Origin of the sequence: Nostoc sp. PCC 9305, assembly GCF_963920915.1 — a bacterium.
Lineage (GTDB): Bacteria > Cyanobacteriota > Cyanobacteriia > Cyanobacteriales > Nostocaceae > Nostoc.
In genome coordinates this window covers 1-57,671 of the sequence record NZ_CAWUDN010000039.1, presented here as the reverse complement: position 1 = coordinate 57,671, position 57,671 = coordinate 1, and the positions used below count along the sequence as shown (strand labels likewise).

General features: G+C 42.0%; 43 protein-coding genes and 2 pseudogenes (1 of these 45 running past the window's edge). 33 read left to right on the top strand and 12 right to left on the bottom strand.

What is annotated here, in order from left to right:
* On the bottom strand, positions 1-1,046 hold the 5' portion of the coding sequence (gene psbA / locus ACM0OX_RS16600) for a photosystem II q(b) protein (RefSeq protein WP_414516218.1). It extends 37 nt beyond the left edge of the window; 1,046 of the gene's 1,083 nt are visible here — the first part of the coding sequence; its start codon is at positions 1,044-1,046; the stop codon falls past the left edge of the window.
* Between the two features lie 789 nt (positions 1,047-1,835).
* Between psbA and ACM0OX_RS16595 the strand changes: the two genes are divergently transcribed.
* The 19 genes and pseudogenes from ACM0OX_RS16595 to ACM0OX_RS16505 form a co-directional block, all read left to right on the top strand.
* Positions 1,836-3,200: a cytochrome P450 gene (locus ACM0OX_RS16595; protein WP_414516217.1), complete on the top strand. Its 1,365-nt coding sequence runs from the start codon at positions 1,836-1,838 to the stop codon at positions 3,198-3,200.
* Between the two features lie 152 nt (positions 3,201-3,352).
* Positions 3,353-4,243, top strand: coding sequence for a 4-hydroxybenzoate solanesyltransferase (locus ACM0OX_RS16590; protein WP_414516216.1), 891 nt, complete (start codon positions 3,353-3,355; stop codon positions 4,241-4,243).
* A gap of 18 nt (positions 4,244-4,261) precedes the next feature.
* On the top strand, positions 4,262-4,873 hold the full coding sequence (locus ACM0OX_RS16585; protein ID WP_414516215.1) for a chorismate lyase: 612 nt from the start codon (positions 4,262-4,264) through the stop codon (positions 4,871-4,873).
* A 274-nt stretch (positions 4,874-5,147) separates the two neighbouring features.
* On the top strand, positions 5,148-6,254 hold the full coding sequence (locus ACM0OX_RS16580; RefSeq protein WP_414516214.1) for a hypothetical protein: 1,107 nt from the start codon (positions 5,148-5,150) through the stop codon (positions 6,252-6,254).
* 336 nt (positions 6,255-6,590) lie between these two features.
* Complete coding sequence (locus ACM0OX_RS16575) at positions 6,591-7,667, top strand: Rieske 2Fe-2S domain-containing protein (RefSeq protein WP_414516213.1); 1,077 nt, start codon at positions 6,591-6,593, stop codon at positions 7,665-7,667.
* 426 nt (positions 7,668-8,093) lie between these two features.
* On the top strand, positions 8,094-8,963 hold the full coding sequence (locus ACM0OX_RS16570; RefSeq protein WP_414516212.1) for a class I SAM-dependent methyltransferase: 870 nt from the start codon (positions 8,094-8,096) through the stop codon (positions 8,961-8,963).
* Positions 8,964-9,095: 132 nt separating this feature from the next.
* Entirely contained in the window at positions 9,096-9,953 is an 858-nt protein-coding gene (locus ACM0OX_RS16565; protein ID WP_414516211.1) for a hypothetical protein, read from the top strand.
* Positions 9,954-10,412: 459 nt separating this feature from the next.
* Positions 10,413-11,498: a Rieske 2Fe-2S domain-containing protein gene (locus tag ACM0OX_RS16560; RefSeq protein ID WP_414516210.1), complete on the top strand. Its 1,086-nt coding sequence runs from the start codon at positions 10,413-10,415 to the stop codon at positions 11,496-11,498.
* 417 nt (positions 11,499-11,915) lie between these two features.
* Positions 11,916-13,859 (top strand): 1-deoxy-D-xylulose-5-phosphate synthase, encoded by a 1,944-nt coding sequence (dxs, locus tag ACM0OX_RS16555; protein WP_414516209.1) that lies wholly within the window; start codon positions 11,916-11,918, stop codon positions 13,857-13,859.
* Positions 13,860-14,492: 633 nt separating this feature from the next.
* Positions 14,493-15,719 (top strand): (E)-4-hydroxy-3-methylbut-2-enyl-diphosphate synthase, encoded by a 1,227-nt coding sequence (gene ispG / locus ACM0OX_RS16550; protein ID WP_414516207.1) that lies wholly within the window; start codon positions 14,493-14,495, stop codon positions 15,717-15,719.
* Positions 15,720-15,942: 223 nt separating this feature from the next.
* Positions 15,943-16,911, top strand: coding sequence for a geranylgeranyl diphosphate synthase CrtE (gene crtE / locus ACM0OX_RS16545; RefSeq protein WP_414516205.1), 969 nt, complete (start codon positions 15,943-15,945; stop codon positions 16,909-16,911).
* A gap of 73 nt (positions 16,912-16,984) precedes the next feature.
* Entirely contained in the window at positions 16,985-18,187 is a 1,203-nt protein-coding gene (locus ACM0OX_RS16540; RefSeq protein WP_414516203.1) for a 4-hydroxy-3-methylbut-2-enyl diphosphate reductase, read from the top strand.
* 41 nt (positions 18,188-18,228) lie between these two features.
* Positions 18,229-19,179, top strand: coding sequence for a 4-(cytidine 5'-diphospho)-2-C-methyl-D-erythritol kinase (gene ispE, locus ACM0OX_RS16535; RefSeq protein WP_414516201.1), 951 nt, complete (start codon positions 18,229-18,231; stop codon positions 19,177-19,179).
* A 32-nt stretch (positions 19,180-19,211) separates the two neighbouring features.
* Positions 19,212-19,790, top strand: a complete 579-nt coding sequence (locus ACM0OX_RS16530; RefSeq protein WP_414516199.1) for an AAA family ATPase — start codon at positions 19,212-19,214, stop codon at positions 19,788-19,790.
* A 236-nt stretch (positions 19,791-20,026) separates the two neighbouring features.
* Positions 20,027-21,214, top strand: a complete 1,188-nt coding sequence (locus ACM0OX_RS16525; RefSeq protein ID WP_414516197.1) for a 1-deoxy-D-xylulose-5-phosphate reductoisomerase — start codon at positions 20,027-20,029, stop codon at positions 21,212-21,214.
* Between the two features lie 241 nt (positions 21,215-21,455).
* Entirely contained in the window at positions 21,456-21,677 is a 222-nt protein-coding gene (locus tag ACM0OX_RS16520) for a hypothetical protein (protein ID WP_414516195.1), read from the top strand.
* 73 nt (positions 21,678-21,750) lie between these two features.
* The gene (ispF, locus tag ACM0OX_RS16515) at positions 21,751-22,236 is read left to right on the top strand and encodes a 2-C-methyl-D-erythritol 2,4-cyclodiphosphate synthase (RefSeq protein ID WP_414516193.1); all 486 of its coding nucleotides are present in this window, start codon (positions 21,751-21,753) and stop codon (positions 22,234-22,236) included.
* Between the two features lie 63 nt (positions 22,237-22,299).
* On the top strand, positions 22,300-23,031 hold the full coding sequence (gene ispD / locus ACM0OX_RS16510) for a 2-C-methyl-D-erythritol 4-phosphate cytidylyltransferase (RefSeq protein ID WP_414516191.1): 732 nt from the start codon (positions 22,300-22,302) through the stop codon (positions 23,029-23,031).
* 287 nt (positions 23,032-23,318) lie between these two features.
* Positions 23,319-23,588: pseudogene (locus tag ACM0OX_RS16505) on the top strand (ISNCY family transposase); the annotation flags it as partial.
* A gap of 355 nt (positions 23,589-23,943) precedes the next feature.
* Here the strand turns inward: ACM0OX_RS16505 and ACM0OX_RS16500 are convergent.
* Positions 23,944-24,438, bottom strand: coding sequence for a hypothetical protein (locus tag ACM0OX_RS16500; protein ID WP_414516189.1), 495 nt, complete (start codon positions 24,436-24,438; stop codon positions 23,944-23,946).
* A gap of 105 nt (positions 24,439-24,543) precedes the next feature.
* Positions 24,544-24,981: a four helix bundle protein gene (locus tag ACM0OX_RS16495; protein ID WP_414516187.1), complete on the bottom strand. Its 438-nt coding sequence runs from the start codon at positions 24,979-24,981 to the stop codon at positions 24,544-24,546.
* A gap of 224 nt (positions 24,982-25,205) precedes the next feature.
* On the opposite strand from ACM0OX_RS16495, the gene ACM0OX_RS16490 reads away from it, so the two are divergent.
* From ACM0OX_RS16490 to qatC, 5 genes are all read left to right on the top strand, one after another.
* A complete protein-coding gene (locus tag ACM0OX_RS16490) occupies positions 25,206-26,288 on the top strand; it encodes a tyrosine-type recombinase/integrase (RefSeq protein ID WP_414516185.1) in 1,083 nt (360 codons plus the stop codon).
* 142 nt (positions 26,289-26,430) lie between these two features.
* Positions 26,431-27,123, top strand: a complete 693-nt coding sequence (locus ACM0OX_RS16485; protein WP_414516183.1) for a hypothetical protein — start codon at positions 26,431-26,433, stop codon at positions 27,121-27,123.
* Positions 27,124-27,802: 679 nt separating this feature from the next.
* Complete coding sequence (locus ACM0OX_RS16480; RefSeq protein ID WP_292841619.1) at positions 27,803-29,842, top strand: P-loop NTPase fold protein; 2,040 nt, start codon at positions 27,803-27,805, stop codon at positions 29,840-29,842.
* A 167-nt stretch (positions 29,843-30,009) separates the two neighbouring features.
* Entirely contained in the window at positions 30,010-30,690 is a 681-nt protein-coding gene (qatB, locus tag ACM0OX_RS16475) for a Qat anti-phage system associated protein QatB (RefSeq protein ID WP_292841616.1), read from the top strand.
* A complete protein-coding gene (gene qatC, locus ACM0OX_RS16470; protein ID WP_292841613.1) occupies positions 30,687-31,997 on the top strand; it encodes a Qat anti-phage system QueC-like protein QatC in 1,311 nt (436 codons plus the stop codon). Before qatB ends, qatC begins: the two co-directional genes overlap by 4 nt.
* Before the next feature lie 27 nt (positions 31,998-32,024).
* On the opposite strand, the gene qatD is transcribed toward qatC, so the two are convergent.
* On the bottom strand, positions 32,025-32,786 hold the full coding sequence (gene qatD, locus ACM0OX_RS16465) for a Qat anti-phage system TatD family nuclease QatD (RefSeq protein WP_292841610.1): 762 nt from the start codon (positions 32,784-32,786) through the stop codon (positions 32,025-32,027).
* A gap of 108 nt (positions 32,787-32,894) precedes the next feature.
* Here qatD and ACM0OX_RS16460 point away from each other — a divergent pair.
* A pseudogene (locus ACM0OX_RS16460) lies at positions 32,895-33,146 on the top strand (transposase); the annotation flags it as partial.
* A 610-nt stretch (positions 33,147-33,756) separates the two neighbouring features.
* Here ACM0OX_RS16460 and ACM0OX_RS16455 read toward each other — a convergent pair.
* The 4 genes from ACM0OX_RS16455 to ACM0OX_RS16440 form a co-directional block, all read right to left on the bottom strand.
* Entirely contained in the window at positions 33,757-35,295 is a 1,539-nt protein-coding gene (locus ACM0OX_RS16455; RefSeq protein ID WP_414516180.1) for a hypothetical protein, read from the bottom strand.
* A complete protein-coding gene (locus ACM0OX_RS16450; RefSeq protein ID WP_414516178.1) occupies positions 35,292-38,723 on the bottom strand; it encodes an AAA domain-containing protein in 3,432 nt (1,143 codons plus the stop codon). Before ACM0OX_RS16450 ends, ACM0OX_RS16455 begins: the two co-directional genes overlap by 4 nt.
* 51 nt (positions 38,724-38,774) lie before the next feature.
* Positions 38,775-38,960 carry a hypothetical protein gene (locus tag ACM0OX_RS16445; protein ID WP_414516176.1) on the bottom strand — a complete coding sequence of 62 codons (186 nt, stop codon included), beginning with the start codon at positions 38,958-38,960 and terminating at the stop codon, positions 38,775-38,777.
* Positions 38,961-39,092: 132 nt separating this feature from the next.
* Positions 39,093-39,269 carry a DUF262 domain-containing protein gene (locus ACM0OX_RS16440; RefSeq protein WP_414516174.1) on the bottom strand — a complete coding sequence of 59 codons (177 nt, stop codon included), beginning with the start codon at positions 39,267-39,269 and terminating at the stop codon, positions 39,093-39,095.
* Positions 39,270-39,560: 291 nt separating this feature from the next.
* Between ACM0OX_RS16440 and ACM0OX_RS16435 the strand changes: the two genes are divergently transcribed.
* The 8 genes from ACM0OX_RS16435 (at position 39,561) to ACM0OX_RS16400 (ending at position 53,473) form a co-directional block, all read left to right on the top strand.
* Complete coding sequence (locus ACM0OX_RS16435) at positions 39,561-39,809, top strand: hypothetical protein (protein ID WP_414516172.1); 249 nt, start codon at positions 39,561-39,563, stop codon at positions 39,807-39,809.
* A gap of 316 nt (positions 39,810-40,125) precedes the next feature.
* Positions 40,126-42,759 (top strand): AAA domain-containing protein, encoded by a 2,634-nt coding sequence (locus ACM0OX_RS16430; protein WP_414516170.1) that lies wholly within the window; start codon positions 40,126-40,128, stop codon positions 42,757-42,759.
* A 140-nt stretch (positions 42,760-42,899) separates the two neighbouring features.
* Positions 42,900-46,187, top strand: a complete 3,288-nt coding sequence (locus ACM0OX_RS16425; protein ID WP_414516169.1) for an ATP-binding protein — start codon at positions 42,900-42,902, stop codon at positions 46,185-46,187.
* Between the two features lies 1 nt (position 46,188).
* Positions 46,189-46,617 carry a hypothetical protein gene (locus tag ACM0OX_RS16420; protein ID WP_015328424.1) on the top strand — a complete coding sequence of 143 codons (429 nt, stop codon included), beginning with the start codon at positions 46,189-46,191 and terminating at the stop codon, positions 46,615-46,617.
* Positions 46,618-46,733: 116 nt separating this feature from the next.
* Positions 46,734-49,598, top strand: coding sequence for a DUF1156 domain-containing protein (locus ACM0OX_RS16415; RefSeq protein ID WP_414516167.1), 2,865 nt, complete (start codon positions 46,734-46,736; stop codon positions 49,596-49,598).
* A 43-nt stretch (positions 49,599-49,641) separates the two neighbouring features.
* The gene (locus ACM0OX_RS16410; RefSeq protein ID WP_414516165.1) at positions 49,642-49,929 is read left to right on the top strand and encodes a hypothetical protein; all 288 of its coding nucleotides are present in this window, start codon (positions 49,642-49,644) and stop codon (positions 49,927-49,929) included.
* The gene (locus tag ACM0OX_RS16405) at positions 49,929-50,324 is read left to right on the top strand and encodes a type II toxin-antitoxin system VapC family toxin (RefSeq protein WP_322670659.1); all 396 of its coding nucleotides are present in this window, start codon (positions 49,929-49,931) and stop codon (positions 50,322-50,324) included. The genes ACM0OX_RS16410 and ACM0OX_RS16405 overlap by 1 nt, the downstream gene beginning before the upstream one ends.
* On the top strand, positions 50,321-53,473 hold the full coding sequence (locus tag ACM0OX_RS16400; protein ID WP_414516163.1) for a DEAD/DEAH box helicase: 3,153 nt from the start codon (positions 50,321-50,323) through the stop codon (positions 53,471-53,473). Before ACM0OX_RS16405 ends, ACM0OX_RS16400 begins: the two co-directional genes overlap by 4 nt.
* A 115-nt stretch (positions 53,474-53,588) precedes the next feature.
* On the opposite strand, the gene ACM0OX_RS16395 is transcribed toward ACM0OX_RS16400, so the two are convergent.
* The 4 genes from ACM0OX_RS16395 to ACM0OX_RS16380 all read right to left on the bottom strand — a co-directional run bounded on the left by ACM0OX_RS16395 (position 53,589) and on the right by ACM0OX_RS16380 (position 57,408).
* The gene (locus ACM0OX_RS16395) at positions 53,589-53,804 is read right to left on the bottom strand and encodes a hypothetical protein (RefSeq protein ID WP_073639310.1); all 216 of its coding nucleotides are present in this window, start codon (positions 53,802-53,804) and stop codon (positions 53,589-53,591) included.
* Positions 53,805-54,082: 278 nt separating this feature from the next.
* On the bottom strand, positions 54,083-54,385 hold the full coding sequence (locus ACM0OX_RS16390; RefSeq protein ID WP_414516162.1) for a hypothetical protein: 303 nt from the start codon (positions 54,383-54,385) through the stop codon (positions 54,083-54,085).
* A gap of 472 nt (positions 54,386-54,857) precedes the next feature.
* On the bottom strand, positions 54,858-56,636 hold the full coding sequence (locus ACM0OX_RS16385) for a bifunctional 3'-5' exonuclease/DNA polymerase (RefSeq protein ID WP_414516160.1): 1,779 nt from the start codon (positions 56,634-56,636) through the stop codon (positions 54,858-54,860).
* A gap of 229 nt (positions 56,637-56,865) precedes the next feature.
* A complete protein-coding gene (locus ACM0OX_RS16380; RefSeq protein ID WP_414516159.1) occupies positions 56,866-57,408 on the bottom strand; it encodes a hypothetical protein in 543 nt (180 codons plus the stop codon).
* Positions 57,409-57,671 lie beyond the last annotated feature (263 nt).

The following is a 57,671-nucleotide window of genomic DNA, read 5'->3' as shown; positions in this document are numbered from 1 at the left end:
TCAGTTTCTCCAGCAGCTAAGTCGAGGGGAAAGTTATGAGCATTGCGCTCATGCATTACTTCAAGGCCCAAGTTCGCACGGTTCAATATATCAGCCCAAGTATTAATCGCACGACCTTGTGAGTCTAGAACGGACTGGTTAAAGTTGAATCCGTTCAAGTTAAATGCCATTGTGCTAATACCTAGTGCGGTGAACCAGATACCAATTACGGGTAAAGAAGCTAGAACGAAGTGCAATGAACGGCTATTACTCCAACCAAAGTTCTGCCAAATTAAGCGTCCAAAGTAACCGTGGGCAGCCATGATAATGTATGTCTCTTCTTCCTGACCAAACTTGTAGCCGTAGTTCTGAGATTCGTTCTCAGTGGTCTCACGTACCAAGCTGGAGGTTACCAGAGAACCATGCATAGCAGAAGCCAAAGCACCTCCAAATACACCTACAACACCCAGCTGATGGAACGGGTGCATCAGAATATTGTGCTCTGCTTGAAAGACCAACATAAAGTTGAAGGTACCGCTGATACCCAGAGGCATACCATCCGAGAAGGAACCTTGACCGATGGGGTAAATTAAGAACACTGCGGTAGCAGATGCCAAAGGTGCAGAGTAAGCTACGCATATCCAAGGGCGCATACCCAAGCGGTAGGACAACTCCCACTGACGACCCAGGTAGCAGAAACAACCGATGAGAAAGTGGAAAATGACCAGCTGGTATGGACCACCGTTGTACAGCCACTCATCCAAAGAAGCGGCTTCCCAGATAGGGTAGAAGTGTAAGCCGATTGCATTGGAGGAAGGAATAACAGCACCGGAGATGATGTTGTTGCCGTAGATCAGGGAGCCTGCAACAGGTTCACGAATACCATCGATGTCCACAGGAGGAGCAGCGATGAAGGCAATGATAAAGCATATAGTCGCAGTTAGCAGAGTAGGTATCATCAGGACACCGAACCAACCGATATATAAACGGTTATCAGTTGAAGTAATCCACTCACAGAACTTCTCCCATACACTCGTGCTTGAGCGTCTTTGTAAGGTAGCAGTCATAATTTGGATGATTACATTACAAGTTGATTGTTATGTTGTTGTCCTTAAGGAGGCAACATGACTTAACTATAAAATGTGTATTAACATTTGTCAGTTATATAACTTAGTTATAAAAAGTTATATAAGTTTCTTTTAGTTACCATTTTGTGCGACCCGGTGCTTAAGAATTCCAGAAGGGGAAACTAAGTCATCTGCCTTGCGGTAGATGACAATTCATAGGATTACATTCCACTATCAGACCATTACAAGTATTTGCAATAAAGTTCTTTTGTCAATACCTTCGCCAATTTACGAGTATTGGCATAGAGCAAAAACAAGCGTGTAAAATCTTAGGTTTGCTCTATCAGGAATTTATACTGTCCTATCCGTCGGGACTTAGATTTTACGTTTTGCCTTACGAGTATTGCACACTCTTGTGTTGGACTATTTCGGCAAAAGCTAAACTACTTCTATTTTTGGCGAAGGTATTGTTTGTGCAATCAATATTGTCATATAAAGTACTTGACTAATCGAGTTAGGGGAGGTAAATTATAGATTATGTACCCTAACTAAAATGTTGTTAAGTTAAACCAGACTTTACAAGATTAAGAACTCAGTTCCGCTGCAAATTTACCCATAAATTCTCTTTAAGAGAGTTCCAATTTCTAGCATTCCTACAGCTAGTATGAAAAAAATTTTGCAAGGCAATTGATTAAACATTTACAGTTAAAACATTTGGTCTAGTGGGCAACAAGCTATAGGATTATCGCTTCAAGAGTGACTTCTTATTCCTTAAAAAAGAGAAACTTTATGAAACTTCCTGATGGTCCCCAGATTCCACGCTGGCTAGAAACAATCCAACTGATTATACGTCCCCTAGAATTTTTTGATGAACTGGGAGAGCGCTATGGTGATGCTTTCACGCTAGGAGATAGAAACAATTCTCCAGTCGTGTATTTCAATCACCCTCAAGCAATTAAAGAAATCTTCACTGCGGAGCCAAATGTATTTGAAAGTGCCAGCCCGATTCACGTCGAAACGCTTGTAGGAAAGCAGTCCTTGGCAATTACAGACGGTGAACTCCATCAACGTCAGCGTCGTCTCCTCATGCCCCCCTTTCATGGAGAACGTATGCGGGCTTATGGTCAACTCATTCGTGACATCACTCAGCAAGTGATGATGAAATGGACGATTGGTCAAGTATTCTCAGTTCGTTTAGTCATGCAAGAAATTACCCTACGGGTAATACTGCAAGCCGTTTTTGGTCTGCATCAAGGACAGCGTTACGAGCAATTAAGACAACTGCTAGGTTCATTCTTAGACACAGTCAGTTCTACCCTAAAAGCAAGTTTGCTCTTTATTCCTGCCCTTCGATGGGATCTCGGTGCTTGGAGTCCATGGGGACAATTTGTGCATCTGCGCCAGGAAATTGATCAACTTCTTTACAGCGAAATCGACGAGCGACGGCAGTCATTAGAATCCTCCCGTACCGATATTCTCACCCTCTTGCTAATGGCTCGTGATGATGCCGGCCAACCTATGACTGATGTCGAATTACGAGATCAACTACTTACCTTGTTGTTTGCCGGTCATGAAACGACTGCAAGTGCATTAGCATTAGCCCTGTACTGGATTCACTATCTACCAGAGGTTAAGAGCAAGCTCGAGAGTGAGACTGACATTATCCGCACTAATGAAGACCCAAGCTTGATTGCCCGGCTTCCATACCTAAGTGCAGTTTGTCAAGAAACACTGCGATTGCACCCAATTGCTTTTCAAACCAATCCTCGTAAATTGAAAGCACCATTGGAAATCATGGGTTACCAGTTTGATCCAGGTACAGTACTAGTGGGCTTGACTTATTTAACTCACAATCGTGAAGATTTATACCCACAGCCGAAGCAGTTTCAGCCAGAACGCTTTCTTACACGACAATTTGCTCCCTACGAATATCTCCCTTTTGGTGGCGGTAACCGTAGCTGTATTGGCATGGCATTTGCTCAGTTTGAAATGAAATTAGTCCTGGCTGAGATTTTAGCGTCCTGGCAACTAACTTTAGTAGATCAGCGCCCCCTCAAGCTTGTACGCCATACCGTCACCCTAGCTCCTCCAACTAGTCTGCGTATGCTTGTGAGCGGGCAACGTCAATCTCAAAAGGTTCTGTCTGTACTATAACCAGGCAACGGGTCGCTACTGAATCCGTAAAATGCTGGTGATTTTTTTCCAGCATTATATTTAAGAAAGTAATTATGCTTTCTTAGGATTAGCTGACTTTAAATATCACGCTTTTAACGAATCTCAAGGAACATAATTTTGTCTGATAAACTATGCTTACTCAGCAAAAATCTAAAGAAATAGAATTTAGCTGGCTTCCAATTATTCAACTTCTAAGGTGGGATAAACCAGCTGGACGGTTAATCTTAATGATTCCTGCCCTTTGGGCTTTGTTTTTGGCGGGACGGGCAACGCCACCAGTACCACTTGTTTGCGTCATCATTTTAGTGAGTTTGGCTAGCAGTGCTGCTGGATGTGTGATTAATGATTTGTGGGATAGAGATATAGATCCACAAGTGGAAAGAACGCGTCAGCGCCCCTTGGCTTCCCGTACCCTCTCTATCCAAGTCGGGATTTTTATTGCCTTCATATCTGTGGGGTGTACCGGGATTCTTTCCCTCTATCTCAAGCCGCTCTCATTCTGGTTGTTAGTGGCAGCAGTGCCAGTAATTGTGTTGTATCCATTAGCAAAGAGGGTATTTCCAGTACCTCAGTTAGTGCTGGCGATCGCTTGGGGTTTTGGAGTTCTGATTAGCTGGAGTGCAGTAAGCGAGAAGTTAGAATTTCCCACTTGGCTGCTGTGGAGCGCAACTATACTATGGACTTTAGGATTTGACACCATATATGCCATGTCTGACCGTGAGGATGATCGGAAAATTGGTGTAAACTCCAGCGCCCTGTTCTTTGGTGAATACGCTGCGGTTACTGTTGCAATTTTCTTTGCAGGTACAGTCTTACTGCTGGGTTGGCTGGCTGTATCGATGCAGTTGCAACTCAGTTTCTGGATCACTCTATCTCTTGCAACCGTAGCCTGGATTTGGCAGTGTATTCGGCTGTATGACCCGCATTTGCCCAATCCTGTCTATAGTCAAATGTTTAACGAAAACATTTGGATTGGCTTTCTGTTACTTTTTGGAATGATTACAGGATCTCTAAAGTTTTGAATTAAAACATATTTACATATGTCTTCAAAAAGTGTTTGGGATACAACGTGGCACTGCTTAATGCCGGTTTGGGAAGGGGGGAAAGAAATAGTTCAACAAGGCTTGCCCCACATTCAATTAGCACCGACGTGGCAGGTACTCCTTTTAGGAGATGGTTCTCTAACACGACACCTGCAACTGCTAACAGGTGAACGCACGGAAGTTGACTTAATCGATATGTCTGAGATTGGTATAGACTCAGATGGTGCTCCTAAACCGATCCAATTATTACCAGTACCACGAGTACGGCGGCAAGTGTGGCTACGTACAGCTTCCGGCCAACGATTAGCGTATGCTACTTCATGGTGGACAGCTAATCATGTAAATGAGTATTTGCAGAACCAGAACTTACCAATTTGGGCAAGTTTAACGAGCCAACGCATAGAGTTGTATCGAGATGTGCAGGGAATTCACTACGGTAAATCAGTTGCTTTAGAGTTAGCTTTTGGTCAAACAGGCGCTTTTTGGGGTCGTCACTACCTATTTTGGCATCAAGGACAACCTCTAACACTGATTTATGAGGTTTTTTCACCTTACTTGAGAAAATACATTGGTCCAGAAGTAACTTTCATGAAAGATTCAGTTTCCTGACTTACGCTTGATGTGAATTAAAAAATCGGCGTTGCTGAATCATGGGATGATTTCGCCCAATTTAGAACGAATTATCAATGGTTTCACCCGCCAATTCATCCCGCATTTATGCAACGCCAAAAAATCCTGTTGTCCCATAAAGCTTTCCGGGTTAGCCCAAAAATAGGATTTGGAAATCATCGATGAAAGTACAAAGGTTTCAACACCTAATTCACATTAGACGTGACTTTCAAAATAACGATGAACTCAATTTTGTATAGAGGTGAATGAGAACATGAAATCACAATGGTTAGAAGATTCTACCAGACAAAAAAAGATGCTATCCCCTGATCTCAACCAGTTGAGTGACTCTCTCAATGCAGCAGTAACATTTTTGTTGGAGTCCAAAAGCCCGGAGGGCTGGTGGCAGGACTACAATTTTCCTCAGGCTGCTAGCATCGGTGATGAGTGGGTGACATCTTATGTCGGCACCATACTAGCTACAGTGCCTGATACTCGCATATCTGAGGCTCTTATAAAAGCTTGGGAACTGCTCAAAACCCGCAACCACCGTCCTACAGGTGAGTGGGGTTATAACTACATCCTCTGTGGAGATGCAGACTCTACAGGCTGGGCATTACAATTAGCTGCGGCCATTGGTGCTACTGATTCAGAACGGGCACAGCGGGCAAAGGCGGCTCTGTCTATGCATCTGCAATCCGATGGTGGGATATCGACCTTCATTGAGGAATCGATTCGAGCCTATATTAAAGTTCCCGATCTAGTTAATATCTCATTCGCGGGTTGGTGTAGCTCTCATGCCTGTGTCAGTGCTGCGGTCGCCGCTTTACCGGAGTTCCGCCCACGTTTGCTTGACTACTTGAGAACTACTCAGACATCCCATGGGAACTGGGATGGTTATTGGTGGAGTGACCATGAATACACTACGGCATTAGCAGCAGAGGCATTAGCAGCAGAGGGTCAAGCCACTGACCAGCCTCGTATCGATCAAGCAGTGGTATGGGGATTGAAGCGCTTGAGTCGCCAAGGATTTGTGGTAACTTCTAAGCACCCAGATGGCTCAACCTTTGCTACTGCATGGTGCTTGCGCTTATTGCTGTTAAACACAACCGATGCAGAGGTGAAAGCTGCTATAGCAGCTGCAACGCACTGGCTACTGGAACAACAGAAGCCGAATGGATCTTGGATGCCATCGGCTTACCTGCGGATACCCTATCCTTTTGATCGAAACCCCAATCAATTTCCACACTGGAGATATTACGAGGAGATTGAAGAAGGAGACAATAAGAGGTTTGAAGGAAGTATTATTTTCGATCACAACAGCATTTTTACCACTGCTACTGTTGTTAACCCACTCCTAAAAGTAAAACAGGGAGTGTAGAAAAAATAACAGCCTCTCAGCTATTTGTAGCCCGCACTTAACCTTTGTAAGGGTGTTTGTCAGTGCTTGCTCAAGTTGATTACGACTTACGATTGATAATACCTTCGTTGAGTCTTGATATAGCGGTTACCGATCTAGTGAGGTACGTTTTCAACGCTACTAAACTTGGTAAGAAAGATTTGGGTGTACCTCAGTTGTCGCTATATCCAACTTATAAGAATATCTAACTCAATGATCACGAGCTAGCAGCATTGCCTGCCATAGGTGCGAGGTTACAAATATTCTTTCACAATGAATGAAAGTTGCATATAAAGTTAAGTTATTAAGGAGGAACAAATGAACACTAAAGTTGAACAAATCAAAGACGCAAATATAACCCAGATGAAAACTAAAACTGAAAAAGGGGTAATGAATCTTCCAGCTAGTTGGTATGTAGCGATGGAATCCAAGGATTTAGGTAAAAAGCCAAAAGAAATAGAGTTATTTAGTAAACCCTTGGCAGCCTGGCGAGATCAAAAAGGACACCCAGTCATTATGCAGCGTTATTGCTCACACATGGGAGCTAGTTTGGGGATTGGTAAGGTAGTAAATAGCTGTATTCAATGTCCTTTTCACCACTGGCGCTATGATATCTCCGGATACTGTATTTCTATACCTGGCATAGAAAACATTCCCCCAACAGCTCGTCAGGTTACTTATGTAACCGCTGAAAGATATGGTTATATCTGGGTGTGGTATGGTTCTGAGTCGCCTCTGTTCCCCTTACCTGAGTTCCCAGCCCCTGAAAGCGAGAAGCATAACTACATACCTGTTTCTCGCTTTGCTTTGAATACCACAACAACAGTACCAAGGTTGCTTGAAAATGCGTATGACTATGCTCATTTTGTCCCTATTCACGATCTGAAGGTTATTAAAGAACTTGTTAAATCCGCCCTTCTTAGTAAGCTGCACCCAGAACAACAGAACGAACTACTTATTCCGAATGAAGCCTGGTTTGGAGCATTAATTGAAGTCCAACTCAAGGGTTTTACCGGGATAGTAAGTGCAATATTGCATGCTTTAGGGTTAAATTTTGAAAAAATGACATTGCTAGTAAACAGTTGGCCTAGTGGACACGTGATTAAAACTTTATTCCAGAATGAAGAGAAATTGAAGCTAATGGTTGCTACCACTCCAGTTGATGAAATTAACACAATAGTGCGTGTATCGTTAATGCTTAAGAAGCCAAGTAATTTCTGGTTGATTATTCCTTACTATATACTTTTTAGGTTACAGCCTAAAGCTAGTGCTTTGGAAGATTTACCAGTCTGGAACACTATGAACCCAAATGGAGGTGGGTCTTATGTTAAGCATGACCACCTAATTTTGAAATTCCGAGAATTATATCAAAATTGGGTTGAGAAAGCAGAGTAATGAACAGGTATTGAAAGAGATGATCTCAGAGATGCTTTATAAAGCAAATCTAGGTAGATTTGAACAAAATCGTGGTTGTTTAGGAAAGTGTATTTAGTTGAAAAAAAATTATAATCTATTGTCAAAATGTAGTAAAATAATGATGTATGCTACAATAAAATAACGCATATTTAATTGTCTTTAGTGTTAATATTTGCGTTATTAATTACCCAGACAAAAGCATCTAAATTACTCTGGATAACAACCAAGGTTAAGAAGCAACGAAAAAATCAACACTTATCGTTTTGTTTAGTTTTTGCCGATGTAATCCAGAAGATTTTTGATATTAAAGCAACTATGCAGTAGCACAGTTTTGTTAAGCTGAAATTCGTGATCAACACCAAAAATCGCCATTGAACTGGGATAATTTACTAAAGGATACATAGAATGACTTTTTTGGCACCTTCCAGCTTTGATTTAATCAGCCCGACAGCTCTTACCGCTGCTCACAATAGACAGTTCAGTAACATTCCGTATGCCTTTGAACTGGCGCAATTGGTGGATGCAAAAACAGTATTGAAGCAGCCGTCTGAAAACTACCTTCTAAAAATTGTTGTGCCACTGCTTGAAGTCCGTTACAAAGCAGTCAACCATCTTATTGCCAGATTTAGTCACACACAAATTATCGAACTGGCATCAGGCTTACTACCGCGAGGTTTAGAGATGTCTGAACGTCCGAACATCACCTTTGTCGAAAGTGACTTACCTGCTATGATTGACTTCAAAAAGCAGTTAGTTAGTCAATTGGTTGAAGAACTTTCTAATCTTCACTTTGAAGCTATAGATGCAACCATTAGACCAAGCCAATTTCCGATTCACGCTGGCTACCTACGTGACTCGGAAAAGGTTACTATCTTGTGCGAAGGGCTTTTGATGTACTTGACTTTTCCAGAAAAGGAGCGGGTTTGTGCCAATATTCGGGAGGTACTCTTGCACTATGGAGGTGTTTGGATCACGCCTGACCTGATGACTAAGGAGCAGTGGCATAAAATGCAAGAAATTAATTCAGAAGTCGAAGGGATGTTTCAAACCGTTTCTGACTTTACAGGTAGATCTCTGATAGAGAACAGCTTCAACAACATGGAACACGCCAGACAGTTTTTTAGAGAACAAGGGTTTGGCGTTGAAGAACACAAAATGATTGAAATCATGGGAGAGGGAGAAGTCTCTTGTAAACAACAGCTAGGACTTGATCCTAACTTCGTTAAGTATCTTCTCTCCACAAATTCTATCTTCGCCCTTACCCTTGACTCCTAATCAGTTGTTTAAGAATTTTTCCCCTAGCTTGAGAAAAGCGATTTTTATCGAGACACAGTTAGAGCCGACTGTGTTGAACTCAAGTACAATACCCTGACAAAACCTTCAACTAACAACAATTAACGAAAAACTATGTCCAACAGTACTATCTCTGAAAAGCCCGCTTTGCGTATTTTAGACATCCATGTATCAGAAGTAGAGAAATATCCCAATACCCTCAAGGATATTATGTTCAACCGTAGTTTCGAAGGCATGATCATTCGTGGCGTGCTTTCCCCGGAAACTGTTGAGCAGGTTGTCTCTCGCTTGGAGAACGGTGCCATGAAATCGCTCTACTCTACTCGACCAACTCAAAACGTAGATAGGAAGTACAAACCTATAGAGGTATATGGTCAGACTCTCCTCGGCACTTCTTCGTCTGATATGAAGAAATACTTCGATTGTGCAACAGCATTCCGACAAGAAAGTTCTATCCTATTCCAAGGACACCTTGGCTTAGAGGAACGAATAGGGGCAGTACTCCACGGTCTTTCTGGACTACCTGTGCGAGTTCCCAACGGATCAGAAGAGGGACAAACTTATACTCCAGCAACTATCCGGGTGTTGTTCGAGGGCAATGAGATACCAATTCATGCTGGCAATCAGTTAATTCGTGTGCCTCAACATGAGCATTTGAACACCTTAATCGATACAACTGACCAGTTCAGCTACTTTATTCCTATTACTGTTCCTGAAGTTGGCGGGGAGTTGATCATTTACAGCCTAGAGTGGAACCCCAAAGAGAAAAGTGAAGAAAAAGCAGTAGATCCTATGGTTGAACAAAAGTACGAGAGTGTAGCTGTTGCCCCAGGTCCTGGAGATATGCTGGTGTTCGATGCTGGTCGATACTATCATCGTGTCACTCGAGTATCAGGTAGTCGTCCGCGGCGAACTATAGGCGGATTTATGGCCTTCTCCAAACAGCACGATACGTTTTACTACTGGAGCTAGACTTGACCTGGCGTTGCTGATCTAAGGGATGATAAAACTCATCAGCAATTTGCTGAATACCTTGCTTCGTCAATTTCTGAAATTTTTCAAGTTATTAATATCATCTCTTGTCTCAGCACCGCCCTTGACTTTATTCAATTAACCCTCTTTTGTCACTCTCAGAAAACAATAATCTCAGCCAAATTCTGAGACTTTGATTTAATGCAGGTTTGAGGCTTTATTTTCTAACAGAAACTAAAATTTATAGACAAAAAGTAGAAATTAAAGCCCCGTAAGCGTTTGAGCAATTAGATTCTCCCAAAGTGACAAAAGAGGGTTAAGCGGCATAGTACATCAATAATGTCGCAATCTAACCTTAATTCATGAAGGGTTGGAAGTAGCATTGGAATGTGCGACATTAGGTCACGCATTCCAATGCTACTTCCAAGCAATAAATAATAGTAAAAGGATATGGTGGATATGGTCAGTAACCAAGAGAAACTAGCAGAGGTAAAGCAAACTCAACGAAGAACAAAAGTCAACAAAGAGATGATGAGACTAGCGGCTAGCTGGTACATTGCTATGCCCTCCCTAGATTTAGGTAACAAACCAATAGCAATCGAGTTATTCGGTCAACCTTTGGTAGCTTGGCGAGATCAAACAAATCGTCCAGCAATCATGGACAGATACTGCTCGCACCTAGGGGCAAGCCTAGCAGTTGGTCAGGTGGTTGATGGGTGTATTCGGTGTCCTTATCACCATTGGTGCTACAACTCATCTGGGGAGTGTGTTTCCGCTCCAGAACTTGAACATACTCCCCCAAAGGCTCGTCAAACTACCTATTTTACCGTCGAAAGATATGGTTACATTTGGGTGTGGTATGGCACGCAAGTGCCTCTGTTTCCTTTACCAGAGTTTCCATCTGCCGAAGCTCAAAAGCACAAATACATGGCTTTTCGTTATGCCTACGCTACTAAAACGACAGTGCAACGGGTAGTTGAGGCTGGCGGGTGCGACTACTATCATGCAATCGCACTGCACAATTTCAAGATGACTAATTCTTCTCAATTCACCATTCTTAATGAGCAAGATGCAGCAAATGACAGCGAACCGACCATTCAAAAAGACGCTTACTTAAAATTCAAGTTGAAAGTCTGGAATAAATTCATGTTTGAGCATAATTTCTTAGGACCAATAGCCCAACTTTTAGGGTTAACTGCTAACAGTTTTACGTTTCAAACAGATATTTGGTCTAGCGGATGCATAATGACAGGTTTTGCAGAAGATAACGAGCATGAAACACTCAAGGTGTTGTTTGGCACCACTCCAATTAATGAGAATATGACTATTGCACACTTTTTTGTAATGCTAAGAAAAACGGGCAACTTCTTGCTAGATATACCCTACTCTGTAATCTACCGTTTGCGAGCTAGAATTATTGCAGATGAAGATATATCAGTCTTAGATACCATAAAGCAGGATGGGGGCGGAGCTTACGTCTATCAAGACCAAGGAGTTCTGGAGCATAGAAAACTCTATCAACGTTGGGTTGATAAAGTCGAGTAAGATGGCACCAATACCAAGGCTGACGCCATTGGTAAAAAGAAAGGACAGAAGTAGCAGGGCTATTTCATTCTAAAAGCTGAGACAGGCATGGTGTAATGAAGCGCCAAAATTAGAGTGGATCTCTTCTCATGACCTAAGCAGCAATTCTAGAAGCTTTTGCTGAACTTGAAGATCGTTGATATGCTGGACTACGTCATAGTCAGGCTTTGTGCTTAGCTATGTTTACAGGCAATCAAGGTTTTCTCACCATTGGTGGAGTCTGCCGGGATAATTGCAAAATGGGACACCTTAGAAGTTATGAAGACGTAATACATTGTAATTGCGCTATTGATTAATCGACATAAATTTGGAGTACCAAGTTAACATTTTATCCACCGTTCCATAACACCTCACCCTACTTAAAAGAGGAACGTTTGTATGAATCTGAACCAAATTACTCATCCAAATCAGTTGCACGAACTCTCAATTCCACAACTCCAAGACATGGCGTGTCAGATTCGCGAAAAGCACTTACAAACAGTCGCTGCTACTGGTGGTCACCTCGGTCCAGGTTTAGGTGTAGTCGAACTGACCCTAGGACTATACCAGACTCTCGACCTAGACCACGATAAAGTGATTTGGGATGTGGGTCATCAAGCCTATCCGCACAAACTCTTAACTGGCAGATATGATCGCTTTCACACCCTGCGGCAAAAAGACGGTATTGCTGGCTATCTCAAGCGTTGTGAAAGTCAGTTCGACCACTTCGGTGCCGGTCACGCTTCCACCAGTATCTCTGCGGCTTTAGGAATGGCTATTGCCAGAGATATGAAGGGTGAAAACTTCAAAGTAGTGGCAGTGATTGGAGATGGAGCGCTTACAGGGGGTATGGCTTTAGAAGCAATTAACCATGCAGGTTACTTGCCCAAAACCAACTTGTTAGTCGTACTCAACGACAATGAGATGTCGATTTCCCACAATGTGGGAGCACTTTCGAGCCATCTAAATCAACTGCGATACTCCGTCCCAGTGCAGTTAATGCAAAAGCTAGAAAAACAGTTTGAAAATTTAACGCATCTAAATGACTCCTTGCCAGAATTGTCTCGACTCAAACAAGGGGTAAAGCGCTTGTTAGTGCCGAAGATGGGAGCTGTGTTTGAGGAATTGGGTTTCACCTATATGGGACCGATAGACGGGCACAATTTGGAGGAATTGATTGCCACTTTCTATCTAGCACATCAGCAGACAGGTCCGGTGTTGGTGCATGTAGCAACGGTTAAAGGCAAAGGATATGGATTTGCTGAACAAGAGAGAGTTAGTTACCACGCCCAATCTAAATTCGATTTAGCCACAGGCAAGGCGATCGCTTCGAGCAAGCCTAAACCTCCCGACTACTTCAAAGTATTTGGCGAAACCCTGACCAAAATTGCCCAAAACAACCCCAAAGTCATTGGCATTACCGCAGCTATGCCCACTGGGACAGGGCTAGACATCCTCCACAAACAACTACCCAACCAATATATTGATGTGGGTATTGCCGAGCAGCACGGAGTGGCGCTAGCAGCGGGTTTGGCTTGCGAGGGTATGCGTCCAGTTGTTACCATCTACTCTACTTTTCTGCAACGAGCTTTTGACCAAATCGTTCATGATGTCTGCATTCAAAATCTCCCTGTATTTTTCTGCTTAGACCGTGCTGGCATTGTTGGTGCTGATGGCCCTACCCATCAGGGGATGTACGATATCGCCTATTTGCGTTGCTTGCCTAACATGGTACTGATGGCTCCTAAAGATGAAGCCGAACTCCAGCAAATGCTTGTGACTGGTATTAACCACAATGGCCCAATCGCTATGCGCTATCCTCGCGGTAATGGCTATGGAGTTCCTCTGAAAGCAGAAGGTTGGGAACCTTTAGCCATCGGTAAAGCAGAAATTCTCCGCCACGGAGACAATGTACTGATGGTTGCTTATGGTTCGATGGTCTATACGGCGCTGGAAACTGCCACTATATTGAGTGAACAAGGCATCGAAATCACCGTCGTCAATACCCGCTTTGCTAAGCCCTTAGATACTGACTTAATTGTGCCTCTAGCTCAGAAATTTGGTCACGTGTTCACTCTGGAAGAGGGGTGTTTAATCGGAGGCTTTGGTACTGCTGTTGCCGAAGCCCTACTAGATCACCATATCGTCGTTCCAGTCACACGGATTGGTGTCCCTGACCAGTTAGTCGATCATGCCACTCCAGAAGAATCTAAATTAGAAATAGGCTTGACAGCTCCACAAATTGCCGAGCGAGTCAAAAAAGAGGTACAACTACAACTGGCAGTACAAGTATTGCAAGATAGTTCGCTTGCGCGAAGAACTGTTGCTGCGATCAGCTCTTAAAAAGGCAGAGCCCAGAAGAATTTATACTGTCATCTCTAGCATAATCCATGCCTTTAGACCTAGTAAGGATACAAGCTCTCTAACTTGTAGCATGAAAAAGACGAAAACTTTTTCCATTCGTAGGGTTCCCTTTTACTTCCTGTAGAGAGGCCGTATCATGTCAATAAAAACAGCATATTCTCAATAGAGTCTCAAGTCATCTCATTAAGTTTTGTTTATTGACAAATATTTAAGCGATAGCTTTGAGGCTTGGAAAATAAATCAAACGAGAAATGCTGATTTTTTCGTTGCTTCTTAACCGAATGGCACTAAGAAAAGGTGAAACCTCGTGAGGGCAGGGTGTTGGGGGTAGGGTGTTGGGTGTAGTGTTCCAGACAATTGAATGTGAGTGCGTCAAGTAGTTCAACATCTTCTTAATTCCCTATACCCTACACCCTACACCCCACACCCAAAAGCCAGGAATACCAGGAATTTACGCTTTTCTTAGTGCCATTCGCTTCTTAACCTTAGTTGTGATCAAGAGTAATTTAGATGCGGCCGCCCTGTTACTTCCTGCCTTCTGCCCTCTCTGCCCTCTCTGCCCTCTACATAGCTGCTTTCTCAATACTTCCTTGTTTTTAACATTAATAACTTATGCAGACTTTTTCAACTCCAATCACTTCTAACCCCACTTCTCTTCAAAACTTCACTAGCACAATGATCCCCCGCCGCAGAACTCGCGCCGTTAGTGTAGCTGATGTTACCATTGGCGGTAGTTCCCCTGTAGTTGTGCAGTCAATGATCAATGAAAATACTCTAGATGTAGAGGCATCTGTAGGTGCAATTCGTCGCTTGCACGAAATCGGATGTGAGATTGTCCGCGTGACTGTACCCAGCCTAGGTCATGCCAAAGCCGTTGCTCAAATCAAGCAGAGACTCAAAGAGACCTATCAAAATGTTCCCTTGGTAGCTGACGTTCACCACAACGGTATGAAGATTGCCTTAGAAGTGGCAAATCAGGTGGATAAGGTGCGGATTAACCCTGGGCTGTACGTGTTTGAAAAACCCAACGACCATCGCACTGAATACACTCAAGCTGAATTTGACGAAATTGGTGAGAAAATCCGTGAAACCCTAGAGCCTTTAGTCATCTCTCTACGCGACCAAGGCAAAGCAATGCGGATTGGTGTCAACCACGGTTCTCTAGCTGAACGGATGTTGTTTACCTATGGTGATACTCCAGAAGGCATGGTAGAATCAGCTCTGGAATTTATTCGCATCTGTGAATCCCTCGATTTCTACAACTTGGTTATTTCACTTAAAGCTTCCAGAGTGCCTGTGATGGTTGCTGCCTATCGCCTGATGGCACAGCGCATTGACGAATTCGGTATGAATTACCCCTTGCACCTGGGTGTAACTGAAGCAGGCGATGGTGAGTACGGTCGTATCAAGTCAACTGCTGGAATTGCCACCCTCTTAGCTGACGGCATTGGTGATACCATCCGGGTCTCCCTAACAGAAGCGCCAGAACAAGAAATTCCCGTCTGCTATAGTATTTTGCAAGCCCTGGGTCTACGTAAGACGATGGTCGAGTATGTGGCTTGTCCCTCTTGCGGTCGCACCTTGTTTAACCTAGAAGAGGTGCTGCATCAAGTACGCGAAGCTACCAAGCACTTGACTGGTCTGGACATTGCTGTAATGGGCTGCATTGTCAACGGTCCTGGCGAGATGGCAGATGCAGACTACGGTTATGTTGGTAAACAGCCTGGTTATATCTCTCTGTATCGCGGACGCGAAGAAATTAAAAAAGTGCCTGAGTCTCAAGGCGTTGAAGAACTGATTAATTTGATTAAAGCAGACGGTCGTTGGGTTGACCCTTAATATCATCGGTCATATAACCTTAATAAGTTCGTAGTGAGGACTCTTGTCCTTTTCTACAAAAAAAGCAAGGACTTTAGTCTTTACTACAAACTTCAAATGAACTATGTTGAGCCCCTTCTCACCGCTTAGTACGTCTAGAGTTGACCTTTAAAATAGCCAAATTGAAAGTTGTTGTCAAACGCTTCTTGAATGCAGTGCCATAATCTAGAGGAGAGAAGCAATTATGAATACTAAAGTCATTGAACGGTCATTGGAGAATACTCAACCTGACCAGCATCAGGAATTTGAGCGTGAAATTGAGAAAGTCACCTTTGACCTAAAAGCTTACTTATCAGAAAAGCGAGTCCAAGTAGAAGCAGCGCTAGAAGAGTCAATCACCGTAGTTTATCCGGAAAAAATCTACGAAGCTATGCGTTATTCTTTGCTTGCAGGAGGAAAACGCCTACGCCCAATTCTGTGTCTTGCCAGTTGTGAGCTATCTGGAGGGACAGTAGAAATGGCTCTTCCTACTGCCTGCGCGCTGGAAATGATTCACACCATGTCTTTAATCCATGACGATTTGCCTGCCATGGATAATGATGACTATCGCCGAGGTCGGTTGACCAATCATAAAGTTTACGGCGAAGACATTGCTATTCTCGCTGGTGATGGACTTTTAGCCTATGCCTTTGAGTTTATCGCGGAAAAGACAAAAGAGGTACCTGCCGAGCAAGTGTTGCGAGTCGTTGCCAAGTTGGGTCGTGCAGTTGCCGCAACTGGTTTAGTCGGTGGTCAAGTCCTTGACCTGGAACATGAGGGACAGCAAAATGTTGATGTAGAAACTCTCAAATTTATTCACATCCATAAAACTGGAGCTTTGTTGGAAGCCTCTGTTGTTTGTGGCGCACTCCTAGCTGGAGCTAATCAGGAACTTTTGCAACGGCTGAGGAGCTACGCTCACAATATTGGTCTAGCTTTCCAGATTATTGATGATGTGCTTGATATTACTGCAACGACGGAAGAATTAGGGAAAACCGCAGGTAAAGACCTACAAGCACAAAAAGTTACTTATCCCAGTTTGTGGGGCATTGAAGAATCCAGACATCAGGCGCAAAAATTAGTTGACTTAGCGAAGGCTGAACTAGCTGACTTTGGAAACAGAGCGCTACCTCTGATAGCGATCGCAGACTACATCACAGCTAGAACTAACTAGCAAGTTATCAGTGAACATTGATAACTGTTCACTGATAACTAAACTGCATTACTAATGACAAGAGGAATAGCAAATGGATACCAAAGCCTTTAAGCGATCGCTCCATAGTTCCGAAAACTACTACCGCAAGGGATTTGGTCACTCAAAAGAAGTGACAGGAACATTAGACTTCGAGTATCAGAGTGATTTGATTCAGCAGATCCGAAACAACGGTTATACGTTGCAGTCCGGCGATGTTACAATTCGTTTGGCAGAAGCGTTTGGATTTTGCTGGGGGGTAGAGCGAGCTGTTGCCTTGGCTTATGAAACACGACAGCAATTTCCCACCAAGCGTATTTGGCTGACCAACGAGATCATCCACAACCCCTCAGTTAACCAAAACCTGAAGGAAATGCAGGTTGAATTTATTCCAGTTAACGATAAGGAGCAAAAGGATTTTTCGGTTGTTGCTCAAGAAGATGTCGTTATTTTGCCTGCTTTTGGAGCCACCGTTCAGGAAATGGAACTGTTGAACGAAAAAGGCTGCAAAATTATGGATACGACTTGCCCATGGGTTTCTAAAGTGTGGAACAGTATCGAGAAGCACAAAAAAGCAAACTACACCTCGATTATTCATGGCAAGTACAAGCACGAAGAGACGGTTGCAACCACTTCCTTTGCAGGTACATATTTGGTTGTTTTGAATCTGCAAGAGGCTGAGTATATCTGCAATTACATCCTCAATGGGGGAAATCGTGAAGAATTATTGACCAAATTTGTTGGTGCTCATTCTCTTGGATTTGATCCGGACACGGACTTGGTAAACGTGGGTATTGCTAACCAAACTACCATGCTCAAAGGGGAAACGGAGCAAATTGGTAAGCTTTTTGAGCGCACGCTGATGCGTAAGTATGGTCCTGCCGAACTCAATGATCATTTTTTAAGCTTCAACACAATCTGCGATGCTACCCAGGAACGCCAGGATGCGATGTTTAAGCTTGTAGAAGAAAAACTAGATCTGATGGTAGTAGTCGGCGGCTATAACTCTTCTAATACAACTCACCTTCAGGAAATCTCGATTGAGCGTTCAATTCCTTCCTATCATATTGACAGTGCAGAACGAATTGGACCTGGGAATCGGATTGAGCACAAAAAGTTGCACAAAGATTTAGACGTGGTTGAAAACTGGTTACCGTCCGGTCCAATTGTGGTGGGAATTACTTCTGGAGCTTCAACTCCAGACAAAGTTGTTGCCAATGTCATCCAAAAGATTTTTGACATCAAGGCAACTATGTAGCAACACGAAACATCTACACTCCAACCTCTAACATTTCCCTTATGCACTCCTACTCCCTATTAGCTTCAGCCAAAATCAATTTGTATCTGGAAATCATTGGTGCTCGCCCAGATGGCTATCATAATTTGATAATGGTACTCCAAAGCATTGACTTGGCAGACCAAATAGACCTGCGCCCATCGGGAACTGAGGCTATCTACTTGCATTGTAACCATCCAGAAGTGCCTCAAGATGAGAGCAATCTTGCTTATAAAGCAGCAGCATTGATAGCAGAAAAATTTCCTGACGCCTTTGCCAAGTATGGAGGTGTTAATATCACAATTGACAAGCGAATTCCTGTGGGAGCAGGACTGGCAGGGGGTTCTACGAATGCCGCAGCAGTTTTGGTTGGGCTGAATTTGATGTGGAATCTGAAACTGAGCCAAAGGCAATTACAGTATCTTGGCTCCTTACTCGGATCAGATGTGCCCTTCTGTATCGTTGGCGGTACAATGCTAGCGACAGGACGGGGTGAATACCTTACTCCCCTGCCAGCAGTCGATAATTTCTACGTAGTGTTAGGTAAATATCGCAGTCTCTCAGTTTCAACGGCTTGGGCTTACCAAACGTTCCGTCATAAATACTTACAAGCCAACGTGTCAGATGATTTTGCCCCAGAGAATCATAAACAGCGAGCGTATTCAGAAAAAATGGTGTACGCCATTGCTCGCAATCAGGAGAGGCAAATTGGTCAATTGCTCTACAATGACCTGGAACGGGTCGTGTTACCCCAATATCCTCAAGTACAACGGCTCAAGGAGGAATTTCAGGACTTGGGATGCGCTGGAATGATGTCAGGTTCTGGTCCTACCGTGTTTGCCTTGACTAAGTCTCAGCAAGAGGCACAGCAAGTCCTAGAGTCAGTGAAGATAGTCATTCCCGATCCTGATTTGGACTTGTGGGTTGCAAAATTTACAAGTTCTAGTATTCGAGTTGCATCCTCTGTCAAGTAACGTTTCAATCTCAACTTTTTTATAGGGTACATATGGTGAGAATTTTAGCCATCGTTGGTATGCCTGGTTCAGGTAAGAGTGTGGTAGCCAGTTACTTAAAAGATAATGGTTTTCCCATAATTCGTTTTGGTGAAATTATCATATGTGAAGTTGAAAAACGAGGGCTACCAATAACACCGCAAAATGAGCAAATTGTCAGAGAAGAGATTAGACGAAAACAAGGGATGGATGTCTGCGCTCAAATAGCATTGCCACTCATTAAAGCCAAGTTGTTAGACCATCAATTAGTTATTATTGATGGTCTTTATAGTTTTAGTGAGTATAAAACTCTCAAAGAAGAGTTTAATGAAGAATTACTGGTTATAGCAACTTTCACTCCTAAGTCTTTAAGGTATGAACGGCTCGCTTTAAGACAGGAGAGACCTTTAACACTAAAAGAGGCAGAGAGAAGAGATTTCATGGAAATTGAGAAAATAGAAAAAGGAGGTCCAATTGCTATGGCAGATTTAACCATCGTTAATGATGAAAGTCAGTACCAGTTACAAAGAAAGCTAGATAAAGTCCTAGCAGAAACATTCCAAGAAATTTCCCAGGTAGCGTATACCTCATGACCTTTAAGTGGCTGTATTTTTCATAGGAATTGGCAGGCAGTTATTGATCTAAGATTGATTTTATGAATCTTAGGATTTTTTCTGGTTTTTTCCTAAGAGGGAGGAGGCTAATCATACGAAGCATCAAATTGTATCTTCAAAAGAATATCTACTTTACAGTCCACAAAAACAAAGAAATTTCATAAAGCATTCAGTTCAAAACTACGCATCAACTATTCAATTAAGAATCTACGATCATGAAAGCAATATCTCTCCTTGGCTCGACTGGCTCTATTGGTACGCAAACACTGGATATTGTTGCTCAATATCCCGACCAGTTTCAAGTTGTGGGATTGACAGCCGGCTCGAATGTGGAAATGCTTGCTCAACAGATACGTGAGTTCCGACCAGCGATCGCAGCCATCGGTGACGCACAGAAGTTGCCCGAGTTGCAAGCGGCGATAAGAGACCTCGATCCCCAACCAATTCTACTAGCAGGCGAAGCTGGGGTGATTGAGGTTGCCCGCTACGGCGATGCCGAAGTTGTAGTGACTGGCATTGTGGGTTGTGCAGGTCTGTTACCTACCATTGCTGCAATCGAAGCAGGCAAAGACATTGCTTTGGCGAACAAGGAAACCCTCATTGCTGGGGGACCAGTTGTTTTGCCTTTGGTGCAAAAGCATGGTATAAAGTTACTACCTGCGGATTCAGAGCATTCAGCAATTTTTCAGTGTTTGCAGGGAGTGCCCAATGGGGGGCTGCGGCGGATTCTACTGACTGCCTCTGGTGGCGCTTTCCGCGATTGGCCAGTTGAGAAATTATCACAAGTTACTGTGGCTGATGCTTTGAAACATCCCAACTGGTCAATGGGTCGCAAAATCACAGTAGATTCTGCTACTCTCATGAATAAGGGATTAGAGGTCATCGAAGCTCACTGGTTATTTGGGCTTAATTATGACCAGATTGAAATTGTCATCCATCAAGAGAGTATCATCCATTCTCTGATTGAACTGCAAGATACTTCAGTGCTAGCGCAACTGGGCTGGCCCGATATGCGCCTGCCACTGCTGTATGCTCTGTCTTGGCCAGAGCGAATCTACACCGATTGGCAGCAGTTGGATTTAGTGAAAGTGGGGCAGATGACTTTTCGTGTCCCAGACCACCAAAAGTATCCCTGTATGCAGCTAGCGTATGCTGCAGGTCGCGCTGGAGGTTGTATGCCAGCAGTGCTCAACGCAGCGAATGAGCAGGCTGTTGCCCTATTCTTGGAAGAAAAAATTCAGTTTCTCGATATTCCCCGTTTGATTGAAGGGGCGTGCGATCGCTACCTTGTTCACAATCATTCTACCCCAACTCTCGACGAGATCATAGCCGCAGACCAGTGGGCTAGACAAGAAGTTGTTACCGCTTCCCAGATTTTGGAGCGGAGCATGATAGCAGTCTAAAAGGTTCTGTTTAGCGTGTAGACACGTAGCATACTACGTTCTTACAATAAGCTACACTTACTGGTTCTGTAGCGGATTAGTGAGTGAGATTTTTGTGCTTTAAGCGTTTGCTTCATATCTTCCAACAGCAAATTGGGCGGGTGCCTCGCCCTTTGCTTCAACTGAAAAACTCAAGTGGTAGAAGTAAACATCGGTTAAAACTGCCAATTGTATTCATAGGAATAAGTGAGTGAAATTTAATATGTCAATTTGGCTCTTAACAGCATGGGTGACTTATCTTTTGGGAGTTGTCATTCAATGGCTGAATCTGAACCAAGAATTCAAGGAACTGGACGAATACAGTAATTTTCCAATAATTTGGGCAGCACAAGTCGTCTTGAGCGCTGGTTGTCTTCTAGAGGCTTTGGCATGGCCCTATAGCTTGATTGTAGATATCGATGGCACCTTCAGTTCGGTAAAATGACCTTGGAACGAAATTGAGCAGCTTTTTATTTTGCCTGTCTTTTTTAGAAAAACTTTAGTTATTTAATAGGCTCATGAATATTAGGATTGGCAACGGTTACGATATCCACCGTTTAGTTGTAGGTCGCCCCTTGATTCTAGGAGGGATAGAAATTCCCCATGAAATGGGGTTATTGGGTCACAGTGATGCTGATGTTCTGACTCACGCGATTATGGATGCGATGCTGGGAGCCCTGAGTCTGGGAGATATTGGTCATTACTTTCCGCCCACTGACCCCCAATGGGCAGGTGCTGACAGCCTGGTTTTGCTGTCTAAGGTGCTGACTCTGGTACGGGAGCGGGGGTGGCAAATCAGCAATATTGACTCTGTAGTGGTGGCAGAACGACCAAAACTCAAGCCACATATCCAAGCGATGCGTGCCCGAATCGCAAGTGTTCTGGAACTGGAACCATTGCAGATGGGCATTAAAGTAACCACCAATGAAAAGCTAGGTCCCGTCGGACGAGAAGAGGGGATTGCTGCCCATGCCGTAGTATTGCTGACGGCTTCCAATTTATAGGAACTTATTTCACAACAAACAGTTTAACAAAACGCCCTTGTTCTATAACATTGGAAATTGTGTATGTACTTACTAATTCCAGCCGCAGGAATGGGTCGTCGGATGGGGAGTAGTCGAAATAAATTACTGCTCACCTTGTTAGATAAACCCTTAATCGCCTGGACACTCAAGGCAGCTGAAGCTTCTCAGCGCATTCACTGGATAGGCGTGATTTGTCAGTCAGAGGACTGGGTAGATTTCCAAGAAATTGTGACGAACTTGTCGCTGACCAAGCCAGTGCATTTTATTCTAGGGGGAGCAACCCGCCAGGATTCGGTCTATAATGGGTTGCAGTCCCTACCTACAATGGCAGAACGCGTGTTGATTCACGATGGAGCCAGGTGTTTGGCGACACCAGAGTTGTTTGACCGATGTGCCGAGGCAATTCTCCACTGTCAAGGTCTGATTTCTGCTGTTCCCGTCAAAGACACCATCAAAGTTGTAAACCACCAGACACATCTGGTTACTCATACTCCAGACCGACGTCAGCTTTGGGCGGCTCAAACCCCTCAAGGATTTGAAGTGAAACTACTGCAACAGTGTCATGCCGAAGGCCGTCGCCTCTGTTGGGAAGTGACAGATGATGCTGCCTTGTTTGAACAATGCCAGCTGCCTGTGCAGATTGTGCAGGGGGAGGAGACGAATTTGAAAGTGACAACGCCTGTTGATTTAGCGCTTGCCGAAGTCATCCTCCGACAACGACTGGGAGAGCAGTTGAGGCAATCTCTTGGCACTATGCCGACGCTGAGGAGGTGACAAGTCGTTTAAACAAATTATGCAGAGTAGTGGTTGTACTCTGCGCCAGTGCGGAGTGTCTGCCGCTCGCTGCCTGCGACATACACGAATACCCATCCATTTCCAGAGTGGGCAGTGGCAGACACCCACCGCCTGTTTGAGCGAAGCGTGTCCGAGTTGCGCCATCACCAATGATTGTTACGCCAATGGCTGCCCTTCAAGCAGGTGATTGTGGGCTTATCGCTCAATTCCGAGCTGCTTCTGTTTTTGGCTTTGGTGCAACCAAACCAGCAATTCCGAGTTCCAAGGGCTATCATCTAGAACACAATTTTGGACACGGGCAACACCATTTGGCCTGCTTCCTGCTCACCCTCAATCTTTTGTCCTTTCTCTTCCACACCGTTTTGCACTTGGTTGACAGATCCTACCAACAAATCCGCTTGCAGCGCGGTACTCGCAAAGGATTCTTTCAAGATATCCTCAGCCTCACCAAGTATTTCCTGTTTCACAGCTGGCAGCATTTAATTGACTTTATGCTCAACGACTCACCACTCTCTCCGGCGACTGATTCCTCTTAAATTTTTGAATTTGGAATTGCTGTAATTACAGTATAAAAATGTAAGTTAATTCTCATTCTCGTTGGGTATTAATTCGTGACCCAAAGGGCAAGTTTGAACTACAGGCTTTGCTATGTACTCATCTGGACTATTCTCCCGTACAAATGGCAAATTCGACAAACAAGCTGGTACTCTAAACATTTGCCTACTTTCTCCGATACGCTTGCTTTAGTACGGCGATTTTTTGCTCGCAGCACTTTTTCAATGTCCCATGAATCCTTTGAAATGGTAAAAGTACCTCGCCCTTTGTTTGAACGTTTGTGAGACATTGCTGTTTATGGTGCGTAATTGGATAAAGTCGAGCTTATAACCAATTTCAAAAATCCTCAACATCTTCTTCTCCTACACCACTGGAGCCTTCCCTAAAAAGCCAGTCGCTATCACTGTCGGCATCACCTTCGCCATCCACCTGAAGATTTAAGGAAGGTATTAGCTGTTCAATCTGGCTTTCAAGTCGGGAGAGCGCCAACGTTAAAGAAGCAAGTTGCTCCCTATCCTTCTTAATTTCATTTGAAATCCCCACCCGTAGTTGATTTAACCGCTCCTGGAGGGTATGCACTTCTGTTTTGGTCGCAGAGGGGATACTCACTTTCTCTGACAGGGCAGCGATTTGAGCTTTCAAAGCCTCAATTTCGGCAGCAGTTGCACTATCTGCACTATCGGGACTCTCTTCAAAGAGTGCATTTCTAATACAATCCAGCACAAACTCTTTAAAAGTTAAGCGCAACTCCTCAGCACGGTGCTTGGCCTGCTTTACCAACTCCCGGTCTTCTTCAGACAGAAGTTTTATATTTATCTGCGGATATTCCACCAGTCCCTCGCGCTTTTGTTGTGGAGAAGTGAGAAGTGAGAAGTGAGAAGAGTAGGAGGAGATAGGGAAGTAGGGGAAGTAGGGGAAGTAGGGGGAGGAAAATGATTAGTGCTTCATCAACCAAGATTCCGAATGATTAATCATATTGACTAATCCACTCAAAATCTGGTTATAGGTTCCGTAGAGTTCTCGACCAATCTCAACATCCAAGTAACCACATTTAACACTAAACTCTATCCAGGTTTGAGTTTCGGCTGCTTCTGATTGTCTGCGACACGCTCCGCGAACACAATCATTCAATTTAGCGACGAAAGCTGCCTCATATCGACGCTTCCTCCATGCTTCAGCTAAATTCGCACATACGGAACGAGATAGCGAAGCGTTAGCGACGTTAGGAGCGTCTGAACGACGAATTTGATCGGTAAGCGAATACCTTTCCTCCACAGGAAACTTTTTCGATAGTTCAAAAATTTGCATCGCCGTATCAAATGCCATCTTGTAAATTTCTAAATCTTGATGCTTTCTAACCAGTTCTTTAACCATTTGCTTCTCTGTCTAATATTTACTCACTCCCCCTACCTCCCCATCTCCCCCGACTTCCCCTACTCTTCTCACTACCATCATCGCATACGGGATATCCGCGTATATACGATATAGATGATTTTATATGGGCAATTGGATCGTGTCTGGGAAACAACTATCATAAAGATACCGGGAATTGTCATTCTCGGCATCATAATTATCAGTGGGGGTTGGGGATTTATCTTATGGAAAATTTACCTGTATTAAGCGTGGAATCACTTGCTGTGGAGGTGGTGACTCTGCCGCTTGATGAAGCCCGAGTTGCGCTTGTGGATTATTATTTTCCCAACCGCCAGAGAATTAATTCGACGGAGCAGCTAATTGAGCTATGGGTACATTCTGTCACTATTAAAAGCGACCAAACGCGACGGGCATATCGGCAAATTGGTTATGAGCTTGCTGATTATATGCAGTCGCGGTTTGGGATATCTGATTTGAGGATGGTAACGTTATTCCATCTACACGCAAATCTAGCTTGGCTAAAGGATGAAAAGCCAGTACGGGGGCAGAAAAATACTTATGGAATTAGTAAAAATACGGCAGCTAAATACACTGCGGCGATTAAAAGTTTGTGGGAGTGGGGTACTAGAGCTTCTATTGGTTATTTTGCTATCGACTTGGGCAAGGACTTAAGTATCCAATGGGACGATAAGCTCGCAGAGCGCATTCTGTCGGAACGCGAGATTGCTAAGTTGGAAAAAGCGGCGATTGAAGTAGATTTGCAACACAACACTAATAAGATGCATTGGCTGCTGTTGACTCTCGTCTTTTACAGTGGGGTGAGGGCGGGAGAAATTGCGCGGCAAACTTCTGATTATGGTAAGCGCATAGTTACACCGGGGTTATTTTGGCGGCAGTTTCGGGAGGATGGAGATTGTCTGTTATTAACTGTGACGGGGAAACGAAATAAAACCAGAACTATTAGTCTCGATCCGGAAACTAGTGCGGTGCTACTGGATTACCGTGGCGATGCCAGCAATGATCAGCCGGTGTTTCCTAGTCCCAGTCGTCGAGACAGAGGTAAACCTCTAAGCGATCGGGGATTGCGGTTAATGATGGCGGAAATTTCTGCTAGTGCGGGAATTAAGTTCAGTGCCCACTTTCTGCGCCACACTCACGCGACGCTGGCTAAGAAAAATGGAGCTTCTGATTTTGACTTGCAAGCAGATTTGGGCCATGCTTCGCCGGCAACGACTGCAAAGTACATTCACCATGTCGGGCGTGTTGGGACTTCTCACGCACTGCGTAAAAAAAGCAAACATCGGTAAAAAAGCAATCGCCACCGGTTCATGGCGGGTACGCCATCGCGCTCATGCGCTCCAAAATGATAGTGTCAAGGTAGTTATCTTTTCGGGATGACGCGCTCACTCGGTCGCGTCCAGTCCCGGTTTACCTAGATATTACCTAGACATGAGCCAAACAGGGAAAAACAAGAAACTGGCATCTTTTAACTGCGACCAAAAGATGTGGGAGCAGTTTATCGCCCGTTGTAAATCGAAAGGGACGACGGCAACAGCCACGCTGACCCAATTTATCGAACTCTACCTAGATGATATAGATAACCTTGATGCAATTGGTGGCGATAATTTAGATAAACGCTTGGACTCTAAGATTAAGGCAAGTGTTGAGGAGTACTTAGTTAATAGTAACAATAGTCACCCCAGTCTGACGAATGAAACGATATTAGCTATTTGCTCACGACTTGATAAGCTGGAGTCACAGTTGTCAGGCGAATCTAATAGTAACGAAACCGAAGCAATCCATAATCTCGCCGATTTATCAGAAAAAGTGGAGGGGATAACAGCCCGAATGACACAGTTTACTGAGGCGATTATTAAAATTCAAAATCATCTCAACAATCAACCGAGGCGGGGCAATAAATCGTACAACAATAATTCATCCTTCAAAGTGCATACTCCCCGAATGCAACCATTAACCGAAGAAGGTTTAGCTTCAAGACTTGGTTTAGCGATAGAAACTGTACGCGAACAGCGAATTAAGCTGCACCCACCGCTTTTTGTGGCATGGTGCAAGGGCAAGGATAAATCGGGTATGGGGTGGGAATTTAACGAAAATACGGGGTTATATCATCCGGCAAGTTAGTATTTTTATTATTTTTAAATACGCCTACACACTTGTTGATTTTTGGCATAACACCAGCTTAATTTCTCTCACGAGTGCTAGAATTTTTTTTGTTCAAAATAGCAGCTTTAAATATTAATATTATTGAAAACGTAATAAATATTCTTTTTTACTTAGGAGATAGTTAGGCGATCGCTTTCTAGGTAAAGCAAAACTTCTGCCAGCACAGTGTTTGAGCTATTTTACCTAGATCATTACCTTGACACTATATATTTGGGAATTTCCAATATACGAGCTTGTAAACTTTCTAATTTTCCCTTTGCTCGGACTAGCTGTAACCATCTGTGTGCTGCACTTTTTAATGCCCATAGGCATTACAATCTAGGCGGAAGTCCTTTTTAGCCACGACCAAACACATCTGCGAGGTCGCACCTATCCCAAACCCTTATTAATAAAGTATTTTAGCTTGGCAATCAAAGTTTTTCTTAGTTTTCTTGCTTTCTTGCATCAATTATCACTAGTAAATAACTTATAAACTTTTAAAATCATTGATTCAAATCTATATTTGAGCTTGATGCCTTCAAACCCTCAAAAATTCAAATGTATCTAATACATACTTGGTAAATTCTTGGAATTTCGTTATAAATGTTACTGTAGTAGGAATTCTTCAATTATTAAGTTTTTAGAGTAAAGAACAGTAATGTGGTCTGATAATGAGTCTGAAGTTGATTTACTAGGGTTTGATCATCTTGTAAGCGTTATTACATCAATTATACGTAATGAATCTCTGTTGCCTGCGACAATCGGAGTATACGGAGACTGGGGAAGCGGAAAGTCCAGCCTTCTGAAAAGAACTGAGGCTGTATTAGAGACTGATGAGGATGTGTTAGTGCTCTCATTCAATGGCTGGCTTTTTGAGGGCTACGAGGATGCCAAAACTGCGCTGATGGGGACGATCCTTGATGAAATTGCCAGTAAGAGGACACTTGTTCCTGCGGCAAAACATCTGATTGTTAAGTTACTTAAACGTATTAATGTAATGGAGGTTCTCACCAGAACTGGCAAAATGGGTTTGAAAGCAACATTAGCTTATGCAGTTGGAGGATTACCTGCGTTGAGTCTGAGTGGTGCCAGTGATATCGCAACACTCACAAGTGAGCTAGGTGACAAAGTTAAAGAAGTTAAATTAGAAGATGCAGAATTAGATAAATTTATTAAAGAAGACGCTAGTCAAAATTTGCGACGTGGTATTCGTGAATTCCGAAAAGACTTTGAAAAACTGCTGAAAGAAACAAAACTTAAAACTCTTGTGGTGATCATTGATGATCTTGATCGCTGTATGCCCGATACGATCATTGAAACACTGGAGGCAATTAAGCTCTTCTTGTTTGTACCCCACACAGCTTTCATCTTAGGTGCTGATGAGCGTTTAGTGAAATATGCTGTCCGGCGACGTTTTCCTGAGTTACCAGGCGAGCGAGCAGAAGTTGGCCGAGATTACCTTGAGAAGCTCGTTCAATTTGCTGTTCGTGTTCCTTCACTTGGCCGATCTGAATTGGAGACATATATAAATCTCCTTTTTTTCGCAAAAACAACCAGTCCGACTTCAGACGCTTTTAAGAAAGCTCAAGAGTATATTACTAGTTCTAGTGCAGGTTCTTTTCTCGATGTTCGTTTTAATTATGGTATTGCTAAGAGCATTCTAAATGATGAAATTCCTCCAGAACTAGCGGAAGATTTGAACATAGCTCAACGTATTGCTCCGGTTTTAGCGGTTGGTTTAAACGGTAATCCAAGGCAGTGTAAGCGATTTCTCAACACACTGATGATGCGTTTGGAAATGGCAAAGGCTAAAAAAGTTGAGATGAAGCAGCGTGTGTTGGCGAAGCTGATGCTTTTAGAGTATTTTAAACCAGAATTTTTCAAACGTTTGGCTGAACTTCAAGCAGCACAACAAGGTCAGCCAAAAGAACTTGCGATAGCTGAACAGAACAATGCACCGAAAAATTCTACAAATACCACTACTTCTAATGGACAAACTGGCGATGATAAAGATGAAACAGAAACTAGCGATAAGAGCAAAATAGCATCTAAAGGTAAAGCTACAAGTGATGATATCAAAAAATCCTCTAGTGCTAAACCTAATCCATCTCCTCTTTCTTCTGAGGCATCAACATCATCAATTTCAACGTGGCTATCAGATAGTTGGTTTACCGATTGGCTTAAAAGTAATCCCCTGTTGGCAGATGAGGATCTTAGACCCTACTTCTTTTTCTCCCGCGATATACTTCAAGGATCGCTTGGTGGTGCGTTACAACGCATGACTCCCCAAGCGCAAGAAATGCTTAAAGAGCTTTTTCAAGAGAGCGAAGCAGCACGAAATATTGCCTTGAAAAAGGCAAAAGAAATGAGTCCAGGGGATGCTTCTGCTGTATTTCAAGCTATTAGTGAAAGGGTTAGGGAAGAAGAAGACTTAGGAGATGAAAAGTCTGCGTTGAATCGACTTAACGATTTAGTAGCCGCTCGTCCTGAATTATTCAGCCAGTTTATCGCTCTTCTTAATGGAATTCCCGATAGTATTTTGCCAATTACGATTTGTCTCAAAATCGTAAATTTAGCGAAAGAAAATGGAGAAATTAATTCAAGTTTAGAACTTTTAACAAAGTGGTCAACTAGTGCAACTTCATCGCAATTGAAAGCTGCTGCAACGAATGCGATAAAACGTTTAAAAGATTTGTAATCAGGTAAGAACGCAGAGTGGGAACTTCAAAGTCCTACGAAGGGCCAAAAGATAGGACTCCGCTACTACCATCATGGGCTTTCCCTGAGCCAGGTAGTGAGGAGTTAACACTGGAATCGCCGAATTCTCCGGTTGAATTACCATCAGTGCCTCCTGTAGAAGGAAGTATGAATTGGCGTTCAAGCAAGACAAGCCTTGGAAAAGCGGTATCGAGTGGAGGCGGGAGAAGTGTTTTTGCAAAGCCAGGGCGCAATTATGTGCGTGCATTAGGAGGAGCAAGAAAAGCAGCAAAGACTTCTCGAACTGGTCGCTCTACCACAGCAGCTATAGGTCAATTTCTCACGAATGTTGGAAATCGAGGAATTAACGGAGCACTTGAAAGTCTTGGATTGTCAACATTTGTGGGGAAAGATGCTGAAACAGTCTTTGCAGCAATTTCAAATGCTCTTGCACCTGTAGGTTCTTCGAGGGAAGAAGCGATTGCAAGAAAGGCTGTCAATGAAGCTCTTGAAAACTTATATGAGCAGTATGTCTTAGATGGTGGTGATATCACTAAGCTTGATCAAATGGGTGCTCAGGAAGTGGGAAAAGCCATTGAAACAGTAGTGAGTAGCTATATTTACAATCGTTGGCTTGGGGAGCTTGAAATTGTACTTGAGAGCAAAGCTGTTTCAATTAAGGATGCAATTCGTCTTGAGAGAGATATGAAAGAATATATACGTGAATGCGTGCGATTAGATATGCAAGGAGTAAACGTGCTCACTATGGATTGGAACGGTTCATCAGGTCAGCAATTTATCGAAAAGATATTTATTGAAGCCTATAGTATTCTTGAGGAGGCTCAGTGAGTTGGAACGTTATTGTTCGAGTTGGATATTTAGATCAATACACACCTGATATCCCAACAAATGAGCCAAGAATATTCACTTCGATTGATAATCCTGGTAGCCCTTTCTTAATAAAGAATAACCTACTCACCGAAATTTTAGATAAAGCATTTATAGCACCTTCCTCTGAAGTTGTTGACTTATTAAACTTAGGAATTGCTATATATACAGCAGATTTGAAAATTCAGCGTAATTTAAGCGAAGACCGCTGGACACGAGATTTTATAATCCACATACCAGTTCTGAATCAGGATCGCTGGACACAAACTCTTCCTCATTTGGAAGAGATGCTTAATTTTCTCACAGGTGATAGCTGGCAATTTCGACTAAGACAAAGACAGCAGTTGGATAACTGGGAAGGAATAGGAAGAAATTCCTCAAATGTAGATACAATAAGTCTTTTCTCTGGTGGGCTTGATTCATTAATTGGTGCGATCGATCTGCTTGAAGAAGGCAAAGATGTTGCACTTGTAGGTCATTACGGTGCTGGTATTACCAGATCCATACAACAATTATTACTCAGTAAACTTCAAGCCACCTATGGTAAGCGTATTACACCATTTCTATTTTATGTGCAGCCCCCAAAAAGAGGAAGTGGCAAGGGAGAGCCATCAATGCGTTCTAGGTCTATCTTATTCCTTGTATTAGGTACACTAGTAGCTAATCTTTTTCCAGGTCAAAAACCACTTGTCGTAGCTGAAAATGGACTGATTTCTCTCAATGTACCACTCACACATTCTCGTATAGGAAGCCTCAGTACCCGCACTACACACCCACATTTTCTTTCGTTATACCAAAAAATACTTTCAAGCCTTGGATTAGTTACATCTATAGAACTGCCTTATAAATTTTTTACAAAGGGAGAAATGCTTGCAAATGTAAAAAACAAGGAAGTGCTAGAAAGCACAGCAAACTTAAGTATGTCGTGTTCACATCCTGAAGCTGGCCGTTTTCGGCAGGGCAGTCCTAGTAATCATTGTGGCTATTGTGTTCCATGTATTATTAGACGTGCTGCTTTAGCTTCCGTACAGCTAGATAATTGCATGTATTCCGTTGACATTTTAAAAAATCCACCTGCTTTTGATAGTAAGATGGGGCGGGACTTTCGAGCTTTTCAAATGGCAATAGAGAGACTTCAATATGCCAAGCCTCATAGTGCGCTTTTCAATGTTTTAAGTTCTGGCCCATTACCACCAGATGATGTTAAGAATTATGCTGATGTGTATTTACGAGGGATGGAAGAGGTTCGCCATTTCTTTTCTTTGTAGTTAAAAGTCATAAAAATAAATTGTTTACTATGATAAAAGAAGTTTTAAATTATTTTTAATAGCTCTTAAAACGGCTTTCTCATCAATTGACCAGAGTTCAGCTAATTTCTGAATCAAATTGCATATATCCCTGGGATACATTACAGATTTACCTAACTTTACAAATGGCCCATCAGACTCGGTAAGAATTCGTTCCTTTGGTAGTAACTCTACTAATGCTCTTCTACGGGGAGATTCAAGCATCTTAATGTTTACAGAAAAGTAGCATCCCGCTTCAACTGCCCTTAACGCTTCTTTTGAGGAACCTGTAAACCAATGGAGAACTACACGCCCTTTATCTGCGGGAAGATAGTTTTCGATCATTTCAATAACTTCGCGGGTGGCTCGACGGCTATGAACTGTTAATATTTTCCCTTGAGCAGAAGAACACAGTTCCAAAATTTTCTGAAAGACTTTACGTTGAATCTCCAACGTATTAACGAAGTCAGAAGAACCATCTAGTCCTACCTCGCCTACATACCGAGTTTCCGGTAAGTATTTCTCAAACAAATTTATTTCTTCTGCTCGTACATGAGCTAGTTGAGGATGTAATCCTAAAGCTGCACGAATATGTTGGCAATCTTTAAGGAACATTTTATTTTGAGTCCAAACACAAGGAGCATTTGTTACTGTGAGCGTTTTAATGCGTAAATCTTCACATTCTCTGATAACTTCCAAGTAGTTAGGATACAAATCTAAGTGACAGTGAAAGTCAACCAAATCAGCAGAATTAATTGATGAATCTGTCATAAATAGGCAACTGTATAAGCTGAAAGTTATAAATAGACAAAAAAGGGTTATATCGATGGGCTACGCCTCACCGGAGGAGATCGCTGCGCCTTGACTCATCTATGCCAACTGGTGCGTACTCGACAACCTGAACAACTTGATCTTTGGCTGGCACAGGCTGACAATAGCATTCTTTCTCCTTTTCGCAACTTTGCTAAAAGTTTGCGTGAAGACTATGATGCTGTCAAGGCGGGTGTAACGCTTTCAGTGAGCAATGGCCCTGTTGAAGGTCACATCAACCGATTGAAGATGTTGAAACGACAAATGTACGGTCGTGCCAGGATAAATTTACTTGAGCGACGGTTCTTGCTGGCTAGATAAAGCGCGGGCAAGTGAGGGTGAAAAGTAAACTGTATTTTTGCGATCGCTCAACTGGGAGCATCCTCGAACAGGATCACCAAAAGTGTGTCTGGTGTCGATTGTCGTAATTAATGTAGCTTAGGGAGTATCCTACAATCATAAGAGCGCGATTTATGGCGCTCGTTAGCCAATGCTGAAACATTAAAAAATAAAATGCAACTGCCCTTTAACTTAGTTCTATCTATTAAATTTTATATTTATAAGAAGAATTCAGAACTCAGGAGTCAGAATGAGCGTATGAATTCTGTACGAGTGGGTAATGAATATTGGTTAAAACCTCGCCCCTGGTGGGCGAAAAAAAATTAAAATATTCTCGCCTTAAAACTCTATCCCTTTATGGGTAGAGTATTCTGAATTCTGAATTCTGAATTCTGACTCCTGTTTTATACCTATAACTAAATTGATTATGACGTTATTATTACGCCACACTTTTATAATGCAGTCTTTATACTCCTCAAAATGCTTTAAATTCTCTTTGAGTAAATCAATCATACTTTGCTTTCCCTTGCATTGCATAGTATCCATCGCCCATCCATAAATTCCCATATTACTGTCTGAAATTCAAGCTACACTATGATTCGTCGGTCAATCGCTTCAGCAGCTTATCAAACAACTCGTCAATCTTGTGCGAGTCAGAAACCAGCGTCCCTCGCTCGTCGCGGAAGGTGCGATCGCGCTCCCCTTTGAAAGATAACCAGTTAAAGCTGGTAGCGACTGCAAATTTGGTATCTGAAATGAGGATTTTGGCGTGAGTATCCCCAAGTCGTTTAAGTGTAAAGGTCTTGGAATATTGGCTTGCCAGCTTTTGCAGATTCTTCTCAGCTTGAATATCTGCTGAACTGCGCTTTTCGTCCTTCTCACCTAACCCATACCCAATGAAAATTTGCACTCCTCGTTTTAGCAGATTCTCAAATTGCTGGAGAAACCAACGGTTGACCGAGTTAGCCCGAATCCAAGGTGAGAAGATCATCAGGCGTTCTCGGCTATCCTTAAGGGCTTGTTCTAGCAAAGGGCGATGTTCGTACATATCTAACCAGCGCATCGGTACTGTTGCCAGCACAGAATCGAGTTGAAATTGAAGCTGCTCAATTTGCTTTAACGCATCTTGAAGTTGTTGATAAAGCGCTTGTTTCTCTTCATCGTCCTCTGCCTGCTCAATCTTTTCCTGAGTTGTTTCAATCTGAGCTTGAATTTTGGCTTGAGCCGCAGTCGTCTCTTTTTTAAGAATTGCAATCTCGTCAACAGGTGACTGAGCGACAAACTCACGCCCTAGTATCTCTTCAGCCAGCCTTCGCGGTTCACTCTGACTTAGTGTCTCAGCAATTCGGAGTTTCTTTACCCCATCCGCACGAGCAAAGGCAGCCTCATGTTCGCTGGAAACAATACCATCAATGACAAATGCCACCTGAATCTCATCACTCTCTTTTGCTTTAAAGACCAGTGCAGTAGCTGGTTGAAAAAAGCGTTGTCTCCGATCAATCGCCTTCAAAGCCAGTAAATCTCGCTCCTGACGAACTCTGGCTTTACTATCCTTCTCAATCTGCTGAATAATTTCGTCAACATCCTTCAACTTGAGGTCGGACAATTCTGGAGGACGTTTTGGTGAAGGCTCAATTTCAACAATGCTAAAGTCGCGCAAATCTTTTGCCTTGAGCAAGCGTGAGTTTAATTGACCATACCAGCGCGGGATTCTCAAAAGTCCATCAAAGTTAATATCGAAAGTTCGTTCTTCTGGCACAATAATTCTGGCTTCTTGTAAAGTTTTCTCTCCCTTTTTCGTTAGCTTCCATACCTGAAATTGTGAAACATCAGGAGCAATTAGATCAATGTCTTCACTCACCCGTAGATTGACCATTGCTTCTCGGATCGTTAGTAATTCCAAACCCAGAAATCCGGCAATTTCTTCTTCGGATGAAAGACCAACATTAATCGCCTTCAGAACGTACTCCTCAATCGGCGGAATTGGTTTACGAACCTGAGTCAGAGCTTCAACAGTAATTTTGTAGACGGGCAGCCCAACTTCCTGGCAGCAAACCAGGTCAAACCCGGAACGATTATCATAGCGACGCAGGTCTTCTAGATGTAAAGACGTAAATTCTTCCCAGGTCATAAGTTTGGCTCCGTCTGAATACAATCTTCTGGGTGTTGTTCAATGTAGTGCAGGACACTATGTAGAGGGCTGTGACTTAACGCTCGACAAAATTGATGATCGCCAACAATCAGCAAACCAACCCGTCCTCTAGATAGCGCCACATTTAGTCTGGCTTCATCTTTGAGAAATCCAATTTTGCCATCTTTGTTGGATCGAGTCACTGAGTAAACAACGATATCTGCTTCCCGCCCTTGAAAGGCATCAACAGTATTGCACTCGATTGTCAAAGCTTTTAGGCTACTTTGTTCTGCATCCAAGCCGCGATTGAGCAATTTCAGTTGGGCTGCATACCCGCTCAAAACTGCTACAGTGTAATGTTTTTGAGCTTCTTCTGCAACTCGGTTAAGTTGTTTAAGCCACTGAACAATAACTCTGACTTCACAGGAGTTATTAAAGCTAGACTTAAGGACTTGTTCGCGGCTATTTTTGAGCTTTGAGGTAGTCAACCATGTGACAGGTCGTTGCAAAACCTGACTCAAAGTTTTATCTATTGCAGGCCCATTACTACCCAACTGACCTTCATAAAAGCAGGTGCTAATCAACTTTCCTATCGGCTCAACCATTCGATGCTGAATTGCCAGCATCTTACGGCAAGCATCTGGCAAGGTTCTTAACAAGCGATCAAACAGGGTTTCTTGAATGTCCCCTGATGCCAATTCATACTCTTCCAAAAATTCGGAATTTCGGCTGGCTTCATCTTGAAACGGTGGTAGTTGTTTGGGATCGCCTACCAGTATCCATTTTTTTGAACGCGCCATTGGTACTAAAACTTCAGTCGCGGTTGCTTTAGAAGCCTCATCAACAATGCATAGATCAAATTCAATGTCAGAAATTTCTCTGGAGATGCCAATACAAGTTCCCGCAACGACTTGCGATCGCTTGATCAAAGGTGCATTAAATCGTTCATTGCGCCCAAACTGCTCGAACCATTGTGTTTGCAGACTAATTAGCTGTTGGAGGATTTTTGCATTAGGTGAGTTGGGATCAATCAAGCTCTTGCTCCTCTGCTCTAATTCTTCACCTGATAGTCTTAGCAATTCATCAATAGTTTTGATGCGCGTAATTTCTTGAAGACGTTTTGCTTTGTGTTTCTGCTCATCCCGTGCAGCCTTTGCCTGTTTCTCTAGTTGTTCGATTTCCTCTTCTAATCGCTGAAACTCCTCCACCCTGTCCGTTGGTACATTTCGCTGTCGTCGAGATTTGGGTTTTCCTTGATCATTGAGTGCGGAAAAATTATCTTCCCTCTCCTGCTTACGGCTTGCCAGTTCTACTCTTAGAGACTCTAGGTTCAAGGCAATATTTTTCAACTCTTGAAATAGAACAGCTTTCTCCAAATCCTGCTGAGAAATTCCGCTACGTGCAGACCAATTAGCAAGGAACTGTTGCCCTTGGGCGATCGCATTTTCCCGCCACTTTGCCATTTGTTCTTCTAAAAGCAACGAGTAAACACCTTCTGATACCCGCTCATGATTGCCAATGCGAATCAGCTTCAAGTTGGAGTTTTTTTCTTGAATCCTTTCTAATGCGTTATCGAGTGCAACGTGGGTTTGAGAACTAAGTAGAATTCTTGCTTCAGGGTTCTGCTGAAGGGTTTGCAGGATGACTTCTGTAATAAACGTTGTTTTACCCGTCCCTGGTGGCCCTTGAACTAACAGAAAGTCTTGTGTTGACAGGGCCGCTTTTACAACTTCCTTCTGAGACTCATTCAAAAATTGGATGAACTTAATCTCGATATCTAAGGCAGGGGCCTGAATTTCTTGAGGATTGGCTAGTAACTCTCGTAAGTCAGAGCGAACAGCACGATCGTACCGAATTGCATCTAGGGCATTTTTTTGGCGGTTCAGGGCAATTTCAGCCAAGCGAGTATCAAATCGCAGTTCCCCTGTTTGAGGTAAGCGATCTAGTTCGCCGTATTTCACGTACAGAACCAGTTTGTCATCAACCACTTCCACTACGTCTCCACCCAAAATGCTAAATCCGTTGGAACGTGTCACATGGCGTGGTTGTCCGGTAATGTCTGACTCTGGTAATTCTGCAATTTGAAAAATGACACGACTGCCATCAGGTGTAACACTTGTGTATTTAATCGGCTCTTCTCGCTTCTGTTCCCAGTCTGTCTTCGCCCTGAGAATGTCCCACCACACTCGAAAGATACGTTGTTTCTCCTCTTCCGCTCGTGATTGCCTTAAATTTGCCTCATGCTCTTCAACCCCCAGTTGAAGTTCTCTAATGACATCCTCAGCTTCCCATTTAACGATTGGTTTTCCAAATTTGAATTCATAAGGCAGTTGCCAGGATCGTTCCCGGTTTTGTTCTAGGACAACACTAGAAAAGCTTTGAGCATTGATTATAACTAGACAATCTTGCTCTACTGCAACTAAATAGCGGTAAGAGAAGCCAAAAATTGAATAATGATTATCAGCAGATTGTCCATTTGTGCCACTGCTTGACTTCTTAGCAATGCCACATCCAGCATTTAAGTCCTCAAGTAGAACCTTCTGAATTTCCGTCTCTGGTAACTGAAGCTCATTCTCAAGGTTTCTTACAGCATTACGAGTCAGTTGGAGATAACAGGAGTATTTTCGGGTTGTTTGCTTGCGCGAGCGCTTCTGCTGAATTGCTTCTAACTCTGCTAATAATACTTCTGCGTTTGGTTGCCGTTCCGCAGGATCGTTCGAGACAGCACGTTCGATAATTTCGATGATTTCAGGGGGAGCATCAAGGGCAGCGATCGCACTCGAAAAGCTACTGTAATCGAGATCAACCTCAGTCAAGCATTTCAGCGTCATTACCCCAAAACTAAATACATCACGGGTATAAGGGTAAGAACCGTCATCTTCTTCTTGAGGTGTAAAAGGACGAGAGACAAATTCCCTTAACGTTACAGTTGGGCGGAAATAACCCCTGAGTTTGGAAATTCCAAAATCAGCCAGTTTTAACCTGCCATCACTACTAATTAGAATATTATTTGGTTTGAGATCCCGATGAACGTATTTACGCTCGTGAGAAAATGCAAGTGCATTTAGTATTGGAAAAGCTAACCTCTCCCAATAAGAATCCCATCCTTCTAATGGAGTTTCTTTTAGCAGTACCGCTAAATCTCTCTCCATCCACTCTAAGACCAAGAAATATTCTCCAGTCTGTTTATCTCTTCCTGAATCAAAAAGCTCGACAATGCTGGGATGCTTTAACTCCCTGAGTGCCTGAGTTTCGCGTCGGAAGGATTCAACTAAGATGTCTACTTCAATCTGCCCATGTTTGAAAACTTTGACTGCTACCTGTCGCAATCCTTCTTTCATGTCAATGGCTTGGTAGACATCCGCCATACCACCAGAGCGCAGGTTGGGAGATAAAGCGTAGCGATCATTAATGATACGAGGCAACATGGTTGTAGATTTTACCTGATAAGCTAATTATTCCCTTTACCTAAGCAAAACTCACAGGTATCTCTTGGTATGGTCTACGAACTCAAAAATATCAATAGAATCTGACCACAGTTGGGAAGTATTAAATATTATATATTCAGGATCTCGCTGAATGGCTGCATTTGCTACCTCAAACTTAGCATCCGCAGGGCGAAAGGCAATTTGAATCTGAACTTCCTTAAAATCCTTGGTTAGCACTTTATGCCCTTTGAATACAGCATATAAGCAAGTTAATCGTTGTTGTCCATTTACGATCAGTAGACGAGAAGTTTTAACCTGTTTGGAGGTAGTGCCTATATGTCGAGTATTAGTGAAATGGTTATTTGCCCACTACAACAAGTAACCTACTGGAAAGCCTTCATACATCGAGTCAAACAAATCTTGTACTTTTGCAGCTTCCCAAACAAACGGACGCTGAATATCAGGTAAGCCAATCTCATCAAGTTCAATATCATGGATGAGACTTGTAAGCGAATAGGTGATTTGTTTGAAAAGAATTTTGGGCATGGTAGAAGCAAGTTAATGTTCGGCTTGCATCCGTATAAATATTTCTACCAAAATAGAGCAATCTATATACTGGCAACTTGAGTAAAATTTCGGATTTATATATAAATTTTATACATTGATTTTTACTACAAATAATCTAATGGGAAAGCCATTGATGTTTAGAGCCATGTGGTTAGGATTTTTGGAGTAAATTAGCTTTGCATCATCCTCAAAATAAAATGTGCGAATTTCTGATGTTTGAGGTAATCAATTTACCGCATGGTGGAATTAAACATCTACCTTCCACGGGCAATGGAAATTAAAATTCTACTTTTTTGGCTATTTCTAATATCGTTTTTTCTACGCCTAGCTTTTCTACTAACACAGGCACACCAAAAAACTCAAAGTCGCTACCAAACTACTAGAAAAAAATCAGTACGCAGGTCAGAACGCAAACAGCAATATCACTTCAGTATTCCCAAAACAGGGAAATGGCAAAAGCTTTTGACTCTGGTTCAAGGCGACGTAGCTACTGCCAAACGATTAATTGAATTTGAGTAACGGCGCAATCCTACCCACAGCATTGACTGGTGTGTGGAAAAAGTACTGTGGCAATTAAAACGCGATCGCTGTTTCTAAGTTAGTCAAGTAGTCAAGCGAGTAACTAGTTTTATCCACATATATCAGTTATTCGCGGAGCAATCTGTATAATTTAGCACTTAGTGGTTTTCATCACTAATTACTTCATGAAGACTTTACTTTTCCTACTGAGCAAGAATAAAGCCACTTCTACCGTACTTGACCGAATACGGTTTACCTCGTATTCATTAGACAAATTTTTTACCAATCTAGTTATAGGAATTTCCAGGTTGCATTAATGAGTTATACAGAATACCAAAAAAAGTTTAATAAAGCACTTGACGATGAAATTAGAGCATTACGAAAAAGTGGTGGACAAAAAACCTTTTTGAGCGACGGTTCCTTTTTAGGTAAACGTGGTGGTCAATATATATATTCCCTTACCACAGATACTGAACTGCGTTTCCCTGATGATACTCCAGTAGATTTAGAGTATAAAAGCAAAAGATATAGTGGAATTTTAGTTTCTGTTGAAGGCTTTGATATTATTTTGGCATTACAGCAAAATTTAGGAGATTCAATTCCTACAGCTATACTCTATACCTCTCCCTGGTTTTTATTGGAAGAACTTAAAAAGCGATTGCTAGAAAGTTCTAATCTAAAGGGAGCTAATAGAAACCTAGCAGAAATATTACTAGGGGATAAAAGTGAAACCAACTCTTCAACAAGCAATAGCCAAAAACTGTTAAATCAAATTGAGCAACGACTACAAAAACCAATAGGTTGCAATGAATATCAGAAATCTGCTGTTGACAAGGTACTTAATCGCCAAGTTAGTTTTATTTGGGGGCCACCAGGAACAGGAAAAACTAAAACTCTGGGAATCACCGTAGCTGCATTGGTTCAAGCTGGTGAGTCAGTTTTAGTGGTAGCTCATAGCAACACTGCTGTTGATACAGCTATGAAAAGTGTAGCTGAGTATTTGCAAGGTGCGCCTATTTATGAAAATGGGCTAGTGTTGCGCTATGGAGTTGCCACCCCTGGCAGTCTAAACGAGTTTCCGCAGTTACACGTTAGAGGAGTAGCACGTTGGCAGAATCCAAACTTAATAGAGCAAATTGAACGGTTAGAAAAACAACGCAAAGATTTAGTCAAGCGATCGCGTCAGGAAAAGCTAACCCAACTGCAACGCCAGAGTATTCAAAATGACATTGCCACTGTCAAACAAGCATTGCAGCCTCTAAAAGAACAGTTGAAGCAGAAAGAAGCTGAACTGATCAAACAAGCAACAGTGGTTGGCTGCACTTTATCAAAGGCAGCGATCGCCAAAGAAATCTACCAACGCCGTTTTGATGCCATAGTAGTGGATGAGGCGAGTATGGCTTATATTCCCCACTGTGCTTATGTCAGCACCCTGGCCAATCGTCGTATTGCTATTTTTGGTGACTTTCGCCAGTTAGGGCCTATCTCACAAGCAGAGACAGAGGCAACGCAGCAATGGCTACAACGAGATATCTTTGATGAAGCTGGTATTACTCAAAAGGTAAATAATGGTCAAATTGACTCACGCATGGTGCTATTAAAAACACAGTACCGCATGAATCCAGCTATTTCTAAAATACCAAATCAGCTTTTTTACAATGGTCAACTGCAAGATGGCTCTGGTGTAGAGCAAAGGACGATGCCGATTGTTCAGAGTCAGCCACATCCTGGGTCAGCCCTAATCTTGTATGACTTGAGCCAACTTTCAGCTTTTTGTTTTAAAGAACAGCAGTCTCACAGCCGTTTTAATATCATCTCAGCTTTAGTAGCAGTCAATCTAGCTTATCAAAGTACCCAGACTAATGATTTCAGCGTCGGTATCATTGCTCCTTACAATGCTCAAGCACGTTTAATCCAACGTTTGCTGCAAGATTTGCACCTTACTGACAAGTCTGTAAAAGTAGCTACAGTTCATCGCTTTCAAGGGGCAGAACAGAATCTGATTATTTTTGATGCTGTTGAAGGTTCACCACAAGCTAAGGCAGGAAAATTGGTTACAGGGGGAACGCAAAGTACAGCTATGCGACTTGCCAATGTTGCTGTTAGTAGAGCGCAAGGTAAATTTATTGGTTTATTTAATTATCAATATATTCAGAAAACCCTTAACTCTTTTAATATTTTTCGTAAATTTGTTGACCGTATATATGCTCAAGCTAAGACCCAATCACTCACATGGGCTTTACAACCACTCAGCGATTTACCAGGAGTAACTTATTTTTCTAAAAGCCAAGATGCTTTAAAACAAATAAAGTTGGACTTACTTGCAACTAAGGAAGAAATCGCCATAGATTGGTCAAGCTCAACTAGCAATAATCAGTTTCCTTTGGACACATTGAAGCAGTGTAATTCTCGTAGTGTCCGATTTTTTATCACGGGTCAAAGCCGCAATTCTATTGCTACTGGGCTACAAAATACCCGTCTCTGGGATAATAAGGCTAATACGAGTATAGGTTTAGTTGGTATTGACCGTAAGTGTTTGTGGATATACTTAAATCCGAATTCACCATTAACACCAGTTATTCGGATAGATTTACCACAAACAACAAAATTATTGTATAGCTTTTTACATTTAGTACCTGAACAAGATCCAGGCTCCATAACAACTAAAATCAGTCAAGGCGAAAATCCATTTGGTCAATGCCCTGATTGCGGACAACCTCGCTGGTATAGCCGTACTGAATATGGATCTTATATTACTTGTTCTAAAGATACCAAACATTCTCGTAGGAAAATGAATGAAAAAGATACAACCCTTTTGATGAGATTCATGAATATTAATTGTTCGGTATGTAAGCAACAAGCAAGTGCTTACAAAAGCTATAAAGGTATTTATATAGGCTGCTCACAACGAAATTGTAGCTGGTCAACATCACTAGAATCATTAATTTAGGTCTACGGTTGCCTGAATTTTATGACAACTATTCAAAGAACTTTTGTAGTTTGTGACCTAAATCAGTGCAAAAATATCATAATTGTGTATAGAATTAATCAATTGAAACAAGTAAGTGTATTTTTAAAAACACTAAGTTGTTGACGGTTGGTATTGACTGTCAACCCTCAACTAGTAACGGTCAATATATTTCTATGCTTCCCTCAGTATTTAAAACCTGCATTCCTAGAGAAGAAATTTTAGAGGGAGAACTCTCTTCTGATTTATTTGCCGCTAAGTTACGGCTAGTTGTCGAAGGACTTGCGCCCCAAGTCTACCAAGATCCCACAGCCTTTTTCGCTAATACTTTTGCCACCGATGGTTTAAAAACCTTAATCTCGGAAGTGTTCGGGCGGTTGGTAGGTGCTGCTGTCGGCTCCCCCATTATTCGACTGGAAACCAGCTTTGGTGGTGGTAAAACCCATGATGAAATTGCTTTGTGGCACATTGCCAAAAATGGGCGGGACATTTCTGGACTAGACCGTTTTGTTGACCTAAGTTTAATTCCAGATCGACCCATTCAAGCAGCTGCGATCGCTTGTCAAGACCTCGATCCAGTTAACGGTGTTTACCATGCGGACACTGGCGTTACCACTTATACCCTTTGGGGAGAAATTGCTTATCAAATTAATGGTGTAGCAGGTTATAGCTTGCTTAAAGGTTCTGATGAACAGCGAGTCAGTCCAGGCACAGTGGTTTTAGAAAGGATAATCCAAGGGCAACCCACAGTCATTATCATCGACGAAATTGCCTCATACCTGAGAAAAGCCAAGGCTACTCTAGTTGGTAACAGCAATTTAGCCGGACAGGTAGTTGCTTTTTTATTCGCCCTCATGGATTTAGCAGCATCTTGTAATAATTTAGTATTTGTTTACACGCTGGCTTCCTCCACTGACAGTTTTGGCGAAGAAACCACCGAAATCCGGGAAACCATTTCCGCTAGCGCTAGGCAAGAACGCATTCTTAAACCCAGCACTGATATTGAAATTTACAATATAGTTAAGCAGAGGATGTTCAGCAGCATTGAAGCTAACGCTGCCAATAATGCTTCAAAAGAATATTTACAAACTTATAAAGCTAGTCGGATTAATTTACCAGATGGTTGCAAAGATTCACGCTGCGCTGAAAGTATAGAGCAGAGTTATCCCTTCAACCCGGAATTATTTGATCTGCTGACTAAAAAGATTGCCTCCATCCCAAACTTCCAACGTACCAGAGGCGCTTTGCGGTTATTTGCTAGAGTTATACGTTATCTGTGGGACGATACTAATGCATGGATACCGCTAATTCATTCTCACCACATTCCTGTTGGTATTGAAGAAGAAATCACCAGCGATTTAACTACCCGTTTGGAACGTCCTTTAATGCGGATTACGATCCAAGCAGACATTTACAACAAAGATGGTAGAGAAGCACACGCTCAGTTACAAGATGCAGTATGGATTGCTGCTGGTAAACCTCCCTTTTCAACCTGGGTAGCCCGGACTATTTTTTTGCATTCCATTACTCAAGGTATATCTGCGGGTATTCGTCGCGCCGAATTAAATCTATCTTTGTTGACACCAGGACTAGAAATTGGCTTTGTTGATACTGCCTTAGAAAGGTTGAGTGAAGTTGCTTGGTACTTGGAAAATGATCCAATGACAACTTTGGCTCGTTTCAAGGAAGAACCATCAATCAATAAAATTATTGCCGAAGAAAAAGCCCAAGTTGGAATTACCGAGGCGAAGGATGATTTACGAAGTCGCCGCGATACCATTTTTGCTGATAAATTCTTCAAACTAGTTCCTGCACCGGAATCACCAGCAGAAGTTGATGATGTGTCGGATAGCATCGCCCTGTGTTTAATTGACTTTAGCGAAGCAACTATTTCTGCAACCACTGAAGGGCCGCCCGTACTTGTGGAGAAAATTTTTAATGAAACAGGTGAGTCAGGTAAGTTTCGGACTTTTAGAAATCGTTTATTATTTTTGGTCGCAAATAAGCAAGAATTAGACCGAGCAATTGATAACGCCAGAGAGTTTCGGGCTATTCAAAATATTCTTAATTCTCCCAATCGCTTGCAAGATTTATCAGAAAGTCAACAAAAGCAACTCAAAGATAAAAAAGGTTCTCTTGATTTAGGGGTAAGGGTATCTTTAACCAATGCCTACCGCCACTTATTTTACCCCGCTAATGACCCCGTAAAAGCTGCTAAAGGCTTAATGCACTATACCCTTTCCGCACAAGATTCTAGCGATGTGAAGGGCAAAAGTAATCAACAGGATGTCATTTTAAAAGCACTGAAAGATTGTCAAAAAATTCGTGCTGATGAAGCACCATCTTACGCCCCTGCTTATATTTTGCAGAAGGTTTGGCTGTCTGGGTTAACCCATTGGACAACTAAAGCATTGAAGGAAGCTTTCGCCAAAGACTTGAGTTTAAATATACTCCTTGATGCTGAATTATCTAAGCTGCGAGATACCATCCGCCAGGGGTTGCAGACGGGTAACTGGGATATGAAGGTGGGAGAAAAGCTGTTTATAAAAACCGATGACGGTAAATTTACTCTACCCGACTCTATAGAATTTTCTGAACGGATGGTACTTTACCGCCGGGGAATTCTGGAACTACCGAAACCGCGAGAAATTGAACTGAATGCTCAACTCTTGTCCAGTACAGAATCGGTAAAACCTGTGCGGATACGGTGGAAAGCATCGGGGGCTTTGACGATTAAGCTGTATCAAGATGGGAATTTGGTTGCAGGGGAGTTTCGCCCTAGTGATGAGTACGAAACAGCGATCGCTAAAACCACAACTTTCAAAATTGTAGCTGACTACGGCAATGGTGAAGTAGAGGAAAGGGAAACCCAAGCAAGCATCTTAACCTACGGTACTGGTACACCCCGCACACCTAACGGTAGCGAAAAAATTGGCGATGACTGGGATGATTCACCTCTATTTAAAGCCAAACCGGAAGAATTTGATTTGGAGGGAACACTTGATCGGGTGTTTAATGAATTAAGCGATCGCATCCAAGATAATCAAGTTCAGGGTATCCAGTCTTTGGAACTCTCCGTTGGGCAAGTAATGGACTACCGCAAGTTGATGACGGCTTTCCCTATGTTAATCAAGCTACCCTTGCAAATCGACCAAACGGCAACTATTACAGTTAATGAACAATTTATCAGGTTAGAGTATCAAGGGCCAGTCAAAGGATTTCAGAGTTTTCAGGGGGCTGTTAACACTTTGCTAAGTAGCCCGGATGTAAAAGCTGACGTGTCGCTGAAGCTCGTGTTTGAATTTTCATCTCCAGTGCAACCAAACGGCGCAGAAATCAGTAATATCAAACAAGCCCTGAATCGTAATCCGGTTGACAGGCTGAATTTGACGGCGAAAGTAACGTACTGAGATGCAAGAGTTTCAATTGCGAGTGGTTCCTACAGATAACAATAACTTTGCCCTGGAGTTGTATCAATGTGCTTATAAGAAAGCCGGTGAAAAAAAGCGTCCTTCTGCCAAAAGAATTGGGCGTTTAAAGGGCAATGCTTTAATTCAGGTGAAACAGGCAATTTATGATTCTTTGAAGGCGAATAATTATGACCCCAAAACCCTAAGTCACAATCGCCAAACTCCTTATATTTTGAATGAGGAATCAGGGATAAATCTGGCATTATTGTTTCAGACTTTGCAACCGCTTTCTAAAATAGAACGCATTGCAAATATTGCCCAAGGGATTAGAGCCATGAGTTATGAGGAATCGCACTACTGGTTTGCCAAGATTAGCAATGGTAAACGTAATCAGGCTTTGAAAGCGATTCGTGTCCTTTTGGGGGATTGATATTCTCGTTGATTATAGTCCGCCTGTGCGGACTTAGTTTATATGGCTGCGAATTCTATTTATCTGTTGATTTTGCTACTATAGTAACTTCCGATTTTTACGTATTAATTTGAATTATGCCTAAACGCCCCGATGTTTTTATTGAAAAAATGATGCCTGTGCAGGTATTAAACGAGCAAGTTAATTTTGAACAGGGAGGAAATCCATTTAAAGGATTACATCGCTGGTATTCGCGTAAGCCTTTGTCTTTTAGTCGCGCTAGTGTGTTGGCTTCTTTATTACCAGCAGATATCACAATGCAAGAATTTGAATATTTGCTGGGGTTAGTACCGGGCAAGGAGGTAAAGCTATATAAAACACCGCCTAATTCTGTGCAAATTAAGAAGGTGCAGGATTATTGCGAGAAGGTTTGGGGAACGCGGACACCAACTGTGTTAGATGCGTTTGCAGGTGGTGGAAGTATCCCTTTTGAGGCGGCGAGATATGGGTTAAATGTGCTAGCTTCTGATTTAAATCCTGTGGCGGTGGTGACGATGAAAGCGGCGATGGAATATCCGCTAAAATTTGGCCCAGATTTACAGCAGGATATTGATAAATGGGTGAAGTGGGTAGGGGATGAAGCCCAGAAAAGGTTAGTTGAATTTTTCCCATCTTTACCTGGGGAAACTGTTCAATATTATTTATGGGCGCATACAGTTGTTTGCCCCAGTTGTGAGTCGGTTGTTCCATTGAGTCCAACTTGGTGGGTTTATAATCGCCCTGAAAAGCAAAACTGGCATAGATGGTGTGCAGTAAAACCTATTTCTAATCCTGAGAAAAGCCGGATTGATTTTGAGTTAGTGAGAGGGATAAAGGGCAAAGGAACAACAATTGTTACTGAAATTGGTGAAGAATATGATCCTAATACAACTATAACAATTAACAGAAGTGTTGGTAGATGTCCTAATTGTGGCAATACACTTGAGCAAGAATATTTAATTAATTATGCACAAGTTACTGGATTTGGGCATCAACTTTATGCTGTTGCTTATAAACAGGGTTATAGCTCTGTACAATTTAAAATTCCTGATAAAAATGATCTACAAGGATATAGCAAAGCATTAGAAAAATATAATGAAATGTTTCTTAATCCTCAAATTCAGGCTTTAATTCCTGAAGAACCTTGCAGCGATAACCCTCAATACATGATGGCATATCGTTATGGATTAACTACATGGCATAAATATTTTAACCCTCGTCAACTTTTAACCCTTGTTACTTATGTTCAAATCATCAATGAAGCCAAGGAATTAATGCAAGCTGAGTATAAATGGGAAAAAATAGAAGCAATTACTACTTATTTAAGTTTAGTATTAGATAGGTGTGTTGATAAGAACTGTAAGTTAGCCCATTGGCAATCATCTGTAGGTGTTCCACAAGCAGCTTCAGCTCAACATTCTCTTAATCTAATGTGGAATTATCCAGAAGTTTGCGGAACAAATAGACTCTACCAATGGTGTGCAGAAACGGCTGCTGATGACTATTCAAAACTTTGTAATTATTTTGGTACAAAGCCACACTCTACAGGCTTACAAGATATTGAACAATACAACCAAAAATCTATTCAAATTAATTCTGCTTCCGCAGATAGTCTATATCATATTCTCTCTCATTCTGTTGATGTTATTATCACAGATCCTCCCTACTATGACACGATTCCTTACGCAGAAATATCTGATTTTTTTTACGTTTGGATGAAGCGGACGTTAGGCGATATTTTTCCTGATTTATTCTTTAATGAACTTACCGATAAAGATCGTGAAGCTGTAGCCAATTTAGGACGGTTCCGTAACATGGGTGCTTCACCCAAAGAACTTGCTTATCAGGACTATGAAGCAAAAATGGCGATGGCGTTTGTCGAATACCATCGCGTATTACGCGACGACGGCGTGATGACAGTGCAATTCAACCACAAAGACTCCGGCGCGTGGGATGTCTTAGCCAAATCCCTCATCGATGCTGGTTTCGAGATTACCGCATCTTGGGCAGTCAGCACTGAAAACCCCCAAAACTTGCACCAAGCGCAGAAAAACGCAGTATCCAGCACAGTGCTTTTAGTATGCCGCAAACGTGACCCCAACGCCGAACAAGCTTGGTGGGATGACGTGCGAATTGACGTGCGAAATATCGTCTTTGAAAAAGCGCCAGAACTCGAAAAATGCTTAACTGAAGATTCTCGTCCTGCTGCTGATAGAGTAGCAGATCCGCAACGCCGCATTAAACCCCCTGGTATAAACTTGTGCTTAAGTGCTTTTGGTTCAGCTTTGAGTGTGTTTACCAAATATAGTTCCATCCTCGACAGCGCCGGGAATCAAGTTGAACCCAAAGCAGCATTTGAAGAAGTACGCCAAGCAGTAGTCGAATACCGACTACAAAAGCTATTAGAAGGTAAAGACTTCAACGGTATCGACCCCTTAACCCAATGGTACATCTTGGCATGGGATACCTTTGAAGCACGAGAATTCCCCTTCGATGAAGCCAGACAACTCGCCTTAGCAGTCGGTGGTTTTGATGTTTCCGATTTAGTCAAAAAACACAAACTACTCGATTCTGCAAGTGGTTACTGTAAATTACTCACCCCGCAACAACGCTTGAAAAAACGCGCCTTCTCCGTCACCGATACTGAATTTTCTGCCAGATATTTAGTAGATGGACTCCACGCCATTATCGCCCTTTACCAAGAGGAAGAAAATACAGAACCAGTCCGCAGATTTATGAAAAATACAGGCTTAGTTAGCAACGATTTATTTATGCGGACATTTGAAGTAGCGTTGAAAGTAATTCCCCGCATTGGTGATGAAAAGAAACGCCTTCCCGAAGAAAAAGCGTTATTAGATTTGTGGTTGGCAATGGATGAAATCAAAGCCAAAGTGTCTTATGTGCAGCCTGAGCTATCCTTAAATTATGGACAAATGAGTTTAAATTTAGAGACGGATGATTGAGGGCTGTTCACCGTCAACTAATAATTACAGGAGATAATCAAATATGAAGGTTAGAGGGATAAAGCGTGGTCAAAACATCGAAATATTAGAAGAACTTAATAATATTCCAGATGGGACAGAAATAATCATAGACGTAGAATTTATTGCCAATCAAATTATGGAAGCACAACCACCATTAACAGACGAGGAGAGACTAGCTAGACTCAATCAATTATTTGGGGTTTGGAAGAACCAACCGGAATTAGCAGAAATATTTACAGAAATTGACCAACAGCGCCATACTTATCAAGGCAGAACTATAGACTCGCTTGATAATCGGGATAACGGCTAATGTATCTACTAGATACCAATATTTGCATTGCACTGCTGAACGAAAATCCCCAAGCTGTTACTAAATTTAATCGCTTTTTTAGCCAATGCTATCTCTCTATAATTGTAGTTTCAGAACTATATAAAGGCGTGTATTGTTCTCAACAGGTAGCCAAGAATCTAGAGATATTAGCACAGTTCACTGAACTCTTACCAGTAGAACCTTTTGAAATAGAAGCAGCTATCGAATTTGGCAAGATTCAAAGCGAACTCAGAAAAATTGGGAAACCAACCGGAGAATTTGATGCTTTGATTGCTGCTGTAGCTCGTTCTCGTGACGATATTCTTGTGACTAACAATATCAAAGATTTTATTAATATTCCCAACTTAAAATTAGATAACTGGTTAGAAAGTTGAAAAACCTGCGTGAATATCCCTGGAAAATTAGTTACACCAGCAACACCCACAACACCATCACTGATTTCTACATTCCTGCTTTAGAGTGTGCCATTCAATATGACCGGAAAGCAGGTTTTTTTAGTAGTGCCATTTTAAGTAAAGTTGCACGGGGTTTAGGTGCAATGCTGCATAACAAGGGGCGAATGCGGTTAATCATGGGTTGTCAGTTTAGCCCCCAAGATTTACAAGCAATTCAACAGGGATACGAACTGCGAGACGCATTGCTATCTCGTCTAGACGCAGACTTAAAACCACCAGAAAGTTTTGCCCAACTAAAACACTTGGAAATTCTTAGCTGGTTAATTCAAAATCAATATCTCGATATTAAAATTGCTATTCCTCTCAAAGAAAATGGACTACCAGAAGATAGTACACAGCAACTAGACCCACAGCATATATTTCACGAAAAGGTTGGCATTTTTACTGATAGCAAGGGCGAAAAATTAGCGTTTAACGGTTCTAATAACGAATCTATCGGTGGCTGGGAGAGGAATGTAGAATCCTTTCACGTTTATTGTTCTTGGGAGGGAGGAAGGGAACTAGATAGAGTTGAAGAAGAAGTAGCGAGATTTGAGCAACTTTGGTATGACGTATCGCCTAACGTGCGAGTATTTGAAGTTCCAGAGGCGGTACAGAAAAAGCTCTTGCGTTACGCAAAATCTACTAAACCTGATTGGAATGCCCAAGCTGAATTTGACTCTAGACCTCTAACAAAAATAGAATTAACTGAACCAGAAGCACAACCCGAACTAGAATTAAAACCAGACCCTTCAGCTATTTCTACAGAAGTAAGAGAAGAAGAACAGTTGGCATTTACTCAACTTGCCAATATTCATGAACATCCCGGCTGCTTGGACTTTTGTTTAAAATCAATTCCCATTCACCCCTGGCCACACCAAATTAAAATCCTGCGCCGTGTTGCTCAAAATTTTCCCCAAAGTTTTCTCATCGCTGACGAAGTTGGGTTAGGTAAGACAATTGAAACTGGTTTAATTCTGCGTTATCTGCTGTTGTCCAAAAAAGTGAAGCGGGTACTGATTTTAGCACCTGCTAGCGTTCAACCCCAATGGCAAGAAGAATTGCGGGAAAAATTTAATCTGCATTTTTGGAGTTACACATCTACAGAATTTAAAGACCCCTACAAGCGGACTATCCCCGCAGCAGCTAATCCCTGGAATACTCAAGATTTAATCCTGGCTTCTTCTCATTTGGTGCGGAGAACTGACAGAATGCACCAGCTACTATCAGCAGAACCTTGGGATTTAGTAATCTTAGACGAAGCCCATCATGCACGCCGCAAAAGTCCCCAAGACCGCAAGGAAACACCCAATCGCTTGTTACAGTTAATGGCACAGTTGAAGGAGAAGACTAAATCCCTGATTCTTCTCTCAGCAACTCCCATGCAAATTGATGCCATAGAAGTTTTCGACTTGTTAAACCTGCTGGGATTGCAGGGGCATTGGAGTTATGGCGATAACTTCTGCGATTATTTCGCCTCGCTGCAAGGTGCTGTCAAGCAGGAAGTAATTAATTTTTGGCAAGTAATGTCTAGCGATTATTTTGGGCGTGGCGGACAACCTTGTTCTAGATTAGAGCAGTTTTTGACTAAGAGCGATCGCATTCTTGCTTACAAAATGCAGGATACTTGGCAACGGGGAAAGAAAATCTCCAATCACAAACAATTATTGGCAGATGAAGACTTTATCGACACCTCACGCCAATACTTGACAGTGAACACGCCCTTAAAAGACTTGATGTTCCGCCACACCCGCGACACTCTCCGACAATACTATCAAAGGGGACTGTTAGAGCGGGATATTCCTACTAGAGTTGTGCAGGATAATGCTATTACGCTGGAACCACAACGGGAAGTACCGCTTTATGTAGCTGTCAGCGACTATGTACGTCACTTTTACCGACTGGCACAAATAGATCAGCGTTCTTGCTTGGGTTTTTTGATGACCCTTTACCGCAAACGTTTGACCAGTTCATTTTATGCCATCAAGTCATCTCTGCAACGTCGTTTGGATTATTTGTTAACTCAACGGGGAAGCGTTTTAAGTGACGACGATTTAGTAGATGTGGATAATGAGGATGATGCAGTGATTGCTGGGCTGGAATCTTTGTTTGAACCAGTAGACCCCCAGGAAATTCAATATCTTGAAGATTTACTACGCCAATTTGAAAACACTGGAGAAGATAGCAAGCTTTCTCGCTTTATTCAGATTTTACGCCAAGAATTAACTGACCGAGAAAGTGCGATCGTTTTCACCCAGTACACTGACACGATGGACTATCTACGGGATACATTGAAGGAGTTGTATGGTAGCCAAGTAGCTTGTTATTCAGGTCGTGGTGGGGAATTATATCAGAATGGGGAGTGGTGTCTTGTTCCCAAGGAAGAAATTAAACGCCGATTTCGCCAAGATGAAATCAAAATTCTCCTCTGTACTGAATCTGCTTCTGAGGGGTTGAATTTACAAAATTGCGGTGTGTTGATTAATTATGATATGCCTTGGAATCCCATGAGGGTAGAACAGCGTATTGGGAGAATTGACCGCATTGGACAGAGATATCCGACTGTGCGAATCCACAATTTTTACTATGATGGCACTGTAGAAGCAAAGGTTTATCGAAAATTGCGGGATCGCATAAACGCTTTTGCCACTGTTGTTGGTAATCTTCAGCCGATTTTAGCCCAAGTCCCTACCTTTATTGAACGGGCTGTTATGAGTGCTGATCCAGAAGAAGAGGATGTTTTAATGTCTCAATTCGATTCTGTGTTAGACAGCCCACCACCTCGTCTGGCAATTGAAGAAATGGTAGCAATGGATTTAGAAGCTGACTTAGTAGAAATTCAAAAACCAATCACCTCTACCCCTTTTACGCCAGAAACTATTGAGCAGTTATTCACCGAATCAGCAATTTTAAAAGCCAGTGGCGTGCAGTTTGAGAGAAGGAGTGAAGGTACTTGGCAACTGGCTTATAAAGCGCAGAATTACACAGTTACTTTTTACCCTAGTGTTTTTGATGAAATGCCTTCCCTACGATTAATGAATTTTGGCGATCCCTTGTTTGAAAAAATGCTACAAACCATTAATTTTTGAGCCTACAGTTTTAACATTTATATTCCTGGCGTAGTGGAGTATGGGGTGTAAATTTAACGAAAACACGGGATTATATCATCCCATAAGTTAGTTTTTTTATGATTTTCAAATCTTCTCAAAAGGAACCATTCAAAGCTTCATTTTCCCGTGGCATATTGACGTTTTGAGCCTTAAAAATGATTTGAAAAGCAATATCTCTCGCTGACTGCTTCAACACTTGCAGATAAGCAACAGCATCATCCCGTCGGCGGAATCTTTTCACAACAATATTTTCTTGATTGGGAATATCACGGACAATACACCACGGTTTTAATTGCTCAGAATAAGTCATATTTTCCTTCTTAAAAATGCTGTAAAATAACCATGCTATGTGCTTTTAAATCGCCAAATTTTACCTTAAACGAGGAGGTATACTCAAAGACAGGTCAAATTGATATTGACAATTAGAATTATGTGTGTATTAGATTGATTTGACAGATATATAGCGTTCCGACTGGAATGAAATATTGTGTACTGAGTCTGAAAACCTTGCAGGGCAAAGCTTTTGTTTTAAAAACCTTTCAGTAATCAAACCGGATTGCTATATGTAGAAGAGAAATGTTATTGAGATCAAGGCGAATGAGTCAGACATAGCAATTGCCAAAGTTGTTCGGGAACTTCTTCAAAATGTTCGAGTAAAAAGTCCATGAATGCCAAATGTCGTAAATCATTAGGCTGAGGATAGCGTCTAAATTTACCTTGCTTAAACCAACCTCTGACCGTAGAATCGGAACGACAGCATATTAAGGCAATTTGTTCATAACTCACATCCCATTTGGCATAAAATTCTTCTGGTTTCATACCAAATTCACAGTGACTGTAGAGTGAAATTAGATGAATTTCTCTTGCCCCTAAAATCCGGGGGTTAGACATTGATACACCTCAAATATGTAAATATTGGAACTCATTTTTTACATCAGGTATTTGTCAGTCACAGAGTTTATAGACACACCAATAAAACCCAATTAAGCGGGTTTTAAACTCTTGATTCACTCTAAATCTGCGTAAGCAGATATAGTTAAAATAGTTCCGTTATTTATAATGGCTAGAATACCGATTCAGGAATAGCTATAAATAGTGGATAGGGTGTAATACGCTTGGGTTAAACCTTTTTCTCCCCCTGCTTCCCCTGCTCAAGAACAGCCCGTTCCAACAGATAAATGTCCTTAACTGAACGGTATTGGGATAGGGCGGGGATAGTGCTTCGGATCAAAAACGAAATGCCCTTTAACCACATTTTTGCACGAGCTATACTGTGAGGAGGGCAGTTGAGTTTTTGACAAATCTTCTCAGAATAGCTTGACTGCAAATTCAACTTCAGTCGGACTCGGCAAGTTGGGATAGTTCACCAGCTATTTGATGTTTTAATATCTATAACAACTGGAATAGGGCTGAGAAACTTTTGGGCAGCAGCAACCATACAATTGTGTAATATATGGCTAACTTGGTCAATTTCAGTCTCTGGACATTCCAGTACAATTTCATCATGTCTTACACAGATGAGTTTTGTTCTGAATTTAGCTAATGGATTTGAAAGTTTTACCATAGCTAATTTGTTGATGTCGGCATTTAAACCTTGTACTGGATGGTTAAATAGCTCTGATAGTCGGGGCTTGTTTACCCATCTCCGTCGTCTGTTTGCTAGTGTACGACTTTCCTTAATGCCTTGGATGTATTTACGTTTGATGTTTTCATGCCACCTAGCTATTCCAGGATAAGCTTCAAAGAATCGTTTTCTGAAAGCTTTTGCTTGCTCTAATGTCATTGCCACCCCATATTTTACTTGGGCGTAAATTTGGAGTTTGGCAGCGCCCATACCGAAAATTAATCCAAAGTTTATTGCTTTTGCTAGTCTGCGGTCTTCTTCAGTTACTTCATTGATATATTTTCCAGTTACTAGAGATGCTGTTAATCGATGTAAGTCAGCCCCCTGGCGATAGACTTGGCACATCTTTGTATCACCACTAAGCCGAGCCATAATTCGTAGTTCTATTTGGGAGTAATCGGCTTTGATAATTTTATAGCCAGGGGCAGCAATGAAGCAGCTACGAGCGGCTTCATCACGGGGAATATTTTGTAGAGGTGGTTTGCGGCAAGAAAATCTACCGGATTTTGCCCCTAATTGATAATAGTTAGGATGAATTCTCCCAGTTTTGGGGTGGATATGCTGGGGTAGTTTCTCGGTAAAAGTGCCGATAATTTTGGATAGACGGCGGTAAGAAAGCAATGCTTGAATTATGGGATACTGTGCAGCTAAAGAAACTAATTTACTTTGATTAGTTGAGTTTATTTTAATACCAATAGCTTGTAGAGCAGCCAAAACTTGCTGAGGTGAATTTGGGTTTACTGCATCTGTCAGTTCTGGCAGCAATGACATCTGAGAGCTAGCAATACGGAGTTGCTTGAGTTGGTTTAAAGCATCTGTTTTTTCAGCTTCTAGTTTTGCACCCAGTATCTGCCATCGGGACAAGTCAAATAGCATTCCGTTAAGTTCCATTTGAGCTACAACAGGCATACACTGAAATTCCAGTCGGGCAATTTTGAGTAACTTTGCCTGCTTTAACTTGTTGAGGAGAATTGGGTAAAGGTCAAGTAATATGGCAGCATCTACGGCAGCATAGTGCAATTGAACCTTGGTAAGAGGTTTACACCAATCACTGATTTGTTGAGTTTTATCTAGTTGAATGTGTAGTAGCTTTTTAGTTATATTTTGTAAGGATGAGCTTGTTTTTAATCCTGCGGTTAGAACTTTATAAGCAAGTTGGGTATCAAAGAATTGACCAGAGGGTTGAAGTCCTGCGAGGGTGAGAAATTGCCAGTCGAACTTGGCATTATGTGCAATTTTGATAGCAGAGTTACCAAGCAGTTTTTTGAGTAGTTGGCGATCGCTTTTGGGAATAGCTGGTAAATCAATCAGCACTACTGGATGGTTTGGTGCAGCTATTTGAATCAGTCTAATAGAATCAGTTAGAGGGTCAAGTCCTGTTGTTTCACAATCTATGGCTAAAACTTCTGCCTGAAACAGAGCTTGGAGAGCAGAATTAAGAGTTGAAATATTGGAAACAAGAGTATATTGTGGAGTAGAAATACTGGAATTATTTGTATTTATTAAGCCTGTATTCATAATGAATTAAATTTTAATTTCTCACCTAGAAGCGATAGCTTGTATATCTAGCAACTTCAAAATATTTAGTTTTTTACAAAGATTTGAAAACCTATTAAAGAGAGATAATACTATAGCGGTGTGCAGTTGAGGGATATACAAAAACTTTGCTGGAAAGATTGTACAGCAAGTACTTTTGTCTTCTCATCCGAGCGATAACCGCCATATCGATATTCCTCTCTTTATATGATTAACTGACTTTACGTTTACCTGTTTTTGCAATGTTAGAATGCTGAATATTCTCTCGAACAGATGTCAAAGCAGTAGGAGTTAATTCTCTAATAATGGGTGTGACAATTTCTGGTGCCAGTTCTAAACGATGCTTAATCTGTGCTTGCAACCAGGCTAAAGGAACACATTTATTGTTGACTTTTTGTTTGATAATTAAGTCAGGATTAGATTTTGAAGCTTTTTTTATGGCAGTGGCAATTTTTCTGGCTGTCCGTAAATCAATTTTGTCTACATCAATGCTAACAAAGTTGTTTGGTTGAGGTTCTGGTTTTGATGTAATACGGTTAGTTGATTGCTTGTGATTTTCCAAGTTGAGAGATTTCTTAATATCACTATATTCAAGGTGTGATTGTTCAGATGTTGTGTATTCGGTGTTGAGTGTAAATTTCTGCCACAGATGGACTATTCCCACAACGAAATCAACGAGTATCACAATGGCATATAAGGCTGTAATTCCAATGATGAGATGATTTAAAATCTCTTGAATTTCTTGAGTATTCATGATGACTAGCTTGAAGATTTATGTTCATAATTAAAGAAGCGATCGCTTCCATTTAACAGAAAAATCCTCAGATGAAAATTTGAATAGACTGAGGATTTTTTTAAAATTCAGAACAAGCTAATTTGCACAGTTGAATTTGATGAAGGTTTAGGAGTTGGAGTGCTTTGGATTGAGTCTAAGTTAGACTTGGTATTGACATGACGCTTACCCCGGATTTCTCACAAAGCTTGAAGAAACAGGGGTCAAAAACTGCCAAAATGTAT

Coding starts and splice junctions, on each gene's coding strand:
- ACM0OX_RS16595 (WP_414516217.1), top strand. CDS start 1,836: ATGAAACTTCCTGATGGTCCCCAGATTCCACGCTGGCTAGAAACAATC.
- ACM0OX_RS16590 (WP_414516216.1), top strand. CDS start 3,353: ATGCTTACTCAGCAAAAATCTAAAGAAATAGAATTTAGCTGGCTTCCA.
- ACM0OX_RS16585 (WP_414516215.1), top strand. CDS start 4,262: ATGTCTTCAAAAAGTGTTTGGGATACAACGTGGCACTGCTTAATGCCG.
- ACM0OX_RS16580 (WP_414516214.1), top strand. CDS start 5,148: ATGAAATCACAATGGTTAGAAGATTCTACCAGACAAAAAAAGATGCTA.
- ACM0OX_RS16575 (WP_414516213.1), top strand. CDS start 6,591: ATGAACACTAAAGTTGAACAAATCAAAGACGCAAATATAACCCAGATG.
- ACM0OX_RS16570 (WP_414516212.1), top strand. CDS start 8,094: ATGACTTTTTTGGCACCTTCCAGCTTTGATTTAATCAGCCCGACAGCT.
- ACM0OX_RS16565 (WP_414516211.1), top strand. CDS start 9,096: ATGTCCAACAGTACTATCTCTGAAAAGCCCGCTTTGCGTATTTTAGAC.
- ACM0OX_RS16560 (WP_414516210.1), top strand. CDS start 10,413: ATGGTCAGTAACCAAGAGAAACTAGCAGAGGTAAAGCAAACTCAACGA.
- dxs (WP_414516209.1), top strand. CDS start 11,916: ATGAATCTGAACCAAATTACTCATCCAAATCAGTTGCACGAACTCTCA.
- ispG (WP_414516207.1), top strand. CDS start 14,493: ATGCAGACTTTTTCAACTCCAATCACTTCTAACCCCACTTCTCTTCAA.
- crtE (WP_414516205.1), top strand. CDS start 15,943: ATGAATACTAAAGTCATTGAACGGTCATTGGAGAATACTCAACCTGAC.
- ACM0OX_RS16540 (WP_414516203.1), top strand. CDS start 16,985: ATGGATACCAAAGCCTTTAAGCGATCGCTCCATAGTTCCGAAAACTAC.
- ispE (WP_414516201.1), top strand. CDS start 18,229: ATGCACTCCTACTCCCTATTAGCTTCAGCCAAAATCAATTTGTATCTG.
- ACM0OX_RS16530 (WP_414516199.1), top strand. CDS start 19,212: ATGGTGAGAATTTTAGCCATCGTTGGTATGCCTGGTTCAGGTAAGAGT.
- ACM0OX_RS16525 (WP_414516197.1), top strand. CDS start 20,027: ATGAAAGCAATATCTCTCCTTGGCTCGACTGGCTCTATTGGTACGCAA.
- ACM0OX_RS16520 (WP_414516195.1), top strand. CDS start 21,456: ATGTCAATTTGGCTCTTAACAGCATGGGTGACTTATCTTTTGGGAGTT.
- ispF (WP_414516193.1), top strand. CDS start 21,751: ATGAATATTAGGATTGGCAACGGTTACGATATCCACCGTTTAGTTGTA.
- ispD (WP_414516191.1), top strand. CDS start 22,300: ATGTACTTACTAATTCCAGCCGCAGGAATGGGTCGTCGGATGGGGAGT.
- ACM0OX_RS16495 (WP_414516187.1), bottom strand. CDS start 24,981: ATGGTTAAAGAACTGGTTAGAAAGCATCAAGATTTAGAAATTTACAAG.
- ACM0OX_RS16490 (WP_414516185.1), top strand. CDS start 25,206: ATGGAAAATTTACCTGTATTAAGCGTGGAATCACTTGCTGTGGAGGTG.
- ACM0OX_RS16485 (WP_414516183.1), top strand. CDS start 26,431: ATGAGCCAAACAGGGAAAAACAAGAAACTGGCATCTTTTAACTGCGAC.
- ACM0OX_RS16480 (WP_292841619.1), top strand. CDS start 27,803: ATGTGGTCTGATAATGAGTCTGAAGTTGATTTACTAGGGTTTGATCAT.
- qatB (WP_292841616.1), top strand. CDS start 30,010: ATGAATTGGCGTTCAAGCAAGACAAGCCTTGGAAAAGCGGTATCGAGT.
- qatD (WP_292841610.1), bottom strand. CDS start 32,786: ATGACAGATTCATCAATTAATTCTGCTGATTTGGTTGACTTTCACTGT.
- ACM0OX_RS16455 (WP_414516180.1), bottom strand. CDS start 35,295: ATGACCTGGGAAGAATTTACGTCTTTACATCTAGAAGACCTGCGTCGC.
- ACM0OX_RS16450 (WP_414516178.1), bottom strand. CDS start 38,723: ATGTTGCCTCGTATCATTAATGATCGCTACGCTTTATCTCCCAACCTG.
- ACM0OX_RS16440 (WP_414516174.1), bottom strand. CDS start 39,269: ATGCCCAAAATTCTTTTCAAACAAATCACCTATTCGCTTACAAGTCTC.
- ACM0OX_RS16435 (WP_414516172.1), top strand. CDS start 39,561: ATGGAAATTAAAATTCTACTTTTTTGGCTATTTCTAATATCGTTTTTT.
- ACM0OX_RS16430 (WP_414516170.1), top strand. CDS start 40,126: ATGAGTTATACAGAATACCAAAAAAAGTTTAATAAAGCACTTGACGAT.
- ACM0OX_RS16420 (WP_015328424.1), top strand. CDS start 46,189: ATGCAAGAGTTTCAATTGCGAGTGGTTCCTACAGATAACAATAACTTT.
- ACM0OX_RS16415 (WP_414516167.1), top strand. CDS start 46,734: ATGCCTAAACGCCCCGATGTTTTTATTGAAAAAATGATGCCTGTGCAG.
- ACM0OX_RS16410 (WP_414516165.1), top strand. CDS start 49,642: ATGAAGGTTAGAGGGATAAAGCGTGGTCAAAACATCGAAATATTAGAA.
- ACM0OX_RS16405 (WP_322670659.1), top strand. CDS start 49,929: ATGTATCTACTAGATACCAATATTTGCATTGCACTGCTGAACGAAAAT.
- ACM0OX_RS16395 (WP_073639310.1), bottom strand. CDS start 53,804: ATGACTTATTCTGAGCAATTAAAACCGTGGTGTATTGTCCGTGATATT.
- ACM0OX_RS16390 (WP_414516162.1), bottom strand. CDS start 54,385: ATGTCTAACCCCCGGATTTTAGGGGCAAGAGAAATTCATCTAATTTCA.
- ACM0OX_RS16385 (WP_414516160.1), bottom strand. CDS start 56,636: ATGAATACAGGCTTAATAAATACAAATAATTCCAGTATTTCTACTCCA.
- ACM0OX_RS16380 (WP_414516159.1), bottom strand. CDS start 57,408: ATGAATACTCAAGAAATTCAAGAGATTTTAAATCATCTCATCATTGGA.